At 69.2% G+C, this 56,855-nt stretch carries 53 protein-coding genes and 1 pseudogene (1 of these 54 running past the window's edge); 19 read left to right on the forward strand and 35 right to left on the reverse strand.

Features of this window, described 5'->3' with window-relative positions; translation table 11 throughout:
• A pseudogene (locus AWC02_RS21845) lies at positions 1-880 on the forward strand (hypothetical protein); the annotation flags it as partial.
• A 28-nt stretch (positions 881-908) separates the two neighbouring features.
• Here the strand turns inward: AWC02_RS21845 and AWC02_RS21160 are convergent.
• From AWC02_RS21160 to AWC02_RS05490, 9 genes are all read right to left on the reverse strand, one after another.
• A complete protein-coding gene (locus tag AWC02_RS21160; protein WP_419179203.1) occupies positions 909-1,148 on the reverse strand; it encodes an amidohydrolase family protein in 240 nt (79 codons plus the stop codon).
• Positions 1,115-1,939 (reverse strand): MBL fold metallo-hydrolase, encoded by an 825-nt coding sequence (locus AWC02_RS21165; protein WP_207568000.1) that lies wholly within the window; start codon positions 1,937-1,939, stop codon positions 1,115-1,117. Before AWC02_RS21165 ends, AWC02_RS21160 begins: the two co-directional genes overlap by 34 nt.
• 3 nt (positions 1,940-1,942) lie before the next feature.
• Positions 1,943-2,284 (reverse strand): metal-sulfur cluster assembly factor, encoded by a 342-nt coding sequence (locus AWC02_RS05460; protein WP_076050108.1) that lies wholly within the window; start codon positions 2,282-2,284, stop codon positions 1,943-1,945.
• Entirely contained in the window at positions 2,281-2,772 is a 492-nt protein-coding gene (sufU, locus tag AWC02_RS05465; protein WP_085127773.1) for a Fe-S cluster assembly sulfur transfer protein SufU, read from the reverse strand. The genes AWC02_RS05460 and sufU overlap by 4 nt, the downstream gene beginning before the upstream one ends.
• A gap of 4 nt (positions 2,773-2,776) precedes the next feature.
• Positions 2,777-4,054: a cysteine desulfurase gene (locus tag AWC02_RS05470; protein WP_085127774.1), complete on the reverse strand. Its 1,278-nt coding sequence runs from the start codon at positions 4,052-4,054 to the stop codon at positions 2,777-2,779.
• Position 4,055: 1 nt separating this feature from the next.
• Complete coding sequence (sufC, locus tag AWC02_RS05475; RefSeq protein WP_085127775.1) at positions 4,056-4,847, reverse strand: Fe-S cluster assembly ATPase SufC; 792 nt, start codon at positions 4,845-4,847, stop codon at positions 4,056-4,058.
• 34 nt (positions 4,848-4,881) lie between these two features.
• On the reverse strand, positions 4,882-6,003 hold the full coding sequence (sufD, locus tag AWC02_RS05480; RefSeq protein ID WP_085127854.1) for a Fe-S cluster assembly protein SufD: 1,122 nt from the start codon (positions 6,001-6,003) through the stop codon (positions 4,882-4,884).
• A 71-nt stretch (positions 6,004-6,074) separates the two neighbouring features.
• Positions 6,075-7,517: a Fe-S cluster assembly protein SufB gene (gene sufB, locus AWC02_RS05485; RefSeq protein ID WP_085127776.1), complete on the reverse strand. Its 1,443-nt coding sequence runs from the start codon at positions 7,515-7,517 to the stop codon at positions 6,075-6,077.
• 67 nt (positions 7,518-7,584) lie between these two features.
• The gene (locus tag AWC02_RS05490) at positions 7,585-8,400 is read right to left on the reverse strand and encodes a helix-turn-helix transcriptional regulator (RefSeq protein ID WP_085127777.1); all 816 of its coding nucleotides are present in this window, start codon (positions 8,398-8,400) and stop codon (positions 7,585-7,587) included.
• A 140-nt stretch (positions 8,401-8,540) separates the two neighbouring features.
• On the opposite strand from AWC02_RS05490, the gene mptB reads away from it, so the two are divergent.
• From mptB to AWC02_RS05510, 4 genes are read left to right on the forward strand one after another with little or no spacing between them, the layout of a single operon-like run.
• Entirely contained in the window at positions 8,541-10,238 is a 1,698-nt protein-coding gene (gene mptB, locus AWC02_RS05495; RefSeq protein WP_085127778.1) for a polyprenol phosphomannose-dependent alpha 1,6 mannosyltransferase MptB, read from the forward strand.
• Complete coding sequence (locus tag AWC02_RS05500) at positions 10,235-11,173, forward strand: ABC transporter ATP-binding protein (protein WP_085127779.1); 939 nt, start codon at positions 10,235-10,237, stop codon at positions 11,171-11,173. The genes mptB and AWC02_RS05500 overlap by 4 nt, the downstream gene beginning before the upstream one ends.
• Positions 11,170-11,967, forward strand: a complete 798-nt coding sequence (locus AWC02_RS05505; protein WP_085127780.1) for an ABC transporter permease — start codon at positions 11,170-11,172, stop codon at positions 11,965-11,967. The genes AWC02_RS05500 and AWC02_RS05505 overlap by 4 nt, the downstream gene beginning before the upstream one ends.
• A gap of 57 nt (positions 11,968-12,024) precedes the next feature.
• Positions 12,025-12,960 (forward strand): COX15/CtaA family protein, encoded by a 936-nt coding sequence (locus AWC02_RS05510; protein WP_085127855.1) that lies wholly within the window; start codon positions 12,025-12,027, stop codon positions 12,958-12,960.
• On the opposite strand, the gene AWC02_RS05515 is transcribed toward AWC02_RS05510, so the two are convergent.
• Positions 12,916-13,626: an ATP-grasp domain-containing protein gene (locus AWC02_RS05515; RefSeq protein WP_085127857.1), complete on the reverse strand. Its 711-nt coding sequence runs from the start codon at positions 13,624-13,626 to the stop codon at positions 12,916-12,918. The genes AWC02_RS05510 and AWC02_RS05515 overlap by 45 nt on opposite strands.
• A gap of 31 nt (positions 13,627-13,657) precedes the next feature.
• On the opposite strand from AWC02_RS05515, the gene AWC02_RS05520 reads away from it, so the two are divergent.
• Positions 13,658-14,641 carry a quinone oxidoreductase family protein gene (locus AWC02_RS05520; protein ID WP_085127781.1) on the forward strand — a complete coding sequence of 328 codons (984 nt, stop codon included), beginning with the start codon at positions 13,658-13,660 and terminating at the stop codon, positions 14,639-14,641.
• On the opposite strand, the gene AWC02_RS05525 is transcribed toward AWC02_RS05520, so the two are convergent.
• Both AWC02_RS05525 and AWC02_RS05530 read right to left on the reverse strand, forming a co-directional pair.
• Positions 14,638-16,242: a PPE family protein gene (locus AWC02_RS05525; protein WP_109560883.1), complete on the reverse strand. Its 1,605-nt coding sequence runs from the start codon at positions 16,240-16,242 to the stop codon at positions 14,638-14,640. The genes AWC02_RS05520 and AWC02_RS05525 overlap by 4 nt on opposite strands.
• An 83-nt stretch (positions 16,243-16,325) precedes the next feature.
• The gene (locus AWC02_RS05530) at positions 16,326-17,249 is read right to left on the reverse strand and encodes a heme o synthase (protein ID WP_085127782.1); all 924 of its coding nucleotides are present in this window, start codon (positions 17,247-17,249) and stop codon (positions 16,326-16,328) included.
• Between the two features lie 207 nt (positions 17,250-17,456).
• On the opposite strand from AWC02_RS05530, the gene tkt reads away from it, so the two are divergent.
• From tkt to AWC02_RS05570, 8 genes are all read left to right on the forward strand, one after another.
• Entirely contained in the window at positions 17,457-19,553 is a 2,097-nt protein-coding gene (tkt, locus tag AWC02_RS05535) for a transketolase (RefSeq protein WP_085127783.1), read from the forward strand.
• Between the two features lie 42 nt (positions 19,554-19,595).
• Positions 19,596-20,708, forward strand: coding sequence for a transaldolase (gene tal, locus AWC02_RS05540; protein ID WP_085127784.1), 1,113 nt, complete (start codon positions 19,596-19,598; stop codon positions 20,706-20,708).
• Positions 20,709-20,712: 4 nt separating this feature from the next.
• A complete protein-coding gene (gene zwf, locus AWC02_RS05545) occupies positions 20,713-22,269 on the forward strand; it encodes a glucose-6-phosphate dehydrogenase (RefSeq protein ID WP_085127785.1) in 1,557 nt (518 codons plus the stop codon).
• On the forward strand, positions 22,266-23,177 hold the full coding sequence (gene opcA / locus AWC02_RS05550) for a glucose-6-phosphate dehydrogenase assembly protein OpcA (RefSeq protein WP_085127858.1): 912 nt from the start codon (positions 22,266-22,268) through the stop codon (positions 23,175-23,177). The genes zwf and opcA overlap by 4 nt, the downstream gene beginning before the upstream one ends.
• Positions 23,174-23,920: a 6-phosphogluconolactonase gene (pgl, locus tag AWC02_RS05555; protein ID WP_085127786.1), complete on the forward strand. Its 747-nt coding sequence runs from the start codon at positions 23,174-23,176 to the stop codon at positions 23,918-23,920. The genes opcA and pgl overlap by 4 nt, the downstream gene beginning before the upstream one ends.
• 78 nt (positions 23,921-23,998) lie before the next feature.
• Positions 23,999-24,394 carry an ATPase gene (locus AWC02_RS05560; RefSeq protein ID WP_085127787.1) on the forward strand — a complete coding sequence of 132 codons (396 nt, stop codon included), beginning with the start codon at positions 23,999-24,001 and terminating at the stop codon, positions 24,392-24,394.
• Positions 24,395-24,484: 90 nt separating this feature from the next.
• A complete protein-coding gene (locus AWC02_RS05565; protein WP_419179204.1) occupies positions 24,485-25,111 on the forward strand; it encodes a TetR/AcrR family transcriptional regulator in 627 nt (208 codons plus the stop codon).
• A 24-nt stretch (positions 25,112-25,135) separates the two neighbouring features.
• Positions 25,136-26,257, forward strand: a complete 1,122-nt coding sequence (locus AWC02_RS05570) for an oxygenase MpaB family protein (protein WP_085127789.1) — start codon at positions 25,136-25,138, stop codon at positions 26,255-26,257.
• A gap of 33 nt (positions 26,258-26,290) precedes the next feature.
• Here the strand turns inward: AWC02_RS05570 and secG are convergent, their stop codons facing one another.
• Genes secG through gap form a run of 4 tightly spaced genes read right to left on the reverse strand, consistent with a single transcriptional unit; the run spans position 26,291 to position 29,627 of the window.
• Complete coding sequence (gene secG, locus AWC02_RS05575; RefSeq protein WP_064997117.1) at positions 26,291-26,524, reverse strand: preprotein translocase subunit SecG; 234 nt, start codon at positions 26,522-26,524, stop codon at positions 26,291-26,293.
• 43 nt (positions 26,525-26,567) lie between these two features.
• Positions 26,568-27,353, reverse strand: a complete 786-nt coding sequence (gene tpiA, locus AWC02_RS05580) for a triose-phosphate isomerase (RefSeq protein ID WP_085127790.1) — start codon at positions 27,351-27,353, stop codon at positions 26,568-26,570.
• Complete coding sequence (locus AWC02_RS05585) at positions 27,350-28,597, reverse strand: phosphoglycerate kinase (RefSeq protein ID WP_085127791.1); 1,248 nt, start codon at positions 28,595-28,597, stop codon at positions 27,350-27,352. Before AWC02_RS05585 ends, tpiA begins: the two co-directional genes overlap by 4 nt.
• Before the next feature lie 7 nt (positions 28,598-28,604).
• Positions 28,605-29,627: a type I glyceraldehyde-3-phosphate dehydrogenase gene (gap, locus tag AWC02_RS05590; RefSeq protein WP_085127792.1), complete on the reverse strand. Its 1,023-nt coding sequence runs from the start codon at positions 29,625-29,627 to the stop codon at positions 28,605-28,607.
• Between the two features lie 185 nt (positions 29,628-29,812).
• Here gap and AWC02_RS22965 point away from each other — a divergent pair, with 185 nt between their 5' ends.
• Both AWC02_RS22965 and AWC02_RS22970 read left to right on the forward strand, forming a co-directional pair.
• On the forward strand, positions 29,813-30,073 hold the full coding sequence (locus AWC02_RS22965) for a helix-turn-helix domain-containing protein (protein WP_336385668.1): 261 nt from the start codon (positions 29,813-29,815) through the stop codon (positions 30,071-30,073).
• Between the two features lie 12 nt (positions 30,074-30,085).
• Complete coding sequence (locus tag AWC02_RS22970; RefSeq protein ID WP_336385669.1) at positions 30,086-30,388, forward strand: TetR-like C-terminal domain-containing protein; 303 nt, start codon at positions 30,086-30,088, stop codon at positions 30,386-30,388.
• 13 nt (positions 30,389-30,401) lie between these two features.
• Here AWC02_RS22970 and AWC02_RS05600 read toward each other — a convergent pair whose 3' ends face one another.
• From AWC02_RS05600 to AWC02_RS05640, 9 genes are all read right to left on the reverse strand, one after another.
• Positions 30,402-32,129 (reverse strand): DUF3556 domain-containing protein, encoded by a 1,728-nt coding sequence (locus AWC02_RS05600; protein ID WP_085127793.1) that lies wholly within the window; start codon positions 32,127-32,129, stop codon positions 30,402-30,404.
• A gap of 127 nt (positions 32,130-32,256) precedes the next feature.
• The gene (gene whiA / locus AWC02_RS05605; protein ID WP_109560890.1) at positions 32,257-33,234 is read right to left on the reverse strand and encodes a DNA-binding protein WhiA; all 978 of its coding nucleotides are present in this window, start codon (positions 33,232-33,234) and stop codon (positions 32,257-32,259) included.
• Complete coding sequence (locus AWC02_RS05610) at positions 33,231-34,304, reverse strand: YvcK family protein (RefSeq protein ID WP_085127794.1); 1,074 nt, start codon at positions 34,302-34,304, stop codon at positions 33,231-33,233. The genes whiA and AWC02_RS05610 overlap by 4 nt, the downstream gene beginning before the upstream one ends.
• Positions 34,305-34,362: 58 nt before the next feature.
• Positions 34,363-35,298, reverse strand: a complete 936-nt coding sequence (gene rapZ / locus AWC02_RS05615; RefSeq protein WP_085127795.1) for an RNase adapter RapZ — start codon at positions 35,296-35,298, stop codon at positions 34,363-34,365.
• Positions 35,295-37,256: an excinuclease ABC subunit UvrC gene (uvrC, locus tag AWC02_RS05620; protein WP_085127796.1), complete on the reverse strand. Its 1,962-nt coding sequence runs from the start codon at positions 37,254-37,256 to the stop codon at positions 35,295-35,297. The genes rapZ and uvrC overlap by 4 nt, the downstream gene beginning before the upstream one ends.
• Positions 37,257-37,321: 65 nt before the next feature.
• Entirely contained in the window at positions 37,322-37,741 is a 420-nt protein-coding gene (locus tag AWC02_RS05625; RefSeq protein ID WP_085127859.1) for a PH domain-containing protein, read from the reverse strand.
• 50 nt (positions 37,742-37,791) lie between these two features.
• The gene (gene ribH / locus AWC02_RS05630; protein WP_085127797.1) at positions 37,792-38,274 is read right to left on the reverse strand and encodes a 6,7-dimethyl-8-ribityllumazine synthase; all 483 of its coding nucleotides are present in this window, start codon (positions 38,272-38,274) and stop codon (positions 37,792-37,794) included.
• Positions 38,275-39,552 (reverse strand): bifunctional 3,4-dihydroxy-2-butanone-4-phosphate synthase/GTP cyclohydrolase II, encoded by a 1,278-nt coding sequence (locus AWC02_RS05635; RefSeq protein ID WP_085127860.1) that lies wholly within the window; start codon positions 39,550-39,552, stop codon positions 38,275-38,277. It abuts the gene before it with no gap.
• Positions 39,553-39,647: 95 nt separating this feature from the next.
• Positions 39,648-40,265, reverse strand: a complete 618-nt coding sequence (locus AWC02_RS05640; RefSeq protein ID WP_085127798.1) for a riboflavin synthase — start codon at positions 40,263-40,265, stop codon at positions 39,648-39,650.
• A 96-nt stretch (positions 40,266-40,361) separates the two neighbouring features.
• Here AWC02_RS05640 and AWC02_RS05645 point away from each other — a divergent pair, with 96 nt between their 5' ends.
• Both AWC02_RS05645 and AWC02_RS05650 read left to right on the forward strand, forming a co-directional pair.
• The gene (locus tag AWC02_RS05645; RefSeq protein WP_085127799.1) at positions 40,362-41,060 is read left to right on the forward strand and encodes an LppX_LprAFG lipoprotein; all 699 of its coding nucleotides are present in this window, start codon (positions 40,362-40,364) and stop codon (positions 41,058-41,060) included.
• Positions 41,060-42,613, forward strand: a complete 1,554-nt coding sequence (locus AWC02_RS05650; RefSeq protein ID WP_085127800.1) for an MFS transporter — start codon at positions 41,060-41,062, stop codon at positions 42,611-42,613. The genes AWC02_RS05645 and AWC02_RS05650 overlap by 1 nt, the downstream gene beginning before the upstream one ends.
• 12 nt (positions 42,614-42,625) lie before the next feature.
• Here the strand turns inward: AWC02_RS05650 and ribD are convergent, their stop codons facing one another.
• From ribD to ppsA, 7 genes are all read right to left on the reverse strand, one after another.
• The gene (ribD, locus tag AWC02_RS05655; protein WP_085127801.1) at positions 42,626-43,657 is read right to left on the reverse strand and encodes a bifunctional diaminohydroxyphosphoribosylaminopyrimidine deaminase/5-amino-6-(5-phosphoribosylamino)uracil reductase RibD; all 1,032 of its coding nucleotides are present in this window, start codon (positions 43,655-43,657) and stop codon (positions 42,626-42,628) included.
• Complete coding sequence (rpe, locus tag AWC02_RS05660; RefSeq protein ID WP_082109490.1) at positions 43,654-44,331, reverse strand: ribulose-phosphate 3-epimerase; 678 nt, start codon at positions 44,329-44,331, stop codon at positions 43,654-43,656. The genes ribD and rpe overlap by 4 nt, the downstream gene beginning before the upstream one ends.
• Positions 44,332-44,336: 5 nt before the next feature.
• Positions 44,337-45,752, reverse strand: a complete 1,416-nt coding sequence (locus tag AWC02_RS05665; protein WP_085127802.1) for an RsmB/NOP family class I SAM-dependent RNA methyltransferase — start codon at positions 45,750-45,752, stop codon at positions 44,337-44,339.
• Positions 45,749-46,690, reverse strand: a complete 942-nt coding sequence (gene fmt / locus AWC02_RS05670) for a methionyl-tRNA formyltransferase (RefSeq protein WP_085127803.1) — start codon at positions 46,688-46,690, stop codon at positions 45,749-45,751. Before fmt ends, AWC02_RS05665 begins: the two co-directional genes overlap by 4 nt.
• A gap of 49 nt (positions 46,691-46,739) precedes the next feature.
• Positions 46,740-48,203, reverse strand: a complete 1,464-nt coding sequence (locus tag AWC02_RS05675; protein ID WP_207568002.1) for a bifunctional aminoglycoside phosphotransferase/ATP-binding protein — start codon at positions 48,201-48,203, stop codon at positions 46,740-46,742.
• A 53-nt stretch (positions 48,204-48,256) separates the two neighbouring features.
• Positions 48,257-49,144, reverse strand: coding sequence for a universal stress protein (locus AWC02_RS05680; protein WP_085127804.1), 888 nt, complete (start codon positions 49,142-49,144; stop codon positions 48,257-48,259).
• Between the two features lie 144 nt (positions 49,145-49,288).
• The gene (gene ppsA, locus AWC02_RS05685; protein WP_085127805.1) at positions 49,289-51,583 is read right to left on the reverse strand and encodes a phosphoenolpyruvate synthase; all 2,295 of its coding nucleotides are present in this window, start codon (positions 51,581-51,583) and stop codon (positions 49,289-49,291) included.
• 290 nt (positions 51,584-51,873) lie between these two features.
• On the opposite strand from ppsA, the gene AWC02_RS05690 reads away from it, so the two are divergent.
• Positions 51,874-52,677, forward strand: a complete 804-nt coding sequence (locus AWC02_RS05690) for a universal stress protein (RefSeq protein ID WP_165757853.1) — start codon at positions 51,874-51,876, stop codon at positions 52,675-52,677.
• Between the two features lie 6 nt (positions 52,678-52,683).
• On the opposite strand, the gene AWC02_RS05695 is transcribed toward AWC02_RS05690, so the two are convergent.
• The 3 genes from AWC02_RS05695 to AWC02_RS05705 form a co-directional block, all read right to left on the reverse strand.
• Positions 52,684-54,342 (reverse strand): GAF domain-containing sensor histidine kinase, encoded by a 1,659-nt coding sequence (locus AWC02_RS05695; RefSeq protein ID WP_237160338.1) that lies wholly within the window; start codon positions 54,340-54,342, stop codon positions 52,684-52,686.
• 226 nt (positions 54,343-54,568) lie between these two features.
• Positions 54,569-55,552: a 1-phosphofructokinase family hexose kinase gene (locus AWC02_RS05700; RefSeq protein WP_085127808.1), complete on the reverse strand. Its 984-nt coding sequence runs from the start codon at positions 55,550-55,552 to the stop codon at positions 54,569-54,571.
• A gap of 29 nt (positions 55,553-55,581) precedes the next feature.
• Positions 55,582-56,855: the 3' portion of an erythromycin esterase family protein gene (locus AWC02_RS05705; protein WP_085127809.1), read on the reverse strand. It continues 763 nt past the right edge of the window; the window shows 1,274 of its 2,037 coding nt (coding positions 764-2,037); its start codon lies beyond the right edge, outside the window; it ends in the stop codon at positions 55,582-55,584.

Consider the following 56,855-nt stretch of genomic DNA (forward strand, 5'->3'; position numbering starts at 1 on the left):
GTTGCTGATTCTTCCTGCCCGAACACCGGGCATCAGAGTCGCACAACAACTGGACCACTACGAGGGGCTCACCTCACAACGGCGGCGCGCCGCGGCCATTCTGGAACGTCGGCGGAAAATCGCAGAACGTAAGAAAGCCGAGGCACAAGAGCGCGAGACCCGTCTTAAGCAGGCTGAGGAAGCTCAACGACGAGCGATCGCGCGACAGAAGGTCGAACGTAGAAGGCAGGAGGCCGAACGTCGAAGGCGGGTAGAAGAACTCGGCGAATCCGCTGTCAAACTCATCGAACGGGCAGAATCAGCGTCGGAAAGGGTCGTGAGGACCGAGGCTGCCTCCATGGGGTGGCTCGGTGACCCGGGCGAACTAGATTTCAGCCCCGACATCACGATGATCACCGCGAATGTAGAGGCCAGCGCGCATCTGCGCAGGCTGGCAAACGAACTCAAAGCGCTGCCCGAGCAGACCGATGCGGACCGGGAGCGCCTCGACGCCGCAAAGCGCAGCGCCGAGAAATTGTGGCGGCGAGCTAACACTCGCGTAAAGCTCCTTGAGGAATGTGCGGCACAGGCACGCCGTATCGATGAATCCCTGAAGCAGGAACGCGAGCGTGCACGCATCGCCCAGCAACGTGAAGAAATAGCCAGTCGACTGGATGCGGCGCTGTACGGCGCCGCTGCCCCAGCGGATGGCCCATCGTCGGACAATGCCGACGAGGTGACCGCCCTCGTGGCGGCCTATAAGGAGCTCAAGCAGTCCCTTGAGCTCGACCGTAAGCGCCCAAGTGATGACGAGGACTCCACGGATACGCCGGCCGGGAACAGCTCGTCATGGGGTGTTCTTGCCCCTGTCAATCGAGCATGGCACTGGGCTTTCGGATGAGGCTGGAACCTCCACCCCCTTTCGCCCCCTACCCCAGCACCTTCCCGTAGGTCTGCCGACCCATCAGATAAGTGGCCTCCACAGCCACGTCACGCAGTTCGTCCGGCGGAACCCGGCGGGGGTTGTGCGACAGCACCACCAGATCGGCGTACTTGCCGGCTTCCAGGCTGCCGATCTCGGTGTTCAGCCGCAGTTGCCGGGCGGCGTTGAGGGTCTGCGCCCCTTGACGACGCGCTACGTCAGGTCGTCGTGGTCGCCGCGCGCCCAAGCCGCGTGGCGGTCCGCGGAGAATCGGACCGCGGCCACCGCATCGGAGTCGATCGTGTTGGTGTGCAGCCCGTAGATGCGGTCGAAGCGCAGCTGTTCCATCGATGCGGCCATCCGCTGGGCGACCGCCGCGGACAGCGGAATCCGGTTCGGATAGCTGCGCAGGAAGGCCACGGTGCGCCGGTCGGGGTTGGGAAAGACGGTGTCGCCCACCAGAAGCACCCCGCGCCCTGCGGCACCGGCGTCCCAGCACGCGACGGAGCTGCCCGGAAAGTGGCCGCCGATCTGAACCACGGTCAACCCGTCAGCGAGCTCAAGGCGGCCCGACCAGTATCGGATCAACGGGTCCGGGCGCATCACCCACTGCCGGTCTGCGGCGTTGACATACACGGGCACTCCGCCGAGCCGTCGGCCCCACTCCACTTGGGCGCCGAACATGTGGGGGTGGCTGGCGACGACGCCGAGCACCGGCCCGTGTTCGAGCGCCGCGGCGACCCCGGCGTCGTCGACGAACCCCGAGGGGTCCCACAGCATGTTGCCGCCGCTGGTGCACACCAGCTTGCCCAACTGACCGATGCCGAGCGGTGGATCAGCGCCGATCCCGATCAGCCCGGGTTCGAGTTCACAGGTGTAGGACCGCATCCCCTCGGCGGCCAGGGCGTCCAGGGTGGCCCAGTGCTGGCCGTCGGATGGCACCCATTGCCGGTCGTCCGCGCAGATCGCACACACCTGCGGCGTGGCATCGTGTTCGACACCGCACGTCCGGCACAGCCAGAACTCCGATGCCGGCACGGGTCAGACCGTGAAACCGACTGCGCGCATCATTTCGCGGCCCTCGTCGGTGATCTTGTCCGGCCCCCAGGCGGGCTCCCAGACCCAGTTGACGTCGGCCTTCTTGACCAAACCGGCGCCCACCGTGGCGTTCTGGATCTGTTCGACGATCATGTCCTGCAGCGGGCAGGCCGGTGAGGTGAGGGTCATGGTGACGACCGCGGCCGGACCGTCTTCGTCCTGCCGGACCGACAGGTCATACATCAGGCCCAGGTCCACGACATTGATGCCGATCTCGGGGTCGATGACGTCGTGCATGGATTCCTCGAGTTCGGCGAGCAGCTCGTCCGGCCCCAATTCGCTCATCGGTTCATCTCCTGGGTTGAGACACTGGCGGCGGCCAGTTCCTGTTCTTCTGTCTTCGAAAGCGCCTGTGCCAGCGCATCTTTGAATGCCATCCAGCCAAGCAGTGCGCATTTGACCCGCGCCGGGTACTTGGCCACCCCGGCGAACGCGATGCCGTCGCCGAGCACATCCTCGTCGCCTTCCACGGTGCCGCGTGAGGACACCATCTCGTGGAACGCATCGAACGTCGCCAACGCCTGATCCACGCTCAAGCCGATCACCTGGCTGGCCAGCACCGAGGTCGCGGCCTGCGAGATAGAGCAGCCCTGCCCGTCGTAGGAGACGTCGGCGATCTGCTCCCCGTCGAGCGCCACCCGCAGCGTCAGCTCGTCACCGCAGGTGGGGTTGACGTGGTGCACCTGGGCGCCGAAGGGCTCACGCAGACCGCGATGCTGCGGATGTTTGTAGTGATCGAGGATCACCTCTTGATAGAACTGCTCAAGACGCAACGTCTCACACTCCCCCGAAGAATTCCACGGCCCGGCGAACACCCGCCAGCAGGCGCTCCACCTCCTCAGCGGTGTTGTACACCGCGAACGAGGCGCGGGCGGTGGCGGCAACATTGAACTTGCGGTGCAACGGCATTGCGCAGTGGTGACCCACCCGGACCGCGACACCGTCATCGTCGAGCACCTGCCCGACGTCGTGCGCGTGCACCCCGTCGATCACGAACGACACCGGCGAGCCGCGGTCGACGGTGGTGGTCGGCCCGACGATACGCACGCCGGGAATGCCAGCGAGGCCTTCGAGGGCGGCGGCCACCAGCTCACGCTCGTGAGCGGCCACCACATCCATTCCGATCGCATCCAGATACCGCGCGGCCGCGGCCAGCCCGACCACCTGTGAGGTCATCGGCGTGCCCGCCTCGAAGCGTTGTGGCGCCGGCGCGTAGGTGCTCGACGCCATGGTCACCGTCTCGATCATCGATCCACCGGTGAGGAACGGGGGCAGCGCGGCCAGCAGCTCCCGGCGCGCGTAGAGCACGCCGATCCCGTTGGGCCCCAGCATCTTGTGCCCGGAGAATGCCGCGAAGTCGACCCCGAGCGCGTGGAAGTCGACGGGCTGGTGCGGAACCGACTGGCAGGCGTCCAGCACGGTGAGCGCGCCGACTGCGCGGGCCCGCGACACCAGTTCGGCGACCGGGGCAAGCGCGCCGGTCACGTTGGAGTGGTGCGTGAACGCAACGACTTTGACCCGCTCATCGAGTTGCAGCGAGTCCAGGTCGATGCGCCCCTCAGGCGTGACCTCGTACCACTGCAGGGTGGCGCCGGTGCGCCGCGCCAGCTCCTGCCAGGGAATCAGATTGGCGTGGTGTTCCAGTTCGGTGGTGACGATGACGTCACCCGGGCCGACCGCCGCCTCGAAGCGGTCGTCGCCGAGCACATAGGACACCAGATTCAGCGACTCGGTGGCGTTCTTGGTGAACACCAGCTCGTCCGGCTCGGCGCCGACGAAGCGTGCGATCGCGGACCGGCCGTCCTCGTAGGCGTCGGTGGCCTCCTCCATCAGCTGGTGCGCGCCGCGGTGCACCGCGCCGTTGGAGGTCAGCAGGAACTCCCGCTCGGCGTCGAGCACCGGCAGCGGGCGCTGCGAGGTGGCCCCGGAGTCCAGGTAGGCCAGCCGGCTTCCGCCGCGCATGACACGGTTCAGGATCGGGAAATCGGCCCTGATCGCCTCCAGGTCCGGTGCCGCAGGACCCCTGACCGACAACGTCGTGTCCGACGCCGTCATGTCAGGCTCCCGCCCCTGCCGCCGGTTCGTGGGTGAAGCGCTCGTAGCCCTTCTCTTCCAGCTCGTCGGCCAGCTCGGGTCCGCCGGACTCGACGATCCGCCCGCCGGCGAAGACGTGCACGAACTGCGGCTGGATGTAGCGCAGGATTCGGGTGTAGTGGGTGATGACCAGCACGCCGCCGTGCTCGGTCTCCTGGTAACGGTTGACCCCCTCGCTGACCACCCGCAGCGCGTCGACGTCCAGCCCGGAGTCGGTCTCGTCGAGGATCGCGATCTTGGGCTTGAGCAGGCTCAACTGGAGGATCTCGTGGCGCTTCTTCTCGCCACCGGAGAAGCCCTCGTTGACGTTGCGTTCGGCGAACGCGGAGTCGATGCCCAGCTCGGCGAACGCCGCCCGCTGCTCCTTGATCCAGGTCCGCAGCTTCGGCGCCTCTCCGCGCACGGCGGTCACCGCGGTGCGCAGGAAGTTCGACATCGACACCCCCGGCACCTCGACCGGATATTGCATGGCCAGGAACAGTCCCGCGCGTGCACGCTCGTCGACGGTCATCGCCAGCACGTCTTCACCGTCGAGGGTGATCGACCCGGACGTCACGGTGTACTTGGGGTGGCCGGCGATCGCGTAGGACAGCGTGGACTTGCCCGACCCGTTCGGCCCCATCAGGGCATGCGTCTCACCGGAGTTCACCGTCAGGTCCACACCGTGCAGGATCGGAATGTCGGCCGCGCCGTCGTCGCCGGCGCCGCCGGGCGACACACTCACATGCAGGCCCTTGATTTCCAGTGTGCTCATTGCTGATTCGTGTCCTTAGCTGATGCGTTGAGATTTACTTGTTCTCGGTGACCGCGAGTTCGCGCTCGACGGCTTCGGTGAGGCGCTCCTGCACGGCCGGCACCGGGATCTTGGCGATGATCTCGCCGAAGAAGCCGCGCACGATCAGGCGCCGGGCCTGTTCTTCGGGGATGCCGCGGGCCTGCAGGTAGAACAACTGGAGGTCGTCGAATCGTCCGGTCGCACTGGCGTGTCCGGCCTGCACGATCTCCCCGGTCTCGATCTCCAGGTTGGGTATCGAATCGGCCCGGGCGCCGTCGGCCAGCACCAGGTTGCGGTTCACCTCGAAGGTGTCGGTGCCGACCCCGCTCGCGCGGATCAGCACGTCGCCGACCCAGACGGTGTGGGCGTCGGGCAGTCCGGAGCCGGGATCGCCCTGCAGGGCTCCCTTGTAGAGCACGTTGGACCGGCAGTGCGGCTGAGCGTGGTCGACCAGCAGCCGCGATTCGAGGTGCTGACCGGCGTCGGCGAAGTACAGCCCGAGCAGTTCGGCGTCCCCGCCCGGGCCGTCGAACCGGACCCGTCCGCTCAGCCGCACCAGTTCCCCACCCAACAGCACGGCACTGTGCCGCAACACGGCGTCCTTGCCCAGCGCCGCGTGGTGGGCGCTGACATGCACCAGATCCGCGGCGCCGTCGGCGATCCACACCACGGTCAGCTGCGCCCCGTCGCCGACCACGAATTCGACGTTGTCGGCGTAGGTTCCGCTGCCCCGTACGTCGATCACCACGGTGGCTCGCGACAGTTCCTCGGCGCGCAGCTGTAGGTGGCCGTAGGCCGTCGCTGCCGTGCCGGGGCCCGTCACGGTGATCGTGATGGGCTCCTCGACGTCGGCACCCTTGGGCACGGTCACCACGGTTGCGTCGCGGAACGACGAGAATGCTTGTGCTGCAACCCGGTCCGCGGGAACACCCGCCGCACCGAGCCTGTCGTCGCCGCGCTGGACGATCTCGGTCCGCACCACGCCGGCGCCCTGGACTTCGATTCCGGCGGAGGCGTCGGCGACCGCGGAGCCGTCGTGCAGGCCGCGCAGCCGGCGCAGCGGCGTGAAGCGCCAGGCCTCGTCGCGGCCCTGCGGCACCTCGAAGGCCTGCACGTCGAAGGAGGTGAACTGCATTCCCTTGTGGACGCCTTCGGCCGCGGCGGTCAGCCCGGCCGTCGAGGCGGGCCGTACTTCAGTCGAGGCCACTAGCCCACCGAGCCTTCCATCTGCAGCTGGATCAGCTTGTTGAGTTCCAGCGCGTACTCCATCGGGAGCTCCTTGGCGATCGGCTCGATGAACCCGCGCACCACCATCGCCATCGCCTCGTCCTCGGTCAGGCCGCGACTCATCAGGTAGAACAGCTGGTTCTCGCTGACCTTGGACACGGTCGCCTCGTGGCCGACGGTGACGTCGTCCTCACGGATGTCGACGTAGGGGTAGGTGTCGCTGCGGCTGACGTTGTCGACCAGCAGCGCATCGCATTTCACGCTCGACTTGGCTCCGTGCGCGCCCTTGTGGATCTCCACCAGGCCGCGGTACGAGGACCGGCCTCCGCCGCGCGACACCGACTTGGAGACGATGTTGCTCGAGGTGTTCGGCGCCAGGTGCAGCATCTTGGCGCCGGTGTCCTGGTGCTGGTCCTCGCCGGCGAAAGCCACCGAGAGCACCTCGCCCTTGGCGTGCTCGCCGGTCATCCAGACCGCCGGGTACTTCATGGTGACCTTGGAACCGATGTTGCCGTCGACCCATTCCATGGTGGCGCCCGCCTCGGCCCGGGCCCGCTTGGTGACCAGGTTGTAGACGTTGACCGACCAGTTCTGGATGGTGGTGTAGCGGCAGCGGCCGCCCGGCTTGACCACGATCTCCACCACCGCGGAGTGCAGCGAGTCCGAGGTGTACACCGGCGCGGTGCAGCCCTCGATGTAGTGCACGTAGGCGTCTTCGTCGATGATCATCAGCGTGCGCTCGAACTGGCCCATGTTCTCGGTGTTGATCCGGAAGTAGGCCTGCAGCGGGATGTCGACGTGCACCCCCTTGGGCACGTAGATGAACGATCCCCCACTCCAGACGGCGGTGTTGAGCGCGGAGAACTTGTTGTCGCCGGCCGGGATCACCGTGCCGAAGTACTCGCGGAACAGCTCCTCGTGCTCCCGCAGTGCGGTGTCGGTGTCGAGGAAGATGACGCCCTGTTCCTCAAGGTCTTCGCGGATCTTGTGGTAGACGACCTCGGACTCGTACTGAGCCGCCACACCGCCGATGTAGCGCTGCTTCTCGGCCTCCGGGATGCCCAGCCGGTCATAGGTGTTGCGGATGTCGTCGGGCAGGTCGTCCCAGGTCTGGGCCTGCTTCTCGGTGGAACGCACGAAGTACTTGATGTTCTCGAAGTCGATGCCGGACAGATCCGAACCCCAATGGGGCATCGGCTTCTTCATGAAGGTCCGGTAGGCACGCAGCCGGGCCTGCAACATCCATTCCGGCTCGTTCTTCTTCGCCGAGATGTCGCGCACCACGTCCTCGGACAGGCCACGCTGGGCGGCGGCGCCCGCGACATCGGTGTCGGCCCAGCCGTATTCGTACCGGCCCAGTGACGCGATCGTTTCGTCCTGGGTCGGCTCCGCTGCGGCGGTGGCCTCCGGCGTGAGTGTCATGATGACGCTCCTTCGGTGCTCGTGATGGCTTCGGCGCAGGGTGTGCGGCGAAGGTCGATCGGTGCTGCTAATGCTGTTTTGTGACGGCCCCGACCGCGCTGGACTTGCCGGCCTTTCCGGCTTTGGCGTTGCGGATGGTCAGCGGTACATGCGTGGTGCAGACGTAGCCGCCGTCGGCGATGGTTGCCAGCCGCTGCACGTGCGTGCCCAGGACCTCGGCCATCGCCTGCCGCTCGGCGCTGCACAACTCCGGGAACTCCTTGGCGACGTTGGCCACCGGGCAGTGGTGCTGCAGGATCTGCACGCCGGGAACCCCGCCCTGAACCCGTGCGGTGGTGGCGGCGTACCCGGCCTCGGTCAACGCACCGGCGATCCGCTGCGCGGTGGCTTCCAGATCGCCGTCGTCTCCGGCGCCGTCAGCCGCCGCGGCCGCGACCTTGGCCAGGATCGCGTCGATGCGCTGCCGGGCGAAGGCCACCACCGCGTCCTCCCCGCCGATCTCGCGCAGTTGACGCATGGCCGCCACCGCCAGGTCGTCGTAGCGGTGCCCCAGCTTGCTGCGGCCGGCCTCGGTGAGCTGAAACCGCTTCGCCGGCCGCCCGCGGCCCACCTGCTGCCAGGATGCCGCCGCATGCGCCTCGGCGTCGCCCAGCTCGATCAGGGCGTCGAGGTGGCGGCGTACCCCCGCCGCCGACAGACCCAACCGGGCCCCGATCTCGCCCGCGGTGATCGATCCGGACTCCATGAGCAGGCGCACCACCGCATGCCGGGTGTCATGGCCGCCCGCGAGCTCGGCGGCCACCGGGGTGCCCACCGCAACCGCATCGCCGGAGCCAGCGCCGGCGGCATCGGTTGCGGCCTTCACCTCGGCCTCGAATTTCACAACACCAGTGTGACGCAATTCCAGGGCCCGGTCTACAAAGGGTTACCTCAGTTCGGCGCCGCTCGGCCGTTGCGCTGATCACACTCCGCCCGGCAGCCCGGCGGGCCCGGTCAGGGCAGAGCGGCCGTTACGCTGCTGGGATGGCAGCCCGACGGCATTCGTTGAGCTCGTCGATCGCGCATCTGCACGGCGACGAGCGCACCGTGGGCTCACCGCTCAACCCCGCCGAGCTGGTCGCACTCCGGCGAACCCGGCTTTTCGGCGCCACCGGAACGGTCCTGATGGCGATCGGGGCGCTCGGCGCCGGGGCGCGGCCGGTGGTGCAGGACCCGACCTTCGGGGTCCGGCTGCTCAACCTGCCCTCGCGGTTGCAGACCGTGGCCCTGACCATGACCACCACCGGCGCGGTGATGATGGCGCTGGCGTGGCTGATGCTCGGTCGGTTCGCCCTGGGGCGGCGACGGATGTCGCGCAGCCAGCTCGATCGCACCCTGCTGCTGTGGATGCTGCCACTGCTGGTCGCCCCGCCGATGTACAGCAAGGACGTCTACTCCTACCTGGCCCAGAGCCAGATATCCCGGCTGGGCCTGGACCCCTACCGTGTGGGCCCGGCACCGGCCCTGGGCCTCGACCACGTGTTCACGCTGTCGGTGCCCAGCCTCTGGCGGGAGACCCCGGCGCCCTACGGGCCGCTGTTCTTGTGGATCGGCCGCGGAATCTCGGCGCTGACCGGCGAGAACATCGTCACCGCGGTGTTGTGCCACCGGGTGGTGGTGCTGATCGGGGTAGGCATGATCGTGTGGGCGGTGCCCAGGCTGGCGGCGCGCTGCGGGGTGGCCGAGGTCAGCGCAATGTGGCTCGGCGCCGCCAATCCGCTGCTGCTCATGCACCTGGTCGCCGGGATCCACAACGAGGCCCTGATGCTCGGCCTGATGCTCACCGGCACGGAGTTCGCCCTGCGCGGGATCACCGCCGCCCAGCCGCTGCTGCCGCGCCCGACCCAGGCAGCCCCGCTGACCTTGCGGGACTGGGTGCCACTGGCCGAACTTGTCGCCGGCGCCGTGCTGATCGCGCTGTCATCGCAGGTCAAGCTGCCCTCACTGCTGGCGCTGGGCTTCGTCACGATGGCGCTGGGCTGGCGGCTGGGCGGCGATCTCCGCGCGTTCGTGCTGGCCAGCACCAGCATGTCCGCCCTGGCCGCGGCGGTGATGGGCTTGATCGGCTGGGCCAGCGGGCTGGGTTTTGGTTGGGTCTTCACCCTGGGTACCGCCAACGTGGTGCGCAGCTGGATGTCCCCACCGACGCTGATCGCCCTCGGCACCGGTCAAGTCGGCATCCTGCTGGGACTGGGCGATCACACCACCGCGGTGCTGTCGCTCACCCGTGCCATCGGCGTGCTGATCATCGGGGTGCTGGTGGTGTGGCTGCTGTTGGTGGTGTTCCACGGCCGGCTGCATCCGGTGGGCGGGCTCGGCGTCGCGCTGGGCATCACCGTCCTGCTGTTCCCGGTCGTGCAACCCTGGTATCTGCTCTGGGCGATCATCCCGCTGGCCGCCTGGGCGACCCGGCCGAACTTCCGGATCGCGGTGATCGCGGTCACGCTGGTGGTGGGCATCTTCGGCCCGACGGCCAACGGCGATCGCTTCGCGCTGTTCCAGATCGTGGACGCCACCCTGGCCAGCGCAGTCGTGGTGCTGGTGTTGTTGCTGGCGACCTACCGGCGCCTGCCGTGGCGCGAGTTGCCGGCCCAAGCCGAACGCCCGAACGACGACGCACCGGCCGTGGAACCCACCCCGCGCCCGGCCGCTGTCACCGACGCCTACGCTGATTCTCCGTGAACTCAGCTGTCGCGGTGCGCTTATGCGGGGTGCGCAAGCGCTACGGGACCGGTCCGTCTGCGATCGAAGCGGTCGCCGGCCTGGATTTCGAGGTCCAGACCGCCGAAGTGTTCGCCCTGCTGGGGCCCAACGGCGCCGGCAAGACGACCACGGTCGAGATGTGCGAGGGCTTCGTCCGCCCCGACGCCGGGACCATCGAGGTGCTCGGCCTGGACCCGGTGGCCGACAACGACCGGCTGCGCGCACGCATCGGGGTCATGCTGCAAGGCGGCGGCGCTTACCCGGCCGCCCGCGCCGGGGAGATGCTCAAACTGGTGGCGTCGTATTCGGCCAACCCGCTCGACCCGCAATGGCTGCTGGACACTCTCGGCCTGACCGATGCGGCGCGCACCACCTACCGGCGGCTCTCCGGAGGCCAACAGCAGCGACTCGCCTTGGCCTGCGCCCTGGTGGGCCGCCCGGAGCTGGTGTTTCTCGACGAGCCGACCGCGGGCATGGACGCCCACGCCCGCCTGCTGGTGTGGGAGCTGATCGACGCGCTGCGCCGCGACGGCGTGACGGTGGTGCTGACCACACACCATCTGCGCGAGGCCGAGGAACTGGCCGACCGGCTGCTGATCATCGACCACGGCGCGGTGGTTGCCGCAGGCACCCCTGCGGAGTTGACCCGCAGCGGCGCCCAGGGACAGCTGCGGTTCACCGCACCGCCGCGGTTGGATCTGTCGTTGCTGGTCACGGCATTGCCGGAGGGTTACCGGGCCAGCGAAGTGCTGCCCGGGGAGTACCTCGTAGAGGGCACGGTGGACCCCCAGGTGCTCGCCACGGTGACGTCGTGGTGCGCCCGGCTGGACGTGCTGGCCACCCAGCTGCGGGTGGAGCAGCGCAGCCTGGAGGACGTGTTCTTGGAACTGACCGGACGGGAGCTGCGCCCATGAGTCGCACGAACACCGAGCAGGTCTTCGCGCCGGGCACCTTCGCCCCCGACCCGCGTCCGGCGGGCGTGCCCGCGATGCTGGCCGCACAGTTCCGGTTGGAGCTGACCCTGCTGCTGCGCAACGGCGAGCAGCTGCTGTTGACCATGTTCATCCCGATCACGCTGCTGATCGGACTCACCGTGCTGCCGCTGGGCCCGTTCGGCGAGGGGCACGCCCAGCGCGCCACCACCGTGCTGCCGGTGATCATGTCGCTGGCGGTGATCGCCACCGCGTTCACCGGGCAGGCGATCGCGGTGGCATTCGACCGGCGTTACGGGGCCCTCAAACGTCTGGGCGCCACCGCGCTGCCGGTGTGGGGCATCATCGCCGGCAAGTCCCTGTCGGTGGCCACCGTGGTTCTGCTGCAGTCCGTGCTGCTCGGGGCCATCGGCGCCGTCTTGGGCTGGCGGCCGACGGTGGCCGGCCTGTGCCTGGGGGCGGTGATCATCGCCCTGGGGACCGCGTGCTTTGCCGCCCTGGGGCTGCTGCTCGGCGGCAGCCTGCGTGCCGAGATCGTGCTGGCCGGCGCCAACTTGATGTGGTTCGTGTTCGGCGGCTTCTCCGCGTTGACCGTGGAGACCGAACTGGTTCCCGGCGCGGTCCGCTGGCTGGCCCGGCTGACCCCCTCGGGGGCGCTGACCGAAGCCCTGGCGCAGGCGCTGAGCGTCTCCGTCGACTGGTTCGGCATCGCGGTGGTGGCGGTCTGGGGCGTGCTCGCCGCCGTCGGCGCGGTGCGCTGGTTCCGCTTCAGCTGACCTACTACGGGATGTAGTTACCGATCCTCTACGATCAGGCCCGTGGGACGGTTCCTGATGCGCCTGGTGGACCTGCTGCCCGAACCGGGCCTGCGCACCCAGCGGTGGCTGGCCGCCGCGGTGGTCTTCACCCAGGGATTCATCGCGGTGACCGGCGCGGTCGTCCGCGTCACCGCCTCCGGTCTGGGCTGCCCGACCTGGCCGCAGTGCTTCCCGGGCAGCTATGTCCCGGTCGCGGTTTCGGAGGTGCCGCGGATCCACCAAGCCATCGAATTCGGCAACCGCATGGTCACCTTCGCGGTCGTGATCACCGCGGCGCTGGCCGTGCTGGCCGTGATCCGGGCCCGGCGGCGCACCGAGGTGCTGGTCTACGCCTGGCTGATGCCCGGGTCGACGGTGCTGCAGGCGGTGATCGGCGGGATCACCGTGCGCACCGGCCTGGCCTGGTGGACGGTGGCGGTGCACCTGCTGGTCTCGATGCTCATGGTGTGGCTGGCGGTGCAGTTCTACGCCAAGGTCGGTCAGCCCGACGACGCGTCGGCGGTGGTGGTCTATCGGATCCCGGCGCCGCTGCGGGTCCTTACGGCGCTGTGTGCCGTCGCCCTGGCCGCGGTGCTGGTGACCGGCACCCTGGTGACCGCAGCCGGCCCCCATGCCGGCGACAAGAGCGCGGCCCGCACGGTGGCCCGCCTCAAGGTGGAGATCGCCACCCTGGCCCACCTGCACGAGTCGTTGCTGATCGGGTTCCTCGGGCTGCTGGTCGGCCTGGCCTTTGGGCTCGCCGCGGTGCACGCGGCAAAGCCGGTGACCCGCCGGCTGGCGCTGGTGGTCGCCCTGGCGTTGGGCCAGGGGCTGATCGGTGTCGTTCAGTACTTCACCGGGGTGCCGGCCGTGCTGGTCACCCTGCACGTCGCGGGCGCGGTGCTGGTTACCGGCGCGACCGCGTCGCTATGGGCGTCGCTGCGCGAGCGGACCCAGCCCCAACCGCTCTAGCGCCGCGGCGACCTCCACGGCGAACCGGCGCTGCGCCCGGTCGCGTTCCTCGGCGGCGAGCTCGTGCCAGCCCAGGTCCGGCGCAATCAGATCCAGGCTCACCAGGCGCGCATCGACTGCCGTGCCGGCGACGTCGGCGCGTGCGTAGAGCAACTCCTCGATCCGGATGCTCAAGCGTTCGGCGGCCGCCCGCAGCGCCCACCGCCCGACGTCCCACAGTTCGAAATCCGGGTCCGAGCCGGCGGCGCCGAAGGCATGCGACCGGCCGGCGCCGAAGAACACCAGGGTGCTCAGCTCGTCCGGCCGCCCGCCCGGCGCCGTCGGCACCCCGTCGCACTGCAAGTCCGCCAGGTAGCGGCGATTGGCGTTCCAGGCGACGGCTTCCGGCGGGTTCAGCAGATTTGCCACCCGGGTGGTCCACGCCAGGAATTCGGCGTGCCGCGCCGGGTCGCCGGCTGTGCGCAGGATCACCAGGTCGGCTTCCAGGGTTTCCGGATCGTCCCAGGGCAACAGCCGGGCATGCAGCCCCCGGTGCCGCAACGCCGCGACCAGGCCGGCGTCGCCTTCGGCGGCCGCCGACTGGTGTGCGCTCTCGTGATGGCCGTGCCGTGAGTCGACCGCCAGCACGATGCGCGGGTGGAAGATGTCGGGCCGGGCCAACTTCATGCAGACCTCACACTCGGAGATGATAGTCACCATGTACGCCGTGGAAGTGGCCGCGACCGGTGGCCCTGAGGTCTTGAACTACGTCGAGAAGCCACAGCCCTCCCCTGCCTCCGGCCAGGTGTTGATCCGGGTCGAGGCCGTGGGGGTCAACTTCATCGACACGTACTTCCGGTCGGGCATCTACCCCGCCGAACTGCCGTTCGTGGTGGGCAATGAGGCCGCGGGCACGGTGGCCGAGGTCGGCGCGGGAGTGACCGCGCTGCGCGTCGGCGACCGCGTGGTGACAGCGGCCGCCACCGGCGCTTACGCCCAATACTGCACGGCGCCAGCGGCTTTGACCGCGCCGATCCCAGACGGCCTGGACGCCGGGGTGGCCGCCGCCGCACTGCTGAAGGGCTTGACGGCGCACTATCTGATCACGTCGGTGTATCCGGTACAGCCCGGCGACACCGTGTTGCTGCACGCCGGAGCCGGTGGTGTGGGGTTGATCCTGACCCAATGGGCCACCGCGCTGGGCGCTCGGGTGATCACCACGGTCTCCAGTGCGGACAAAGCGCAGTTGTCCCGCCAGGCCGGCGCCGTGGAGGTTCTCGACTACCCCGGCGCGGGTCCCGAGGAGGCGGCGGCGTTCGGCGCCAAGGTCAAGACGTTGACTGATGGCGGCGTGGTGGCCGTCTATGACGGGGTGGGTGCGGCGACGTTCGACGCCAGCTTGGCCAGCCTGGCCGTGCGGGGCACCCTGGCGCTGTTCGGCGCCGCCAGCGGTCCGGTGCCGCCGGTCGACCCCCAGCGGCTCAATGCGGCGGGTTCGGTCTACCTGACGCGGCCCAACCTGGCCCACTTCACCCGGACCGCCGCCGAGTTCACCTGGCGTGCCGGCGAACTGTTCGAGGCGATCGGCAACGGCACCGTCGCGGTGACGGTGAGCCGGCGCTACCCGCTGGCCGACGCCGCCCAGGCGCATCGGGACCTGCAGGCCCGCCGCACGGTCGGTTCCCTGGTGCTCGAGGCCTAGGAGCCGTCCCAGGTCTCGGGCAGCAACGGAAGCCGCGGACCGTCGCCCAACTCGGCTGCGGCCAGGTGGGTCAGACCGGTGGGCCGGGGCTCGCCGGTGCCTGCGGCCCCGGCGCGGCCCAGTTCGCCGGCGCCCCGATCGGACACCGGGGCCGGCTCCCAGTCCGGGATCACCCCGACCGTCAGGTCCATGACTTCATTTCCGTGGCCGGGACGGGTCACGCGTCGCCGCTGGCGCCTGGTCCGCGCCTGCGCGGCTGCGGCGGCCGGGCTGGTCTCTGGGGTCGGCCGCTTCTTCTGGGCGCCCTCCGCCGCCTGGGCATGCGCTCCGATGCCCGAGCCGTAGTCGATGCGCGGTCCGCCGCCGATCAGGTAGGGGTACAGCGGGATCGCCGCCGGTGCGGTGGCCGGCGGCGTCGCCGCCGCGGGCGCCGGAGCCGCAGGGGCCGAAGTCCCGGCGGGCGGTGCCCCTCCCGGTGGCGGTGCGGCCGCCACGGCCGGGGCACCGGTGGTCACCATCGGGGGGCCGGCCACCGGGCTCACCGGACCGGCCGCAGCAGCAGCGTCCGGTAGGGGAACCGGCTGCGCCAACCCAGCCAGGCCCGACAGGCCACCGACAGGCGCCACCACCATCGCACCCGCCGCGGCGGCCATCGCCGCCGGCTGGCTTACCGCCTGCAGCAACTGAGCGATATGGGTCGGCCAGTCGAACAACACCAGGGCCACGAAATACTGCAGCGCCGGGATGATCTGAGTCGGGTCCTGGGTGATCATCAGGAAGTCCTGGTACAGCTCCAGAGTTCGCACGAGATACCAGATCGGTTGGGTGGCATCGACGTAGAGCTCGTAGTCCAGGCCGTTGAGCGCTCCGGCGGCTGGATCCCAATTGATCCCGAAGTTCTGCAGGAAATCCGCCATGGCGATCGTCAGGGCATTGGGGATGGTGTCGAGCCCTGGTCGGCCAGAATCTATTCCCAGGCTCTTCAGCAGCGGCTCGAGGAAATCGAGTAGGCCCTGCAGCGGATTCTCGGTGATCGGCTGCGACGGCCACACCGACACCGCCGGCCGCTGGATCGGGGCCGCGGGAGTGACGGTGTGGGTCGCTGCCAGCGAGGCCTCAGAGGCCACCTGATAGGCCGCCATGGTGGTGGCGGCCTGCACCCACATGCGGAAGTAGTCGGCCTCGTTGGCGGCGATGGGAATGGTGTTGATCCCGAAGAAGTTCGTGGCCACCAGCACCGCATGGGTGGCGTGGTTGGCAGCCAACTCCGCCAGCGTGGGCATCGCCGCCAGCGCGGCGGTGTAGGCCGCTGCCACCTCCTGGTGGGCGGCCGCCATCCGGGCGCCGTCGGCGCTGGCGCGGTACAGCCACTCCAGATACGGCTGGTGGGCGGCCTGGTACTGCTCAGCGGCGGCGCCGCGCCACAGCCCCGCGGCCACCGATCCCAGCAGCGTGCTCAGGTCCTCGGCGGTCGCCGTGTAGAGCGCACTCAACGACGACCACGCACCCGCGGCGGCGAGCAGCGGACCGGGCCCGGGACCCGCACTGAGCAGCGTCGAGTGCACCTCAGGAGGAGACGCCATCCACACCGGGCCCAACACAAGAATTCACTGTAGCGAATCTTAAGTTTCGGGTCACCGAACTCCTGGCGCGAAATCGCGGGGGTTCGCCGGGGCGGCGAAACCTAGAACAGGGTGGGCAGGCCGATCACCGAGTCCACCGCCAGCGCACAGAAGACCAGCGCCAGGTAATTGTTGGACTGCAGGAACAGCCGCAGAGGTTTGACCGGCTCACCACGCCGGACCCCCGCGTAGAGCTGGTGGGCCATGGCCAGGAACCAGGCACCGGCCAGAACCGCGACCGCCGCGTACAGCCACCCCGCAGCGGGTACCAACGCCAACGTCGCGAGCACCGTGGCCCAGGTGTAGACCACGATCCGGTGGGTGACGACGCGCTCGCTGGCGACCACCGGCAGCATGGGCACCCCGGCCGCCGCGTAGTCCTCCTTGTAGCGCATCGCCAGCGCCCAGGTGTGCGGCGGCGTCCAGAAGAAGATCACCAGGAACATCACCAGCGCCTGCCAGCCGATGGTGCCGGTGACCGCCGACCAACCGATCACCACGGGCATGCAGCCGGCCGCGCCGCCCCACACCACGTTTTGGGAGGTGCGCCGCTTGAGCATCATCGAGTAGACGAACACGTAGAAGGCGATGGTGGCCATCGCCAGCAGGCCCGAGATCAGGTTCGTGGTGCGCCACAACCAGACGAACGAAGCGGCGCCGAGCCCCAGGCTGAACACCAGAGCGCTGCGGGTCGGCACGGCGTCGCGCGCCAGCGGGCGAAGCGCCGTGCGCTTCATCACCTTGTCGATGTCGGCGTCGACGACGCAGTTCAGCGCATTGGCACTGGCGGCGGCCAGCATCCCGCCGATCAGCGTGTTGAAGATCAGCAGCGGATTGACCGTGCCACGGTCCGCCAGCAGCATCGCCGGAATAGTCGTGACCAGCAGCAACTCGATGATCCGCGGCTTGGTCAGGGACAGATACGCCAACAACGTGTTGCGCATGGCGCGTATTCGGCGCGGCTGAGCGCGCTCCCGAATACTCACGTGATGACTCCTACGATGGCAGCTGCGACGCCAGCTTCTACTACGGACGATGGTAGACCGCCTGGCCGGGTCGTCCGAATCGCAGGGTCGATTCCTTGGGAATCCACACCACTACCGGACCTGCAATACCGCACACGCTCGCATTAGGCTGAGACCGAAGCCCGGCTTGTTCTGAAGACCTATCGCGAAGATGAGGACCGTACGTTCGTGACCACTGCTGCAGAGATCTCCGCTCTTACCCGCCCGCACCACCCCGGCGACTGGGCCGAGATCGACACCCTCGCCGTAGACACCGCCCGGGTGCTGGCGGCCGATGCGGTGCAGAAGGTCGGAAACGGCCATCCGGGCACCGCGATGAGCCTGGCGCCGCTGGCCTACACGCTGTTTCAGCGGGTGATGCGCCACGACCCGTCCGACACCGCATGGCTGGGCCGTGACCGGTTCGTGCTGTCCTGCGGGCACTCCAGCCTGACCCTCTACATCCAGCTGTACCTCGGCGGCTTCGGGCTGGAACTGGCCGACATCGAGGCACTGCGCACCTGGGGGTCCAAGACCCCGGGCCACCCGGAATTCCGGCACACCAAGGGTGTGGAGATCACCACCGGACCGCTCGGCCAGGGACTTGCCTCAGCGGTCGGGATGGCCATGGCCGCACGCTATGAGCGCGGGCTGTTCGACCCCGATGCCGCACCCGGGACGAGCCCGTTCGACCACTTCGTCTACGTGATCGCCTCCGACGGCGACATCCAGGAAGGCGTCACCAGTGAGGCCTCGTCGCTGGCCGGCGTCCAGCAGCTGGGCAACCTCATCGTGTTCTACGACCACAACAAGATCTCCATCGAAGACGACACCGCGATCGCGTTCTGCGAGGACACCGCGGCCCGGTACCGGTCCTACGGCTGGCACGTTCAGGAGGTCGAGGGCGGCGAGAACGTGACCGGCATCGAGGAGGCGATCGCGGCGGCCAAGGCCGTCACCGACAAGCCGTCGTTCATCTCGCTGCGCACCATCATCGGCTTCCCGTCCCCGGGCAAGATGAACACGGGCACCATCCACGGTTCGGCGCTGGGCGCCGACGAGGTCGCCGCCACCAAGACCGCGCTCGGTTTCGACCCGGACAAGAGCTTCGACGTCCGCGAGGACGTCCTCACCCACACCCGCCAGCTGGTGGGGCGCGGCAAGCAGGCGCACGCCGAATGGCAGGAGCAGTTCGAAGCCTGGGCGGCTCGCGAGCCGGAGCGCAAAGCCCTGCTGGACCGGTTGCTCGCCGGGCAGCTGCCGCAGGGCTGGGATGCCGAGCTGCCGTCCTGGGAGCCGGGATCCAAGGCCGTCGCCACCCGCGCCGCATCCGGCAAGGTGCTCAATGCGCTGGGCCCCAAGCTTCCCGAATTGTGGGGCGGCTCAGCTGATCTGGCGGGCAGCAACAACACCACCATCGACGGCGTCAAATCCTTCGGGCCGGCGTCGATCTCCACCGACGAATACACCGCCGACCCGTACGGCCGCACCCTGCACTTCGGTATCCGTGAGCACGCGATGGGCGCGATCCTGTCCGGGATCGTGCTGCACGGGCCCACCCGGGCCTACGGCGGCACCTTCCTGCAGTTCTCCGACTACATGCGGCCCGCGGTGCGACTGGCCGCACTGATGGACATCGACCCGATCTACGTCTGGACCCATGACTCGATCGGGCTCGGCGAAGACGGCCCCACCCACCAGCCGATCGAGCACCTGGCGGCGTTGCGCGCCATCCCCCGGCTGTCGGTGGTGCGGCCCGCAGACGCCAACGAGACGGCCTACGCCTGGCGCACCGTGCTGGCGCGCGGCGCCGACAGCGGTCCGGTCGGATTGATCCTGACCCGGCAGAACGTGCCGATCCTGGAGGGCACCGACGCCGAGGGCGTGGCGCGCGGCGGGTACGTGCTGGGCGGCCTGGACGCCGAAACCGACGAACCCGACGTGCTGCTGATCGCCACCGGTTCGGAGGTGCAGCTGGCGGTTGAGGCGCAGAAGCTGTTGGCGGACAAGGACATCATCGCGCGCGTGGTGTCGATGACGTGTCTGGAATGGTTCGAGTCGCAGCCGGCCGATTACCGGGACACGGTGCTGCCGCCCTCGGTCTCGGCGCGCGTGGCCGTGGAGGCCGGCATCGCGCAGTGCTGGCACAAGATCGTCGGCGACACCGGCGAGATCGTGTCGATCGAGCACTACGGCGAGTCCGCCGATTACCAGACTCTTTTCCGCGAGTTCGGTCTGACCGCGGAGGCCGTTGTCGCCGCCGCTGAGCGGACCCTGGAAAACTGACGTCGATCGCCCGCACAGCGGTCGATTGAGAAGGAGCGCAACATGACTCAGAATCCAACGCTTGCCGCTCTGAGCGCCGCCGGCGTATCGGTGTGGCTCGATGATCTGTCCCGCGACCGGCTGAACTCGGGCAACCTGGCCGAGCTGGTCGCCACCCGCAGTGTGGTCGGGGTGACCACCAACCCGACCATCTTCCAGAAGGCGCTGGAGAAAGGGCACGCCTACGACGGGCAACTGTCCGAACTGGCCGCCCGGGGCGCCGACGTGGACGCGGTGATCCGCACCGTCACCACCGACGACGTCCGCAACGCCTGCGACGTGCTGGCCGCGGCCTGGAAGGCCTCCGACGGCGTGGACGGGCGCGTCTCGATCGAGGTCGATCCCCGGCTGGCCCATGACACCGACAAGACCGTCGCCCAGGCCGTCGAGCTGTGGAAGATCGTCGACCGCCCCAACCTGTTCATCAAGATTCCGGCCACCCGGGCGGGGCTGCCCGCCATCACCGCGGTGCTCGCCGAAGGGATCTCGGTCAACGTCACGCTGATCTTCTCGGTCGAGCGACACCGCGAAGTGATGGACGCCTACCTGGCCGGTCTGGAGGCCGCCGCGGCTGCCGGGCACGACCTGTCCACCGTGCACTCGGTGGCGTCGTTCTTCGTGTCGCGGGTGGACTCCGAGATCGACACCCGGTTGGAGAACATCGGTTCGGCTGCGGCGCTGGAACTGCGCGGCAAGGCGGGCCTGGCCAACGCGCGGCTGGCCTACGCCGCCTACGAGGAGGTGTTCGGCGGCGAGCGTTTCGCCGCGCTGGCGGCCCGGGGCGCACGCGTCCAGCGGCCCCTGTGGGCCTCGACCGGGGTCAAGAACCCGGACTACCCGGACACCCTCTACGTCACCGAGCTGGTTGCGCCCCACACCGTCAACACCATGCCGGAGCCGACGCTGGAGGCGGTGGCCGACCACGGCGTGATCTCCGGCGACACCATCGCCGGAACCGCGCCGGCGTCCCAGCAGGTCTTCGAGCAGCTCTCGGCGGTGGGTATAGACCTGCCCGACGTTTTCGAGGTGCTGGAGAGGGAGGGCGTCGAGAAGTTCGAGGCGTCCTGGGCCGAACTGCTGGACGCCACCGCAAGGCAGCTGAACGAGGCCAAGTGATCTGATGGCCGGGGGCGGGGCAGGGCGGAAAAACCCCGCGGGGTGGCAGAACCCCCTGCGGGACAAGCGAGACAAACGCCTGCCGCGTATCGCCGGTCCGTGCGGCGTGGTGATTTTCGGCGTCACCGGCGACCTCGCCCGCCGCAAGCTCATGCCGGCCATCTACGACCTGGCCAACCGGGGACTGCTGCCGCCGGCCTTCGCGCTGGTGGGCTTCGCCCGCCGGGACTGGGCCGACGAGGATTTCGCCGAGGTGGTCTACCAGGCCGTCAAGCAGCATGCCCGCACCCCCTTCCGTCAGGTGGTGTGGGATCGCCTGGCAGCGGGATTCCGTTTCGTGACAGGCACGTTCGACGACGACGAGGCATTCGCGCGCCTGGCTCAGACTCTGGAAGCCCTCGACGCCGAGCGCGGCACCGCAGGCAACCACGCCTTCTACCTGTCGGTCCCGCCGGCAGCCTTTCCGCTGGTGTGCGAGAAGCTGCACTCCACCGGGCTGGCCCGCCCGCGGGACGGCCGCTGGAGCCGGGTGGTGATCGAGAAGCCGTTCGGTCACGACTTGGCCAGCGCGCGCGAACTCAACGCGGTGGTCAACAGCGTGTTCCCGGAGGAGTCGGTGTTCCGGATCGACCACTACCTGGGCAAGGAGACGGTGCAGAACATCCTGGCGCTGCGCTTCGCCAACCAGCTGTTCGACCCGATCTGGAACGCCCACTACGTCGATCACGTGCAGATCACCATGGCCGAAGACATCGGCCTGGGCGGCCGCGCCGGCTACTACGACGGCATCGGCGCGGCCCGCGACGTGATCCAGAACCACCTGCTGCAACTGCTGGCGCTCACCGCGATGGAGGAGCCGGTGAGCTTCTCCCCCGCCGAATTGCAGGCCGAGAAGATCAAGGTGCTCTCGGCCGTGCGGCTGGCGCAGCCGCTGGACGAGACCACCTGTCGCGGTCAGTACGCCGCCGGCTGGCAGGGCGGCGAGCACGTGGTGGGCCTGCTCGACGAAGACGGGTTCGCCCACGATTCACGGACCGAGACCTTTGCGGCGATCACCCTGGAGGTCGACACCCGACGCTGGGCCGGCGTCCCGTTCTACCTGCGGACCGGCAAGCGCCTGGGCCGGCGGGTCACCGAGATCGCGCTGGTGTTCAAGCGCGCACCCCATCTGCCGTTCGACGACACGATGACCGACGAATTGGGGACCAACGCCTTGGTGATCAGGGTGCAGCCCGACGAGGGAATCACCATGCGGTTCGGTTCCAAGGTTCCCGGCCATCTGATGGAAGTCCGCGACGTCAACATGGACTTCTCCTACGGATCGACGTTCTCCGAAGATTCGCCGGAGGCCTACGAACGCCTGATCCTGGATGTACTGCTGGGCGAGCCGTCCCTGTTCCCCGTCAATGCCGAGGTCGAATTATCTTGGGAGATACTCGATCCGGTGCTCGAGAATTGGGCCGAACACGGCAAGCCCGAACCGTATCCGGCTGGCAGCTGGGGGCCCAAGGGGGCGTTCGAGATGCTCAGGCGTTCCGGCCGGGAATGGCGGCGCCCATGATTGTCGAGCTGCCCGACACCTCCACCAACGCCATCAACAAGAGGCTCGACGAGCTGCGCGAGCAGGTCGGCGCGGCGACCACGGGCCGGGTCCTGACTCTGATCATCGCCCTGTGCGACGACGCACTGCTCGATGAGTCCATCGCCGCGGCCTACATCGCCAGCCAGGAGCACCCCAGCCGGGTGATCGTGGTGATCACCGGCGAAGCCGACTCGGGCTCGGCTCGCCTGGACGCCGAGCTGCGGATGCTCGGTGATGCCGGCGGCGGCGAGGTGGTGGTGCTGAGGCTGTACGGCCCGCTGGCCGGACACGCCGACGCCGTCGTCACTCCGTTCCTGCTCCCCGACATCCCGGTGGTCGCGTGGTGGCCCGACGTCGCCCCGCCGGCACCGGCCGCCGACCCGCTGGGCGCCTTGGCGTTGCGGCGGATCACCGACGCCACCAACGCCTCCGATCCCCGGGCCGCGATCCGAAGCCGCCGAGACGGCTACACCGCCGGAGACACCGACCTGTCGTGGAGCCGAATCACCTACTGGCGCGCCCTGCTTGCCGCAGCCCTGGATCAGCCGCCGTATGAGCCGATCCGCTCGGCGGTGGTCTCCGGACTGGCGACCGAACCGACTCTGGACATCCTGGCCGGCTGGTTGGCCAGTCGCATCGACGGGCCGGTACGGCGTGCCGTCGGCGCTTTGCGGATCGAGTTGATGCGCGACAGCGAGATCGTGTCGCTGAGCCGTCCGCAAGAGGGCGTGATCGCGACCTTGAGCCGCACCGGCAGGCCCGAGGCCCTGGTCCCGCTGCCGCGCCGGGTGACCGCGGAATGCCTCGCCGAGGACCTGCGCCGGCTGGACCCCGACGGTGTTTACGGAGCCGCCCTGACGGGCCTTGAGGAAGTGGAGTACCTGTGATCGTTGCGACCTACCCCGACGCCGATGCCCTGGTCGCCGCCGCCGGCGACCGGCTGGCCGACGCGGTGGAGGCGGCCATCGCCGCCCGCGGCCGGGCACTGGTTGTGCTGACCGGGGGCGGCAACGGCATCGCGCTGCTGCGTCGCCTCGGCGAGCATGCCGCGCGGATCGACTGGGCTCGCGTGCATCTGTTCTTCGGTGACGATCGCTTCGTTGCAGCCCACGACGCCGATCGCAACGACAAGCAGGCGCGCGAGGCGCTGTTGGGCCGCATCGAGATACCGGCGGAGAACGTGCACGCGATGCCGGCCAGCGACGGCGCGTACGGCGACGACCTCGAGGCCGCCGCGCAGGCCTACCAGGAGGTGCTGGCGGCCCAGGCCGATGCGGGCCAACCCGCGCCGGAGTTCGACGTGCACCTGCTGGGTATGGGCGCTGAGGGGCACGTCAACTCGCTGTTCCCCGACACCGCTGCCGTCCGGGAGACCACGCGCATGGTGGTCGGGGTGAGCGATTCACCCAAGCCGCCGCCGCGCCGAATCACGCTGACCCTGCCGGCGATCCGGCGCTCGCGGGAGGTGTGGCTGGTGGTTGCCGGGGAGTCCAAGGCCGAGGCGGTGGCCGCCGCGATGGGCGGTGCGGACCCGGTCGAGGTTCCCGCCGCCGGTGCGATCGGCCGTGAGCAGACGGTGTGGCTGCTCGACGAGGCCGCCGCGTCGCTGCTGTCCGGGCAGCCCTCCTAGCCCGCGGCCGGCGTTCTGCTCGGCCGGGTTGCGACGCGTCCGGCGATCCCCACAAGCCGCGCCCGTCGGCCGTTCATAATGAGCGCTATGGCAGACAGAACCGCGGGAAGCGGCACCGAACGCAAGCGGCTCAAGACCTTGGCTCAGGCGGCGCTGAACGCCGACGTGACCGTCGGCCAGCTTGAAGACGTGCTCGGTGGCCTCGGCAGCACCATGAACGAGCTCAACAGTTCCCTGGCCAATCTCAACGCCACGATCGAACGCCTGGGCAGCGGCCTGGACCATCTTGAGTCGACCATGGGCAGCCTGGACGATCTGGCCCGCCGGCTGGTCACCCTGATAGAGCCGGTGGAAGCCATCGTCAACCGGATCGACTACCTGGTAGCCGTCGGCGAGACGGCCATGTCACCGCTGTCGATGACGGAGAACGCACTGCGCGGGATGCTCAACGCCATGCGCAACCGGATGCGCTGAGCGGTCACGGACTCACCACCGAGGCGTTGCGCGCCTGCTCATCGTGAGCGACTTTTCTACACAGGTGAAGGATTTTGCTACATTGATGTAGTGACTGTCACGGCCAACCAACGGGAGCGTGCCGCGCATCTGGGCCCGGAACGCCGTCGGCCCCTGGTACTGGATGCAGCGCTGGCCATCGCGGCCGCCTCGGGTACCACCGCGGTGACCATCGGCGCCGTCGCCGAGCGCCTGGGTGTCACCCGCCCGGTGGTGTATTCCTGCTTCCCCGACCGGGTCGCCCTGATCAAGGCGCTGGTCGAGCGCGAGCGCAACACCATGGTGGCCCGACTGCTCGACGCGTTGCACACCGCCCGGGGCGATGATCCCGAGGCTGCCTTCATCACCGGCTACCAGCACCTGTTGCACATGGTCGACGAGCATCCCGACACCTGGCGGCTGATCTTCGCGGTCAGCCCAGATCCCTCGGTGGCCGACGTGGTCGCAGAGGCACGCCAGGCCGTCGCGGCCAGCGCCACCCGCTGGATCGCGCCGGCCCTGCGCACGTGGTGGCAGACCGCCGATCTGGATCGCAAGCTGCCCGTTCTCATCGAACTGTTCATGTCGGCCGGTGAGGCCGCGTCGCGCTCCTTGCTGGACAGCCAAAGCGACTGGACCCCCGACGATCTCGGCATCTTGTACGGACGAATCATGTGCAGCGCATTCCGCGCGGCATAAAGCCGCACCGATAGGGGGAAACCAATGAAACAGCACCGCACCACGCAGATGCCGGCGCGGACCGAGGCCACCGGCGGCTCATTGCGCTCGGTGATCACCCGGGTCCGCCGGCGCGATTACCAGCCGCTGCTCGACTACGGGGTGTTCGGGCCGGACTCGGTGGCGTGGCGGGTATGGACGTACCCGACCACTCCCACCGTCGCGATCAGTCGAGCAGTGGTGATCGAAGAGCTTGACCCGTTCTTGACGGCGACCGTCAACGCCACCGGCCGGATCTACAACCAGCCCCGCGTCCGCCTGGAGCGCACCATCGCCTACTTCGCCACGATCGCCATCGGCGACTCCCTGTCAGCGGCCAAGGCGGCCGAGACGCTGACGAAGGTGCACGCGCACGCCGGCTGCGTGGAGCCGGTGTCGGGAGTGTGGTCAGACCCCAACAATCCCGACCAGCAACTGTGGATTCTGGTGACCGGCTGGCATTCGGTGCTCTACGCCTACGAGACCTACGGACCGGGCAGGCTCTCCGACGCCGATGAGCGCAGCTACTGGGCCGACTGCGCCAAAGCCGCGGAATTCCAGACCATCGACCCGGCTGCGGTGCCGCGCACCCGCGACGAGGTTCGGGACTACTTCCGGCGAATGCGGCCCCGGCTGGCCGCCAGCGAGGCGACCCAATACGCGATGCAGCACCTGATGAACGCCAAGGCGTTCCTGTCCGACCTGCCGCGACTGCTCACCCCGGTGAAGTGGCCCGCCCGCTTTGTGTTGCGCGCCGGGGTCATTCGGATGCTTCCCCGGTGGCAGCGGGACCTCGCCAACACCCGGCAGAGCGCGGTGGTCGACTGGTTGATCCGGCCGATTCTGCGGGTCGGCATGGCGGTGATGGCCCGACCGACGGTCGCCATCCTCGCACTGCGCTTCCTGAGCCCGTCGACCGTGCCGATCGCCGCACCGGCGCTGCTCGGCATCCCGCCGGTCACCGCAGCGACCGTCACCCCGGCGCAGGCGTTCGCCCGCCACGGCATCGCGACGCCCAAAGCGCTCTACGAGCAGTACAGATCAGAGCAGGACATCGTGATGCACCGGCCTTCTGCCCCGCTGCCGGTGCCACCTCCGGGCGGCGTCAGCCAGCCCCAGCCGGCCTAAGCCGGCTGGGGGCAGGATCGACTGGGGGCAGGGTCAGGCGTATTTGATCAGCAGGCCCACCGCGACGATCGAGATCAGCCAGATCGCGATGACGAAGTAGGTCAGCCTGTCCAGGTTTTTCTCGACCACGGTCGAACCCGACAGGCTGGACTGCACGCCGCCGCCGAACAGAGTCGACAGGCCGCCGCCCTTGGCGCGGTGCAGCAGCACCAGCAGAATCACCAGCAGGCTGGTGATCACCAAGAGAATCTGCAGCGTCAAGATCATGCCGTCACCCTACCGTTCGGCCGGCGCTTCCCCGGCGTCTGGGTCACGGCAGCGGCCCGCCGGCGGCCAGCGCCGCCAGCATCGCGAACTGCTCGCCGTCCAGCGAGGCACCGCCTACCAGACCGCCGTCCACATCGGGCTGGCCGATGAGTTCGCCGATGTTCTTGGCGTTGACCGAGCCGCCGTAGAGCACCCGGACGGTGTCGGCGACCTTGGGTGAGGCGAGCTTGCCCAGTTCCGCGCGCACCGCCGCGCACACCTCCTGCGCGTCGGCGGCGCCGGCCACCCGGCCCGTGCCGATCGCCCACACCGGTTCGTAGGCGATGACGCTGGCACCGATCTGCTCGGCGCTCAGCCCGGCCAGCGAACCCCGCAACTGCTCCAGGCAGTACTCGACGTGGTTGCCGGCCTCCCGGATCTCCAGGTGCTCGCCGATGCAGATGATCGGGGTGAGGCCGTGCTTGAGGGCGGCGGCCGCCTTCGCGGCGACCAGCGCGTCGTCCTCGCCGTGGTAGCTGCGTCGCTCGGAGTGCCCGACGACGACGAAGGTGCAACCCAGCTTGGCCAGGAACGCACCGCTGACCTCACCGGTGTAGGCGCCCGCATCGTGCTGGGAGAGATCCTGGGCGCCGAAGGTCAGCCGAAGCTTGTCCCCGTCGACCAGGGTCTGAACACTGCGCAGGTCGGTGAACGGTGGCAGCACCGTGACGTCGACCTTGTCGAAGTACTTGTCCGGCAGCGCGAAAGCCACCTTCTGCACCAGGGCGATGGCCTCGAAGTGATTGAGGTTCATCTTCCAGTTGCCGGCGATCAGCGGCTTACGACTCATTGCGACCCTCCGGTTGCGAATCCGGTCTCCAGGACCTGCAGACCTGGCAGTGGTTTGCCCTCAAGGTATTCCAGGGACGCGCCGCCGCCGGTGGAGATGTGGGAGAAACCGTCCTCTGGCAGACCCAGCGCCCGTACCGCCGCGGCGGAGTCACCACCGCCGACAACGCTGAAGGCGCCTTTGGCTGTGGCGTTTGCGATCGCTTCGGCCACTCCCCTGGTGCCGGCCTCGAACGCCGGGAACTCGAACACGCCCATCGGCCCGTTCCAGAAGATGGTCTTGGCGTTGCCCAGCAGGGCGGCGAACCGCTCCACCGAACCCGGACCGATGTCCAGGCCCATCTTGCCGTCCGGGATGGTGTCCGCGGCCACCACCTCGCCGGTGGCGGCGGCGTCGAACTTGTCGGCGACGACGATGTCCACGGGCAACCGCAGCACGTCGGCGTAGTCGTCGAGCAGTTGCCGGCAGGTGTCCACCATGTCGGCCTCCAGCAACGAGGTGCCGACCTGAAGCCCTTGTGCCGCCAGGAAGGTGAAGCACATGCCGCCGCCGATCACGATGGAGTCGGCTTTGGTGGCCAGCGACTTGATCACGCCCAGCTTGTCGGAGACCTTCGATCCGCCCAGCACCACCGCGTAGGGCCGCTCGGTCGACTCGGTCAGCTGCTGCAACACCTGGATCTCCGCGGCGACCAGCGTCCCCGCGTAGGCCGGCAGCAGCGTGGCGATGTCGTAGACCGAGGCCTGCTTGCGGTGCACCACGCCGAACCCGTCGGAGACGAAGGCCCCCGGCGAGCCGTCCGGCGCGGCGACCAGCTCGGCCAGTTCCCGGGCCAGAGCCAGCCGCTCGCCGTCGTCCTTGCTGGTCTCGCGCGGATCGAAGCGGATGTTCTCCAGCAGCAGCACGTCGCCGTCGGTCAGACCCTCGGCGCGGGCCAGGGCGTCGGTGCCGACCACATCACCGGCCAGCTGAACGTGCCGGCCCAACTGCTCGCTGAGCGCGGCCGCGACCGGCGCCAGCGACAACTTGGGGTCCGGCCCGCCTTTGGGCCGCCCCAGGTGCGCGGTCACCACGACCTTGGCGCCGGCGTCCACCAAGGCACGCAGCGTGGGCACCGATGCGGTGATCCGGCCCAGGTCGGTGATCTTTCCGTCGTCGAGCGGGACGTTCAGGTCGGAGCGCACCAGCACGCCCCGACCCGAAACACCCTCGGCGATCAGGTCTTGGACTGACTTGACGGCCACGATCGCGTTACAGCGACTTGCCGACGAGAGCGATCAGGTCGACCAGACGGTTGGAGTAGCCCCACTCGTTGTCGTACCAGGAGACCACCTTGGCCTGGTTGTCGATGACCTTGGTCAGCCCGGCGTCGTAGAGCGACGAGTGCGGGTCGGTGACGATGTCGCTCGACACGATCGGCGCGTCGTAGTACTTCAGGATGCCCTTCATCGGGCCCTCGGCGGCAGCCTTCATGGCGGCGTTGATGTCTTCGACCGACACCGACTTGCTCAGTTCGGCGGTCAGGTCGGTGACCGAGCCGGTGGGGATCGGCACCCGCAGCGCGTAGCCGTCCAGCTTGCCCTTGAGCTCGGGCAGCACCAGGCCGATCGCCTTGGCGGCACCGGTACCGGTGGGCACGATGTTGATCGCGGCGGCGCGGGCGCGACGCAGGTCGCTGTGCGGACCGTCCTGCAGGTTCTGGTCCTGGGTGTAGGCGTGGATGGTGGTCATCAGGCCCTTGACGATGCCGAACTCGTCGTTGAGCACCTTGGCCAGCGGGCCGAGGCAGTTCGTGGTGCACGAGGCGTTGGAGATGATGTTCTGGCTGCCGTCGTACTTGTCGTCGTTGACGCCCAGCACGATGGTGATGTCCTCGTCGGTGGCCGGCGCGGAGATGATGACCTTCTTGGCTCCGGCGTCCAGGTGACCCTTGGCCTTGGCGGCGTTGGTGAAGATGCCGGTGGACTCGACCACGACGTCGACACCCAGGTCACCCCAGGGCAGGGCGGCGGGGCCTTCCTTGACCTCGAGGGCCTTGATCTTGGTGTTGCCCACGACGATGGTGTCGTCGCCTTCGAGGCTGACCTCGTGGGGAAGCCGGCCCAGGATGGAGTCGAACTTCAGCAGGTGCGCCAGGCTGGCGTTGTCGGTGAGGTCGTTGACCGCGACGATCTCGATGTCGGTGTTGTTGCCCAGGGCTTTCTGTGCGTCCAATGCCCTGAAGAAGTTCCGCCCGATGCGGCCGAAGCCGTTCACGCCTACCCGGACCGTCACTGCGCTCTCCTTGTGTCTATAAGCCGACCGATGTGCTTTCCTGGCCAGCCTAGTGGGCGGGCCGCCGGCGGCGCGAAGGTGCCTCAGCGCTGCCCGGCGCCGGCCACCCTACGCCAGCCAGCTGGGGAAGCAGATGCTCGAGCCGGCCGACCTCTTCGATGTTGTGGCGCACCCAGGCACGGCAGATGGCCGAGCAACGTCGACACGGCACCGAGCTGGAGGCGGCGATCGAAACCGCAGTCCTCGACTTGCTCGCCGCGCACGGGCCCGGGGCCGTCACCATGGAGGCGGTTGCCGCCCGCGCCAAGACCAGTAAGCCCGTGCTGTATCGCCGCTGGCCCGATCGCCGCGCATTGATTCGCGACGTGCTGCTGCGCGCGGCGGTTGCCACGATTCCGCATGAGGACACCGGCAGCTACCGGACGGACATGCTGGCCGTCCTGTGAGGCTGGGCCCAGCTGTTCACCGGTCCGCGGGCCGCTGCCCTTGCCGCGGTGGTCGCGGCGATGACATACGACGCCGAGCTCGCCGCGGAATTTCGCGGCGGCGTCATCGAGTGGCGCAAACAAGAGATGGCCGCCCTGCTTTCCCGCGGCATTCAACGCGGTGACGTGCGGGCCGACGTATCGATCGAGATCGCACGCGAACTCGCCCAGAGCGTGCTGTGGCACCGTCTTCTGATCTCCGGGGATCCGATCACCGATGAGCTGATCACCGAGCTCGTCGATGACGTGCTCGTCCCCTATGTCAGGCCGCGCTGACGCCGGCTCGCGACTATCGGGGGACGGTCCGGACCGGGAGCTCGTCGCCGGTTTCGGGCCAGGGTTGACGGGACAGCATGTCGGCCACCGCCACATAACCCGCCTCGATCAGCCCGGATTTGGCGTCGACGATCCGGTAAGCCTGCTCGCGCCGATGGATGGGCTGGCCTTCGAGCACGATCACGCGCAGGTCGCCCTCGGCGAATCGGCAGCGGCGCTGCACCGCCGCGAGCAGCTGCTCGTTGTGCAGGTGGCCTTCACCGAAGTTCCAGCCGATCAGCGGGCCGGCGATGATCTCGCCGTCGCGGATGGTGTAGTCGGCCACGTTGTCGACCGCGCGGGGCAGCAGGCCGTTGAGGGCACGGCCTTGCAGGTGCATGGCGCGGAATGCGCCCGGGACCTTGTCGGCCACCAGGTCGGCGGTGGACTGGTCGTAGAACTTCGCCAACTGGCTGATGACCAGCGCCGAGCTCTTGACGACGTTGGCCTCCACGACGTCCTCGGTACCGGTGCGGAAGCACCAGAAGCTGGACGCCCAGTTTCCGGCGTAGTACCGCATCGCCGGCAGGAAGGAGATCTGCTGCGGAAACATGTTCCCGGCCACCGGGATCACCACCAGCCCGGTGAACAGAATCGCCATCAACAGCGGCGATCGCAGGTCAAAGACGCTGATCTCGGGGTGCTGGCCGAACAGGAAGAACAGCGAGAATCCGAAGAACACGTTCCACTCCAGCGGGACACCCATCGGCAGGTTGGACAAGATGTTGAGATGGAAGATCACCATGAAGGCGATCAGGAACCACCGCCACGGGTGATCTCCGGCGACCAGCACCAGCAGCGCCGGCACCACGAATTCGGCGGTGGTGCCGCCGACGTGCGCCATCAGCTGCGGTATCCGGGTGGGGCGCAGGTCGTTGCGGTGATCCCGGTACATCAGGTGTTTGACGCGGGTGAAGATCTTTGCCCGCAGCAGGGCATTGTTGCTCGTCATCACCGCAACCACATAGGGAAAGTGGTGATTCAGTTTGGAAGTGGCTGCGCCCCACCATAACCCGAGAAGGATGAGTTTGAACGCGGCCATCTGGTCGACGTAGGGAAAGAAGAAGACCAGCAACGTCAGGCCGTAGTGCTCGGCGCGAGCGGCCAGGAAGATCGTCTTGTCCCGCAGGCCCAGCAGGACCAGTGCGATCACCAGCGGAGCCACCAACACCGGGTCGAGCAGGCCCGGTCCGGGATCGCCCTGCCCGGCAGACAGCAACGTCCAGATTCCGGCAGCCAGCACCGCTGCGTAAAGCACCACGTCGACAGGAGTGCGGGTGTCGCCACGAGTGAAGGGGACTTTGTCCGGCCACGGCGGCAGCCGGATCGTCTTGGGCCGCAACCAGTACAGGACGCCGCCGATGGGCGGCCAGAATCGGGCGGTCAACGGACCCGACCCGCAGCCCAGGCCTAAGACCTCGAACAGCAGGCTGAAGACGACGAGCTTCTGGTAGACGATCGGCTGGGTCCACCATTCGGCGATGCGGCCCAGACCGCCCAGGCCCGGAGTCAACCCGATCACCGCCGCGGCGCCCACGGCGTAGGCCGCGATCTTGAGCAGATAGATCAGGTAGACCCCCGATGGGGTGCCGAAGCCCTGGTCGACCCAGTGCCTGCTGCAGACCCGGATCCGGGTCGGCCAATCGGTGCTGCGCCACGTGGCGGGGTCGACGTCGGGAACCGACGGTTTGATGAACCCCATACTGCCTCACTCCCTGCCGTGTGCCCGTTCTGTTATAGCGGCAAGAGCAGGCCGGTGATGGGCATTCGGACGGGTCCGGGCACCCCGGCGGCCCGGCTGTGCGGGCGGTGGGCGCAGAAGCGCGCAGCTAGGCGTCTTCGAGCAGTTCGGGGGTGACCGCGGACTCGGTGTCGGGAATGCCGTCCTGCTTGGCCTTGCGGTCAGCCATCGACAGCAGCCGCCGGATGCGCCCCGCCACCGCGTCTTTGGTCATCGGCGGGTCGGCCAGCCGGCCCAGTTCCTCCAGCGAGGCCTGCCGGTGCTCGACGCGCAGCCGGCCGGCCGAGGCCAGGTGCTCGGGCACGGTGTCGCCGAGGATCGCCAGCGCCCGTTCCACGCGTGCCGCCGCCGCCACCGCCGCCCGCGCGGACCGGCGCAGGTTGGCGTCGTCGAAGTTGGCCAGCCGGTTGGCGGTCGCACGCACCTCGCGGCGAATCCGGCGCTCCTCCCAGACCAGCCGCGTGTCCTGGGCGCCCATCCGGGTCAGCAGCGCCCCGATCGCCTCACCGTCGCGGACCACCACGCGGTCGGCGCCGCGTACCTCGCGGGCCTTGGCGGTGACGCCGAGCCGGCGCGCCGCACCGACCAGCGCCAGCGCGGCCTCCGGACCCGGGCAGCCAACCTCCAGCGCCGACGAGCGGCCCGGTTCGGTCAGTGAGCCGTGTGCCAAAAACGCGCCCCGCCAGGCAGCTTCGGCGTCGGCGACGCTGCCACCGACGACCTGGGCGGGCAGGCCCCGCACCGGGCGCCCGCGCAGATCCAGCAGTCCGGTCTGGCGGGCCAGCGCCTCACCGTCCTTGGTCACCCGCAGTACGTAGCGGGTGCTCTTGCGCATTCCGCTGGCCGACAGTACGTGCACGATCGCGTTGTAGCCGTACAGGTCGAAGATGTCCTTGCGCAGCCGACGTGCGATGACGCCCAGGTCCACCTCGGCCTCGACCACCACCCGGCCGGCCACGATGTGCAGGCCTCCGGCGAAGCGCAGCAGCGCCGCGACCTCCGCGCGGCGGGCGCTCACCGAACTGACCACGAGACGGCTCAGCTCGTCCTTGACTTCGGCCGTCATCGCCACGACTTGTCACCTCCCGGCCCGAGCCCGCTCGGTCCACTCACGCCGGTTTGCCGGCCCCCGCCCTCGGACTGCATCGCCACCGGGGTCGGAACTGTCAACGTCGATGCGCTCCGAACCCCGTCCAGCGCCGCCGCCAACTTTCCTGGGTCATGTAAAGGTGTACCAGGTCGGGCGACGTCGACGAACCGAACCTCCGCCGCGAACAGGGTGGCGGCCCGCCGCAGCTGTTCGCGCTCGCGTTCGCTGGGCACCCGGCCTGCGTCGATGATGATGTGGTCCACGGTGAATCCCGGCGCGTGCTGGGCCAGGACGTGCAGGTGGCGTTCCACGGAGAAGCCCGCGGTCTCCCCCGGTTCGGCCACCAGATTGAGCACTAGGGCGCGCCGGGCGGTGGTGGACTGCAGCGCCGAGGCCAGACCGGGCACCAGCAGGTGCGGGATCACGCTGGTGAACCACGAACCGGGCCCGAGCACCACCAGATCCGCGGACATGATGGCGTCCACCGCTTGCCGGGTGGCCGGCGGGTTACCCGGCAGCAGCCGAACCCGGCGCACCTTGCCCGGGGTGGTCGCCACCGCCACCTGACCGCGGATCAGCCGGAACAGCCGCGGGTCGGCTTCCAGCCCCGACACGTCGGCCTCGATCTGCAGGGCGATCGGGCACATGGGCAACACCCTGCCCTTGACGCCCAGCATCCGGCCCAGCTCGTCGAGGGCGGCCACCGGGTCGGCGAGCACCTCGTTGAGACCGGCCAGCAGCAGGTTGCCGATCGGATGACCCGCCAGCGCGCCGCTGCCGCCGAAGCGGTGTTGCAGCACGGTCGCCCACAGCTGGCCCATCGGGGTGTCGGAAGCCAGCGCCGCCAGTGCCATGCGCAGATCTCCGGGCGGAATCACGTCCAGCTCGCTGCGCAACCTGCCCGAGGAGCCGCCGTCGTCGGCCACGGTGACCACCGCGGTGACGTGCGGGGTCAGCCGGCGGGCGGCCGACAGCGTCGCATACAGACCGTGTCCCCCGCCGAGCGCGACGATGCTCGGGTTGCCACGCGCGGGTTCAACGCTCACTGGCGCCGCTCCTCCTCATCGCTCCGCAAACTCCGCTCTGCATCGTCGCCGGCGCAACTCATTCGCGGCCCAGATCCCGGTGCAGCACCCGCACCGACAGCGCGTCACCGGAATCCTGGGCGTCCAGCAGGCGCGCCAGGGCCTCGGCGATGGCGACACTGCGATGCTTGCCGCCGGTGCACCCGATGGCCAGGGTCATGTAACGCTTTCCCTCTCGTCGATAGCCGCCGACCACCAGGGTCAGCAGCCGGTGGTAGCTCCTGAGGAACTCGTCGGCGCCCGGCTGGCTCAGCACGTAGTCGCGCACCGCCGGATGCTGCCCGGTGTGCCGGCGCAGTTCGTCGACCCAATGGGGGTTGGGCAGAAAGCGCACGTCCATCACCATGTCGGCGTCCATCGGCAGGCCGTACTTGAACCCGAACGACTCGACGGTGATGGATGTCGGAGCGCTCACGGCATCGCCGCCGAACATCTCCTCGATGCTCTCCCGCAGTTCGCGAACGCTCAGCACCGAGGTGTCGATGACGAGGTCGGCGGCGGCGCGAACCGGCGCCAGCATGATCCGCTCGGCGGCGATGCCCTCGGTGAGGGTCTGCTGCCCCTGCAGCGGGTGACTGCGGCGGTTGTGTTCATAGCGCCGGACCAGCACGTCGTCACCGGCCTCCATGAACAGCACGCGGGGATTGATGCCGCGGGTGGCCAATTCGGTGCGTACCGAGTCCAGGTCCCCGGTGAATCCGGCCGAGCGCACGTCCATCACAACTGCCAGCTGGGTGATGCGCGAACCCGCCGCCAGGCCCAGGTCCACCATCCGGGTGATCAGGTCCGGGGGCAGGTTGTCGGCGACATACCAGCCCAGATCCTCCAATACCTTCGCCGCGGTGCCGCGACCGGCGCCGGACAGTCCGGTCACCAGCACGACGTCGATTCCGGCGCCGTCGCCCGGGCCGGCGACATCGCGCGCCCGCACGCCTTTGGGTGATTCCGTGGTCATCCCGACATCCGTTGCTGTTCAGCGGCGCCCGTCGCGCCGTCGGCTCCCAGTGCCTCGAGTACGGCGGCGGCGGTCGCCGCGCCGATCCCCGGGATCGAGGTGAGCTCCTCGACGGTAGCCCGTTTGAGCCGGGCCACCGATCCGAAACGGGAGATCAGCACCTTGCGCCGGTGCTCGCCGAGCCCGGGCACCGAGTCCAGCACCGATTCGGTCATCCGCTTGGACCGCTTGCTGCGGTGGTAGGTGATGGCGAACCGGTGCGCCTCGTCGCGGATCCGCTGCAGCAGGTAGAGCCCTTCGCTCTGCCGGGGCAGGATGATCGGATCCGGTTCGGAGGGCACCCACACCTCCTCGAGTCGTTTGGCCAGGCCGATGACCGCCACGTCGGTGATGCCGAGCTCGGCCAGCACTTCGGCGGCGGCATTGACCTGCGGCGCACCGCCGTCGACGACATAGAGATTCGGCGGGTAGGCAAATTTGCGGGACTTTCCTTCCGGAGCAAGGACTTCGGCGTCGTCCAAATGTCGCCGGAACCGTCGCCGGGTGACCTCTGCGATCGAGGCCACATCGTCGGACCGGCCCTGACCTGCGGCCTCCCGGATCGCGAAGTGCCGGTAGTCGGACTTGCGCGGCAGTCCGTCCTCGAACACCACCAGGGATCCGACCACGTCGGTGCCCTGCACATGGCTGATGTCGACGCACTCGATGCGCAGCGGAGCATCGGGCAGGCCCAGGGATTCCTGGATATTCTGCAGCGCAGCCGACCGTGCGGTGAAATCCCCGGCACGCTTCATCTTGTGTTGCTGCAGGGCGTCTTTGGCGTTGCGCTCGACCGTCTCGGCCAGCACCCGCTTGTCGCCGCGCAGCGGCACCCGAAGCGAGACGCGCGAACCCCGCAGCGCGGACAGCCAACTGGTCAGCTCCTCGGCGTTGGCCGGCAGACAGGGCACCAGGACCTCGCGCGGTACCGGGTTGGTCGGCTCGTCGGCTGCGCCGTCCAGCTCGGCCTGATCGCCGTAGAACTGCGTCACGAACTGCTCGACCATGGCTTCGAGTGAACTCTCGGGGTCGGCGGGGTCGCCGGGCTTCTCGACGATCCAGCCGCGCTGTCCGCGCACCCGCCCGCCGCGGACGTGAAACACCTGGACAGCCGCCTCGAGTTCGTCGTCGGCGAACGCCACCACGTCGGCGTCGGTGCCGTCGCCGAGCACGACGGCCTGCTTCTCCAGGGCCCGCCGCAGCGCCGCGACGTCGTCGCGCAGGCGTGCGGCCCGCTCGAAGTCGAGGGCGTCGGAGGCGGCCAGCATCTGCTGTTCGAGACTGCGCACCAGCCGGTCGGTCTTGCCGGCCAGGAAATCGCAGAAGTCGTCCACGATCCGCCGGTGCTCGGCGGCGCTGACCCGCCCGACGCACGGCGCGGAGCACTTGCCGATGTAGCCCAGCAGGCAGGGCCTGCCGATCTGCTGGTGACGCTTGAACACCCCGGCCGAGCATGTCCGGGCCGGGAAGACCCGCAGCAGCAGGTCCAGGGTTTCCCGGATCGCCCAGGCGTGCGAGTAGGGCCCGAAATAGCGCACGCCCTTGCGGCGCGGCCCGCGGTAGACCATCAGCCGGGGGTATTCCTCGTTCAAGGTGACCGCCAGCACGGGGTAGGTCTTGTCGTCGCGGTAGCGGACGTTGAAGCGGGGATCGAACTCCTTGATCCAGTTGTATTCCAGCTGGAGTGCCTCGACTTCGGTGTTGACCACCGTCCACTCGACCTTGGCGGCGGTGGTCACCATCTGGCGCGTCCGCGGGTGTAGCCCGGCGATGTCGGCGAAGTACGACGTCAGCCGCGGCCGCAGGCTTTTCGCCTTGCCCACGTAGATGACCCGGCCATGGGAGTCGACGAACCGGTAGACGCCGGGCGCGAGGGGAATGGAGCCCGGCGCCGGACGATAGGTCGCAGGGTCTGGCACGTAACCAGGCTAGCGGCGATCGCAAGCGCGACGGAGTCGGGCGCAGCGGGTCGCCGCGCAATGCCTCAGCCCAGCGGCGGCGGGGCGGGCCGGTAGCGCGCCATCAGTGCCCGCAGCGCCCGCATGGCCTCCACGGCGTGTTCCTTGTCGGCCGACTGGATGGCCACCAGGGGAATGTATTCGTCGTCGGGCAACTCCAGCCTGGCCCAGCGCTTGCCCGGCGGAAAGGTGACGCCCACCACCTGCGCCCAGGGAATCAACCGGTCGCCGAGCGCATTGCGCACCGACACCCCGGATTCGCCGACCCGGACGCGCGCCCGCGTCAACATCAATAACGCCCCGGCCACGATGAGACCCAGCACAACAACCGCCACCCGATCGTAGGTGCGAAAGATCACGCCGCTGGCGCGAATCGTCAGCAACATACTCACCACAACGTGGATCGTCACGATCAGGATCGCGACCATCCAGATGCCGTAACGCATCACGCGTGGGCGCACCTCGAGATCCCACTGCGGGGCCCCGGACGGGCGCGTCACGGCGCCGTGCGCAGCTCGCGCAGGGTCAGCGCCGTACTGAGCGCCGCGGCCGCCGCCTGAGCGCCCTTGTCCTCGGTGGAATCCGGCAGTCCGGCGCGGTCCAGCGCCTGCTCCTCGTCGTTGACGGTGAGCACGCCGTTGGCCACCGGGGTGGCGGCATCCAGCGAAACCCGGGTCAGGCCCTGCGTCACCGCGTCGCACACGTAGTCGAAATGCGGTGTGGCGCCCCGGATCACCACACCCAGGGCTACTACCGCGTCGTGGTTGCGCGCCACTTCCTGCGCCACCACGGGAATCTCGATCGCGCCGAGCACCCGCACCACGGTCGGCTCGGGGATGCCGGCGTCGGCGGCCACCTTGCGGGCCCCCGCCAGCAGCGCGTCACAGATACGGGTGTGCCAGGTACTGGCCACAATGGCCAGGCGCACGTCGGAGGCGTGGAGCGCCGGGATGTCCGGGACCCCTGCGGCTGGGCTCATCTACAGCGCTCCGCCGAATTCGCCGGGCAGCTGCTCGGCGTCGTCGAAGTCCTCGAGTCCTGTCAGGTCGTGGCCCATCCTGTCGCGTTTGGTCAGCAGGTAGCGGATGTTCTCGGAGTTGGCGCGAACCGGCAGCGGCACGCGCTCGATGATATGGAGACCGTAGCCGTCGAGCCCAACCCGTTTGGCCGGGTTGTTGGTGAGCAGCCGCATCGAGCGAACGCCCAGATCGGTGAGGATCTGCGCCCCGATCCCGTAGTCGCGCGCGTCGGCCGGCAGCCCCAGTTTGAGGTTGGCGTCGACGGTGTCGTCACCGGCGTCCTGCAGCTGGTAGGCCTGCAGTTTGTGCAGCAGGCCGATCCCGCGGCCCTCGTGCCCGCGCATGTAGAGCACCACGCCGCGGCCCTCGTGCGCCACCATCGCCAGCGCGGCGTCCAGCTGCGGTCCGCAGTCGCAGCGCCGCGACCCGAACACGTCACCGGTCAAACACTCCGAGTGGACACGAACGAGCACGTCGTCGCCGTCGTTGTCGGGTCCGGCGATCTCGCCGCGGACCAGCGCGACGTGCTCGACGTCCTCGTAGATGCTGGTATAGCCGACCGCCCGGAACTCGCCGTGACGGGTCGGGATACGGGCTTCGGCGACCCGCTCGATGTGCCTTTCGTGCTTGCGCCGCCACTCGATCATGTCGGCGATGGAGATCAGCGCCAGGCCGTGCTCGTCGGCGAAGACCCGCAGCTCCTCGGTCTGGGCCATCGCGCCCTCGTCCTTTTGGCTGACGATCTCGCAGATCGCGCCGGCCGGCTGCAGGCCGGCCATCCGGGCCAGGTCGACCGCGGCCTCGGTGTGGCCGGGCCGGCGCAGCACCCCACCGTCCTTGGCCCGCAGCGGCACGACATGGCCGGGACGGGTGAAGTCGTCGGCCGCACTGGTCGGATCGGCCAGCAGGCGCATGGTCGTCGCGCGGTCCGATGCCGAGATCCCGGTGCCGACGTTGTTCTTGGCGTCGACGGTCACGGTGTAGGCGGTTCCGTGCTTGTCCTGGTTCACCGCATACATGGGCAGCAGGCCCAGCCGGTCGCAGATCGCGCCGTCCAGCGGTACACACAGGTAACCGGAGGTGTAGCGCACCATGAACGCCACCAGCTCGGGTGTGGCCTTCTCGGCGGCGAAGATCAGGTCGCCTTCGTTTTCCCGGTCTTCGTCGTCGATGACGACGACGGCCTTTCCAGCCGCGATGTCGGCAACCGCCCGCTCGACGGTGTCCAACTTCGTCATCTGTGTCACCTTGTTTTCGCCATCGGGGAGCACCCGGACGGCGCTACCTGCCCGTCCAGTATGAACCACCCCGGAACCACCATTCGCTCCGTGACTCATTCCGTGGGCTTAATCACCAGCCGTTCGACGTATTTGGCGATCACGTCGACCTCCAGATTGACCAGCGCACCGACCGGGGCGCGGCCCAGTGTCGTCAGTTCCAGGGTGGTAGGAATCAGCGAGACTTCAAAGAAATCTCCGCTGTCCGCGGCGTCGCAGCCCAGCCCCGACACCGTCAGCGAGGTGCCGTCGACGGTGATCGAGCCCTTCTCCACCACGTAGCGCGCCAGGGCGGCCGGCAAGCCGATGCGCACCACCTCCCAGTGCTGGCCGGGGGTGCGGGCCAAGACCCGCCCGGTGCCGTCGACATGCCCCTGCACGATGTGCCCGCCCAGCCGGCTGCCCAGCGCCGCCGCCCGCTCGAGATTGACCGCACTGCCGACCTGCAAAGATCCCAGGCTGGAACGCTCCAGGGTCTCGCGCATCACATCGGCGCTGAAGCGACCGCCGGGCTGCACCTCGACAACGGTCAGGCACACCCCGTTGACGGCGATCGAGTCGCCGTGGCGGGCATCGGAGGTGACGGTGGGGCCCTGGATGACCAGGCGCGCAGCGTCGGCGAGGTCCTCGCGGCCGACCAGCTCGCCCAGTTCCTCGACAATTCCGGTGAACATCACAACAGGCTAGCGACGGGCACCGGCGCGGCGGACTCGGGCGCGTCGGCCGTGGTTGTCTACGCTGCCCCGCCTCGGCCGGGAGGCCTCTATACGATGTCCCCCATGCGCAGACTTCTCATCGCCCTGGCCACCGCGACCACCGCTGCCGCGCTGCTGGCCGGCTGTTCATCCAAGGACGCCGGCGGTCCGCTGCCGGACGCGACGACACTGGTCGCGGAATCGGCGACCACCACCGCCAACCTCCAGAGCGCACACCTGGCCCTGACCGTGACCGGCCAGATCAAAAACCTCCCGGTCAAGACCCTTGAGGGCGATCTGACCACCCAGCCGGCCACCGCCGCCAAGGGCAACGCCACGATCATGATGCTGGGCTCGGACGTCGACGCGAAGTTCGTCGTGATCGACGGTGACCTCTACGCCGCGATCACCGGCGACGACTACGACAACTACGGCGCCGCCGACAAGATCTACGACGTGGCCGCGATCCTGAGCCCGGACAAGGGCCTGGCCAACATGCTGGCCAAGCTGACCGACACCCAGGCCGTCGGCCGCGACACCATCAACGGCCAGAAGGCCGTGCGGGTCACCGGCAACGCCCCCGCCGACGCCGTGAACTCCCTGGCCCCGCAGCTGAAGGCCACCGCACCCACCCCGGCCACGGTGTGGATCTCCGAGGACGGCGATCACCAGCTGGTGCAGGCCCAGCTCGACCCCAGCGCGGGCAACGCCATTCAGATGACCCTGTCGAATTGGAATGCCCCCGTCACGATCGAGAAGCCGGCGGGAGCGTAATGCGAGTCAACCGCCGGCTCGCGATCAGCGCAGGTAGCCTGGCCGTCCTGCTCGGTGCCCTCGACACCTACGTCGTGGTCACGATCATGCGCGACATCATGGCTCCGCAGCCGGCCGGTGTCGGCATCCCCATCAATAAGATTCAGCAGCTCACCCCGATCATCACCTGCTATCTGCTCGGCTACATCGCGGCCATGCCGCTGCTGGGACGGGCCTCCGACCGGTTCGGCCGCAAACTGCTGCTGCAGGTCAGCCTGGCCACGTTCGCGGTCGGTTCGGTGGTGACGGCACTTGCCGGGGATCTGACGACCTTGGTCGCCGGGCGCACCATTCAGGGCATCGCCAGCGGCGCCCTGCTGCCGGTGACCCTGGCGCTGGGCGCCGACCTGTGGTCGCAGCGCAATCGGGCCGGCGTGCTCGGCGGGATCGGTGCCGCCCAGGAGCTCGGCAGCGTGCTGGGCCCGCTGTACGGCATCTTCATCGTCTGGGCGCTGCGGGACTGGCGCGACGTGTTCTGGATCAACGTGCCGCTGACCGCGATCGCCATGGTGATGATCCACTTCAGCCTGCCCTCGCGCGCCGATACCGAGCAGGACGGCACTCCCCCCGAACGCGTCGACGTGGTCGGGGGTCTGCTGCTGGCGGTGATGCTGGGTCTGGCGGTGATGGGTCTCTACAACCCCGAGCCCACCGCCAAGCAGGCCCTGCCGGACTGGGGTCCGCCCCTGCTGGTCGGCGCGGCGGTGGCCCTGCTGGCGTTCGCGGTCTGGGAGCGGTTCGCCCGCACCAAGCTGATCGACCCGGCCGGCACCCGGTTCGGCCCGTTCCTGGCGGCGCTGGGCTCCTCGATGTGCGCCGGCGCGGCGTTGATGGTGACGCTGGTCAATGTCGAACTGTTCGGGCAGGGCGTGCTGGGCATGACCCAGAACGAAGCGGCCGGCCTGCTGCTGCGGTTCCTGATCGCGCTCCCGGTCGGCGCCCTGGTGGGCGGCTGGATCGCCACCCGCGTCGGGGACCGGCTGGTGGCGTTCGCCGGTCTGCTCATCGCCGCCGGCGGCTACGCACTGATCTCGAAGTGGCCGGTCGACCTGCTCAACTACCACCACAACCTCTTCGGTGTGGTGAGCCTGCCCGCGTTGGCCACCGACCAGATGCTGGCCGGTTTCGGGCTCGGCCTGGTTATCGGCCCGCTGACCTCGGCGGTGATGCGCGCTGTTCCGCCCCGCGAGCACGGCATTGCCGCCTCGAGCGTGGTGGTGGCCCGGATGACGGGCATGCTGGTCGGGATGGCGGCGCTGTCGGCGTGGGGGCTCTACCGCTTCAACCAGATCCTGGCGAGCCGGCCCAAGGCTGTCGGCGACACCCTGGCGGAGAAGATGCTGCACAAGGCCGCCAACTCCAAGGTGGCCTTCGCGATGATGTACGGGGAGATCTTCTGGATCACCGCGATCGTCTGCGTGGTGGGCGCGGTGCTCGGGTTGCTCATCGGCAGCAACAAGGTAGTCGCCGAGGACCCGGAGCTGCCGGAGCCGGAAGCCGCCCTGGCGCGCTGAGCCGCGGTGCGGCTAGTGCGGCACCAGGCTCAGCAGCAGGTCGGGACCGATCTGCTCCATGGTGTCAAAGCGCCAGCGCAGCGCGCGGGCGATGTTGGGCACGCCCACGTCGTCGACCGCGGTGACCGGTCCGCCCAACAGGATCGGTGCCACGTAGGCCAGGATCCGGTCGATGGCCCCGGCCCGCAGGAAGGCGCCGGCCAAGGTCGGCCCGCCCTCGAGGAGCACATCGGTGCGGTCGGAGAGCGCCCGCAGCACTTCGGCGGGGTCATGGGTGCGGATCACCATGGTGCGCGAGTCGTCGTTGAGCACGTGGGCGTCCGCGGAGATCTCGCGTCGGCCCACCACCACCCGCAGTGGCTGACGATCGGCGAGGGTGCCGTCGGGAAGCCGGGCGGTCAGCGTGGGGTCGTCGACGAGCACGGTCCCGGTGCCCACCACGATGGCATCGGCCGCGGCGCGGCGGCGGTGCAGGTCGGCTCGGGCCGCTTCGCTGGTGATCCACTGGCTGGAACCGTCGGCGGCCGCGCTGCGCCCGTCGATGCTGGTGGCGTACTTCCAGGTGACGTGCGGTCGGCCGGTGCGCTGCTTGTGCAGCCATTCCCGTAACGGACCGGTGCTGACCGCCTTGGCCTGCACCCCGGCGATCACCCGCACGCCCGCCTCGGCGAGTCTGGCGGCACCGCCCGCGGCGGCCGGGTTGGGGTCCTCGACGGCGTAGACCACCTGCGCCACCCCGGCGGCCAGCAGGGCGTCCACGCACGGCGGGGTCTTGCCGTGGTGATTGCACGGCTCCAAGGTGACGACGGCCGTTCCGCCGGCGCTGAGTTCGCCGGCCCGGCGCAACGCCACCACCTCGGCGTGAGCCTCACCGGCCGGGCGGGTCCCGCCGACGCCCACCACCGCGCCGTCGCGGTCCAAGATGACCGCGCCGACCGGCGGATTGGGGTAGGTGGCGCCTTTGACGCGTTGGGACTGCTCGATCGCCAGCAGCATCGCGGCATCGTGGTCGACGGCGTGCTCGGCGGTCGGCTTAGCGCTCATGCGCGCAGATGCGGTGACGCCGCCAGGGCCTGACGACGCAGCGATTCCACGGCGGCACCCGGATCGGCCGCGCTGTAGACGGCCGAGCCGGCGACGAAGCAGTCGACACCGGCCGCGGCGGCCTGTTCGACGGTGTCGGCGTTGATCCCGCCGTCGATCTCCACCAGGATGTTCAATTCCCCGGAATCGACGAGCTTGCGCACCGCCCGTACCTTGCTCAGCACCTCGGGGATGAACGACTGCCCGCCGAAGCCCGGCTCGACCGACATCACCAGCAGGGTGTCGAAATCTCGCAGGATCTCCAGGTAGGGCTCCAGCGGCGTGCCGGGTTTGATGCTCAGTCCGGCCTTGGCGCCGGCAGCCCGGATGTCGCGGGCCACCGCGACGGGGTTGTCGGTGGCCTCGGCGTGGAAGGTGACGTTGTAGGCACCGGCCTCGGCATACGGCGGCGCCCACCGGCCGGGGTCCTCGATCATCAGATGACAGTCCATCGGGATGTCGGTGGCCGCCAGCAGGCTCTGCACCACGGGCAGGCCCAAGGTCAGGTTCGGGACGAAGTGGGCGTCCATCACATCGACGTGCAGCCAGTCCGCGCCCTTGACGGCGGCGGCCTCATCGGCGAGGCGGGCGAAATCGGCCGACAGGATCGACGGCGCGATCATGGGTCGTGACATGGGCTTTAGAGTACTTGTAGGGCCGCAGCGAACATGGCGTCGGTGCCGTGTCGGTGCGGCCACAGCTGCACATGCGGGCCGTTTCCGAGGGCATCGGCGGGCGCGAACAGCTCGCGGGTGTCCAGGGCACGCACCGGATGCCGGCGCACGGCGTCCGCCACCACGCCCACGGTCTCGGCCAGGTGCGGGGAGCAGGTCGCATACAGCACCACTCCCCCCGGCCGGGTCAGTCCGATCGCCGCGGCCAGCAGCTCGCGCTGCAGTTTGGCCAGGGCCGGGATGTCGGCGGGCTGGCGGCGCCAGCGCGCTTCGGGCCGCCGGCGCAGGGCGCCCAGACCGGTGCACGGCACGTCCACCAGGACCCGGTCGAAGCCGGGCTGCAGTCCCGAGTCGCGGCCATCGGCGGTCAACACCTCCACGTTGAGGCCACGGGTGTTCTCGCTGACCATCGCGGCGCGGTGCGGCGCCTGTTCCACCGCGGTCACCCGCGCCCCGGATTGGGCAGCCAGCGCCGCCAGCAGCGCGGTCTTGCCGCCGGGTCCGGCGCACAGATCGAGCCACCGGCCGGTGTCACCCTCGACCGGAGCCAGCGCGCACGCCCGCGCCACCAGCTGGCTGCCCTCGTCCTGCACCAGTGCCTGACCGGCCCGCACCGGCTCGAGCTGCCCGGGGTCGCCGCCGGGCAGGTACACCGCATACGGTGAATACCGGCCCACTTCGCCGCCCACGGCGGCGGCCAGTTCCGCTGCGGTCAGGACACCGGGCCGGGCGGCCAGATGCACCCGGGGACGCTCGTCGTCGCTGGCCAGCACCGCGTCGAGTTCGCCGGCGTCGGCGCCCAGCGCGTCGGCGAACGCCTGGGCGATCCAGCGCGGATGGGCGTGGACGAAGGCGGCGTGCCCGATCGGGTCGGCTTCGGCGCTCGGCGCCAGTTCCGCGGTCCAGGACTGTTCGTCGCGCGTGCTGATGGTGCGCAGCACGCCGTTGACGAAACCCGCTCGGGCGGAGTCGAACTCGATGGCCGCCTGCTCGACGGTGGTAGACACCGCGGCGTGCGGTTCGACCCGGGTGCGCAAGAGTTGGTAGCTGCCCAGCCGCAGCAGGTCCAGCAAGACCGGGTTGATGGTGTCGGGTGAGCGTTGCGCAGCGGCCCCGATGATGGCGTCGAGCAGGCCGCGGACCCGGCAGGTTCCGTAGGTCAGTTCGGTGGCGAAAGCGGCGTCCCGGCCGGTGATTCCGCGCTCGGCCAGCAGCGCCGGCAAGGCCAGGTTGGCGTAGGCGTCGCGCTGCGAGACCGCCTGCAGCACGTCGAACGCGGCGCGCCGGGCCGGGTCCAGCGGCCGGCGGCGGGGTTTGCGCGGGCCGGTTTGGGGGCGCTGCGGCCGGTCACGGTGCGGCCGGCCACGCTGCGGTCCGGTCATGACGCCCGCACCTCGGAGCCGAGGCGCGCACCGCGCGCCCAGTCGGCGGCGTCCATGAGCTTCTTCCCCGGTGGCTGAATCTGTCCCAACCGCACGGGTTGGGAGCCCGTGCCGACCCAGAGGTCGCGGCGGCCGGCGTGGATGTGGCCCGGCGCCAGCTCGCTGCGCCCGTCATCGGTGGATTCGGCGATGGTGACCGGACCGACTTTGACGCGCAGGTCGCCGATCATGGTCCACGCCCCGGGGTTGGGGGTGACGGCGCGGATTCGCCGTTCGATCACCGCGGCCGGCAGCTCCCACTGCACCCGCGCGTCCTCGACACTGATCTTGGGCGCATAGCTGACGCCGTCGCGCGGCTGCGGCACCGCCTGCACCGCCCCATCTTCGATACCGTCCAGGGTCGCGGCCAGCAGTTCGGCTCCGGAGACCGCCAGCCGGGCCAGCAGCTGCTCCGCGGTGTCGTCGGGCCGGATCGTTTCGGTCGCGACGCCGTAGACCGGCCCGGAATCCAGCTCCGGCTCGATGCGAAACGTCGTCGCGCCGGTGACCGCGTCACCCGCGGCGATCGCGGCCTGCACCGGGGCCGCGCCCCGCCACGCCGGCAGCAGCGAGAAGTGCAGGTTGACCCAGCCGCGTGGCGGTACCGCCAGCAGGGCGTCGCGCAGCAGCGCCCCGTAGGCGACCACCGGACAGCACTCCGGCGCCAGTTCGGCCAGCTCGGCGACCGACTCCGGTGCATTGGGCCGGGCCGGCCGCAGCACCGGAATGCCGTGGTCGAGGGCCCGGCGGGCCACCGGCGAGGGCTGCGGGCGGCCCCGTCGGCCGGCTGCCGCGTCGGGCCGGGTCAGTACCGCGACCACATCGTGGCGTGGCGAGTCGATCAGCCGCTGCAACGACGGCAACGCGGTGTCCGGGGTGCCGGCGAAGACGATGCGCACCGGGCCAGTTTAGGGAAGCCTCCCGTGGCGGCGACGGCTGCCGCAGCACTCACTCCGGCGGCTCGATCGCGGCGCGCCAGAGCTCGTGGGCCTCGCGCACGCAGTCGTCGAGTGGTCGCGCCGTGTCCACCCGATGCGCGCCGGGCCATCCGAACTCGTGGGTGCCGAGCGCCACCGCGATCTGCGGCGTCGCGTCGGAATTGCCCGGCGCCCTGGTTCTGACGCGCTGGGCCGCGATGTCTGCGGGCAGCACGCACTGGATCTCGGCGATCGCCGTGCGTGTGTCGTCGGCCAGGCGGCGGGCCTGGGCACGCACTCCCTCATCCCGCCAGGTGCCGTCGAGGATCACCGACTGTCCGTTGCGAAGACAGCGGCCCGCGCGCCGCAGGATCTCCGCGTAGACCGCGGCGACGTTGGCGGGTGCGTACAGCCCGGCGTCGAGGTCGCCCGGCCGGCCGCGCAGCTGTCCGGATCCGTGCAGTTCCTTGCGCACGTCGTCGGTCGAGAGCACCGTGGCCCCGGCCCGCGCGGCGAGCTCGCGGGCCAGGGTCGACTTCCCGGTTCCCGGACCGCCGCCGACGAGCACCAGGCGGGTGGCCCCGTCCTCGAGGTGGCGCCGGGCGATGGCCAGGTGCTGCGCCGCAGCCGCGCCGGCTCCCGGCTTGCCCTGACTCAGCCGCACGCAGTCGACCTTGGCGCGCACCACGGCGCGGTAGGCGATGTAGAAGTCGCGCAGCGACGGCGGCGCGGTGTCGCCGCAGCGGCCGGCGTAGCGCGCCAGGAAGTAGTCGCCGAGGTCTCTGCGCCCGAGGAACTCCAGGTCCATGGCCAGAAAGGCAGCGTCGTCGATGCGGTCGAGGTAGCGCAATTCGTCGCTGAACTCCAGGCAGTCCAGCAGCACCGGGCGGTCGTCCGTCCAGAAGATGTCGTCGGCGAGCAGGTCGGCATGGCCGTCGACGATGCGGCCCTCATCGATCCGCCGGGCGAACAACTCCGACCGCCCCGCAAGGTATGCGGCAGCCAGATCCTGGACGCGGCGCACCGATTCGGCGGACACCGCGATACCGGCGTGGCCGTTCAACGTGGGGAAGTTGTCGAACCACCGGCGGTGGATCGCCTCGGGCGTGCCCTGCGCGTCGATGTCCGGGCCGTGCGGCGAGCGGTCGTGGAAGTCGGCCAGCACTCCGGCAATGACGTCGAGCACGTGCTCGACGTCATTGCCGCGCTTGACCAGCGAAGCCAACCGATCCTCGTCGTGGTAGCGGCGCATCACCACGAGCGGTTCGGCGGCCCCGCCGGCGGGGTCGCTGAGGTGCGCGACACCGAAGTAGGCCTCGGGCGCCAGCCGGCTGTTGAGCCGGACTTCGCGCGCGCAGGCCTCCTCGCGCTGTTCGACGGTGCGAAAGTCGAGGAAGTCGGTCTGCAGCGGCTTCTTGGCCTTGTAGGCACGATCGCCGGCCAGGATGACCACGCCGGAGTGTGTCTCGTGGGCCGCGACAGCAGGCGCGGTGATCGCCGCATCCGCGCCGCCGAGGGCGGTCGACGAGGCGTGCGCGTCGCCGGAGGTCACGTTGAGGCGGGCCGGACCACGATCACCGGGACACTGGCGGCCTGCACCACCGCCGAGCTGACCGAACCCAGAAGCTGGCTGGTGAAGCCGCCGCGGCCGCGACTGCCGACCACCACCAGTTGGGCCTGCTCGGCGGCCTCGACCAGCCAGCGGGCGGGATGGTCGCAGACCACGCGCCGCTCGACGGCGACGTCGGGGTAGCGCTCCTGGTAGCCGGCCAGGCGTTCGGAGAGGATTTCGTGTCCCTGGACTTCGTAGTCACGCCGGTCCATGTTGAGCAGCGGCATGACCTTGATGTCACTCCAGGCGTGCAAGGCCACCAGCGGCACCCCGCGGAACGAGGCCTCCTCGAAGGCCAGCGCGGTTGCCTGCTCGGATGCGGGCGAACCGTCGATTCCGACCACCACGGGTGCGTCGTCGCTGTGCGCTCGACCGGCACGGATGACCGCGACCGCGCCTTGGGCATGGTGAATGAGGCTGGTGCTCACCGAGCCCAGCAGCAGGCGGCCGATGGCACCCAGGCCGACCGAGCCGACGACGGTCATCCAGCTGCTCTTGGCGGCGTCGATCAATGTCGAGACCACCGGGGCGTAGGCCGCCTCGGCCCGCACCTCCGGTGCGGCGGCGTCGCCCCGGGTGGCGTCGACGACATCGCGGGCCTTCGCCAGCACCTTTTTCGCCTCATCGGCCTGCCAGTTGGGAATGCCGTCGGTGACCGGGCCGGGGGGCCAGCCGGCCTCCAGCGGGGTCACCACATGCAGCAGGGTGATCGGCTGGTCGCGCATGACCGCTTCCCGCGTCGCCCAGGCCACCGCCGCGTCGGATTCCGGTGATCCATCGACCCCCACCACGATTCCGGTTTTCGTCGTCCCGAATTGCGCCATCACAGCCCTCCCCACAGATTGAGCACTGGGCCGACCGGCCAGTTCTGCCGTTGAAGTTACTGCGGCCGGGCTGATTCGGCAGGGGTCATTGGACCCCAATCCACGGTTCGTTGGCCCATTGGCGCGCCTCCCACGGCCGGATTCTCACGAGCGGGCCAGCGCGGACTCCAGCAAGAGCCGCCGTTCTGCGGCGGCCACCGCACGCCGGGTCGCCTCGACCGCGTCCGGGTTGACCGACACCGAGGTGATTCCCATCCGGACCAGATGCTCGGCGAAGGACGGGTCCGTCGACGGCGCCTGACCGCATAGCGACGAGGTGATGCCGTGCATGCGCGCCGATTCGACGATCCGCTCGATCGCATCCAGGACGGCGGGATCGGACTCGTCGAACAGTTCGGCGCAGATATCCGAGTCGCGATCGACCCCGAGGATCAGCTGGGTCAAGTCATTGCTGCCGATGGACACGCCGTCGATGCCCAGTCCCACATACTCCGGAAGCCAATACGCCACCGACGGCACCTCGGCCATCACCCACCGGTGCAGCCCGCGCTGCGAACCCAGTGGACTCGCATCGATGAGCGTCAGGCAGGCGTCGAGCTCCCACCGGGTGCGGACGAACGGAAGCATCAGATGCACGTTGGGATGGCGTTCGCGCACGCGAGCCAGTGCTTGGAGCTCGAGTGCGAACACCTCCGGCTCGTGCACATACCGGAAGCAGCCCCGGTAGCCGATCATCGGATTGTGCTCCACCGGCTCATAGGCTTCCCCGCCCGCCAAGCCCCGGAACTCGTTGCTGCGGAAGTCGGTGGTTCGGTAGATCACCGGTCGCGTCCCGAACGCCGAGGCGATGCGACTCAGTGCGGCCACCATCGCGTCGATCATGGTGCCCTGTTCGCCGTGCGCTATCAGGTCACGCGGATGACGACCGGACAGTGCCTCGGTCAGCATGAATTCGGCACGCAACAGGCCCACACCGTCGACGTCCTGGCCGGCGACGGTCTCGGCGGCTTCGGCCATCGCCAGGTTGACGTAGATCTTGGTGCCGGTCGGCTGCGTCATCGCGGTGGTCGCCGCGACGGCGGGAGGCGCAGCCGAGACCCGCGCGGCTACCGCCCCCGAGGTGACGACGCCGCGAGTCCCGTCCACGGTGATCCGGAGTCCGTCGTGCAGGACGCTGGTTGCCCGACCCGTCCCCACCACACAGGGGACGCCGAGCTCGCGCGCCACGATGGCGGCGTGGCACGTCATTCCGCCGGTCTCGGTCACCAGTCCGGCGGCGCGGCGCAAGGTCGGCAACCAGTCGGGGTTGGTCATCTCAGCGACCAGGATCTCGCCGTCGCGCATGCGGTCCCCCTCGTGCGGACTGCGCAGGATGCGCACCGCGCCGGTTGCCGCACCCGGCGCGGCGGGCAGACCGCGCAGCAACACGTCGGATTTCCCCGGCGTGCCGGTGCCGATGCCCTCTCCGCCGAGCGTGGTGATCGGTCGGGCCTGTACCAACCAGACCGTGCCGGACGCGATCGCCCACTCGACATCCTGTGGGCATCGGTTGTGCGCCTCGACATCCATGGCCAGTTCGGTGACGCGCCGCAAGGCGGCATCGTCGAGCACCGGCGCGTCGGCCTGGGCCGGATCCAGGGGCACCACCGCATCGTGGCCGTCGGGTCCGCGCTCGATCTTGAACGCCTGGTGCCCGATCCGGGTGTCGAGAACCTCCCGGGTCTGTTTGTCCACGACATAGGTGTCGGGTTGCACTTTGCCTGCCACGACGACTTCTCCTTGGCCGACGGCGGCTTCAATGACGACTTGGCCGCGCTCGCCGGTGCCGGGGTTGGTGGTGAATGCCACCCCGGACTGTTCGGCGGCGATCATCTCCTGAACCACCACCGCCATGGCGGGCTCCGCGTCGAATCCTCGGCTCGCTCGGTAGCTGACCACCCGCGGCGTGAAAAGCGATGCCCAGCAACGCTCCACGGCATGAACCAGAGCGTCGTCGCCGGTCACATTGGTGAGCGTCTGGTTCATGCCGGCGAATGAGGCGTCCCGCCCGTCTTCGCCGGTCGCCGAAGAACGCACCGCGACAACCCGATTCGCTCCGAGCCGATGGTAGGCGTCCAGGAGTTGCCGGCGAACCGGATCTGCGACACCGGCTTTGGTGACCAAATGCTGCATCCGCTGGCACAGCTCGGCCAGCGCGGCGCTGTCATCGATGCGCTCGAGAGCCTCGCGGTGCAGGGCAGCCACTTCGGTGTCGACTCCCCCGGCTTGCAGCGACACCAGGTAGCCGCTGCGCAGCAACACAAATCCCGGGGGAACCGGAAGACCCGCGTTGACCAGTTCACCCAGATTGGCGCCCTTGCCGCCGGCCTCCTCCGCATCGGCGAGCCCCAACGCCGAGAAATCTCGAACACACGTGTCGGCATCGACCGCTACTGCCATCTCTGGTTCTCCCTTCTGGTCGGTAGCGTTTCGGGTGCTGCGCGATCGCGCCGCCGCCTGCCCCGTGACGGTGCCGCCCGGTGTCGCGAGCGGCCCAGCGTCGAGTCTCGGTCAGCGGGTCCGGCAGCGGAGCGGCCGAAAGGCCGCAGTTTCGGCGGAATTGGGCCCCAACTCCGCGCAACCCCGCGTGAAAGGGACCATCGCCGACCTTTCGGGGGCCAACGGCCCTCTGGGAAATGTCCGCACCTGCGTAGCGTCGCGTGACGAGCCCGGTGAGCGGAAGGATGCCGATGAGCGAATCGATGTCATCACAGTCGGTCGTGGTCGGCATCGATGGTTCGGAGGCGGCCGCCCATGCGGCGACGTGGGCGGCTCTTGAGGCCGGCGCGCGCGGCCTGCCCCTGCGCCTGGTTCACGTCATCGCCGAGGAGGCCGCCGAAACCGCGCCCACACAGCCGGATCTGGGCGTGGAGTACGCCGAAACGGTGCTGCGCGATGTCGACCTGCTGCTCCGGGAGAAAGCGTCCGAGCTCAAGGTCGAGACCGCGATGCCGCATGGGCCGCCCGGATCCGCCCTGATCGACGAATCACGCGAAGCGGCAATGGTGTGCGTGGGTTCCGTCGGGATCGGGTGCTTGAGCCGCGCGATCTTCGGGTCGACCGCTGCCGAACTGGCCCAGGGCGCGCACTGCCCGGTGGCAGTCATCCGCGCCCACGGTGGCACAGGCGCAGCGCGGGGGTGGATCGCGGTCGCTGTCGATCACACCCCGGGCGACGACCTGCTGCTGGAGCACGCCTTCCGGGAAGCGCAGCTACGCGATGCACCGATCCTGGCGATAGAGAGCAAGCCGTGGCGGCGCGTCGGCCGGCACACCCTTCGGATCGAGCATTGGGCATCGCGTTATCCCGGGGTGCGCATTCGGCTCACCCCCCTGCGGCGCGGACTACCGGACGCGCTGGGCCAGATCGGCGAACCTGTCCAGCTCGCAGTCATCGGCAAGCACGACGCCGACGATGTGCCCCGGATCGTGGGCCTGCCCGACGTCGGTGTCATCGAACCGGCCGGTAGCTCGGTGCTGGTGGTGCGCGACTGAGACCAGCTAACGGCCGGCCAGCGGAGCGCTCCAGTGCACGCGGGTTCCCCCTTCGGGCTGCGAGCTGATCTCGCAGGCACCGCCCAGAAGTTGGGCGCGGGTCACCATGTTGGCCAGGCCGCTGTGGCGGTGATTGTCCGCCGGGATACCGTGCCCGTTGTCGGTGACGACGATGTTCAGACTGTCGGTCACGCTGATCGCGACGCTGACCCGAGTGGCCCCGGAGTGCCGGCAGACGTTGCTGACGGCTTCCATGATCACGGCCTCGGCGTGCTCGGCCAGTTCGTCGGCGACGAGCGTCACCGATCCGTCGACGCGCACCGTCGCGACGATGTCGCGATTCTCCGTCAGGCGCGCGACCTCATCCTGAACGCGCTTCTGGAAACCCCCGTCAAGGGCCGCCCGGGATTTGAGCCGGAAGATCGTCGTTCGGATCTCGGCGATGATGGTCTGCAGGTCGTCGATCGTGGCGTCGAGCCGGGCGACGACCTCCGGTGAATGCGCCAGGGCCAGCGTGCCCTGCAGGTCCAGCCCAGCGGCGAACAACTGCTGGATGACGTGATCGTGCAAGTCATGGGCGATGCGTTCGCGGTCGGCCAGAATGTCGCGTTCACGCGCCCAGGCACGCCCGCGGGCCACCACGACGGCGACGGCGGCGCGACGCGCGAAGTCATACACCAGGTCCAGGTCCGACTCGTCGAAAGCGCGGTGATTCGCGTTGCGGGCGATCGCGAGCACTCCGAGCGTCTCCCCGTCGGAGCGCAGCGCCACCACCACCACCGGGCGCTGTCCGACGTCGGTGAACCCGGGGATCGGGATGTCGAGGGCTTCGGTGATCAAGGGCCTGCCGGACCGGAAGACGCTGCCGGTGGTGGAGCCGTCCACCGCGATCTTCTGGCGGATCACCTCGTCGGCGTTGAGTCCGGCTGCTGCGGCCACGGTCAGGGTTCCCACGTCGGCGATGGGCAGACTCGCGTCGGCCGGAACCATCACGATCGCCTGCTCGGCCGAGGCGAGCTCGCAGACACGCTCGGCGATGATCTGCAGTGGCTCTGATCGCATCGCCGGTCCGGTGGAGTCCGACAACAGCGCGGTGGTGATGTCGCGGCTGGCCTCGATCCAATGCGCCGACGCGCGCAGGTGTTCCACCATACGAGCGTTGTCGACGGCGACCGCTGCCGCGGTCGCCAAAGCGACGGCCACCTTCTCGTCGGACTCGGCGAATGTGCGGCCCGACTGCTCGTGGGTCAGGTAAAGGTTGCCGATCAGGACACCGGAGGTGATGAGGGGCACGCTGAGCAGCGCCCGCATCGGCGGATGGTGTTCGGGGAACCCGACCGCGGCCGGGTGAGCGGTCAGGTCGGCCAGCCGCAGCGGCTCGGACTCGACGAGTGAGGCGTCCAGGACGCCCTTGCCGATGGGCAGATGGCCGATCCGGCGGATCGTCTGCTCGTCGAGGCCGGCGTGGATGAACTCGATGAGATTGCCCTGCGGACCGCGGATCGCCAGAGCGCCGTAGCGCGCCGAGGTCAGCTTCATCGCGGCCACGACGACCCGGTGAAGCGTGGTGTTGAGGTGCAGGTCGGAGCCGATCTCAAGGATCACCGCGAGCAGATGCTCCATCTGGTCCCGCGTGACGGCGAGCTCATCGAGCTGGTGATGCATGCGGTCGATGAGGGACCGATCTCCGAGCCCCCGGAACGCCGATTCGCTGTCTCCGCCGTCCATCCGACCCATTCTTTCCGCGGAGCGAAGAGCTAGTGCCTGCAAACCGTGCGCACGCCGCAACACGGGCACACGACCGTCCAGCAATATGCTGACACAACCACGGCCGGCAGGCGATACCTTGCTGCTCAGGCTGCTCACGGCAGGCGCGCCGGGCCCCTCGGGCTTACGCCGAGAGGCCTAGCACCTCGCTGGGCTCGGCAACCAGAGCGAACAGGTTTTCCACCGCCGAACGGCTGCACACCGCGGTACCCGGTGTCATCAGCATCGCCGCACCCGCCGCAATGCCCCACTGGACTGACTTGACCAGCGGCCAGCCCCGACTCAGGCCGACGGCGATCGCGGCGACCATCGCATCGCCGGCACCGACCCCGCTGCCTCCCCGCATCCGGACGGCGGAGAATCGGTAGCTTCCCGCAGGGGCGGCAAGTAGTGCTCCCTCGGCCCCCAGCGACACGACCACGGCGGCTGCCCGTCGCTGCTCGATGAGCTGGTGGGCGGCCGTCAGCCGGTCGGTCTCGGTGACCAGGTCGCGGCCGACACATTCCGAGAGTTCCCGCACGCTGGCCTTGAGCAGGAACACCCCCGACCGGATCTGCCGCAGCCCACCTCCGGAGGTGTCGAGAATCAACGGGACTCCGGCATGCCGGCACACGTCGGCAACACGCTGGTAGTAGTTGGCGGGCACGCCGGGCGGAAGGCTGCCGCTGGCCACCACGAACCCCGCCGATGCGGTCGCCGCGCGGAGCTGGTCCAAGCAGTACACCTGTTCGGCAAACGTCATTCGGGCACCGGGCAGCACGAAGCGATACTGCCCTCCGGTGCTTTGCTCGTCGATGGTGAAGCTCTCCCTGGTCGGTTCGGCGATCGGGACGCGGGCTACGGGCACGCGGGCCTGTTCCAGTAATTCCGTGACCAACCCGCCGCTCGGTCCGCCGGCGGCCAGGATCGCCAACACGGGTGCACCGAGAACGTGCGCGATGCGGGCGACGTTGACACCGCCCCCGCCCGGGTCGTAGCGGGCGGGCCGGCAGCGCAGCTTTTCGGTCGGGCGCACCCGGTCGATGCTGGTGGTGATGTCGAGTGCGGGATTCAACGTCAGTGTGACGATCCGCGTTGCTCGAACCGCGGACCGGGCCGGAGTCTTCATGATCAACCGCTTCCGTTCGTCCGCGACGGCTACAGACCGCTCGGATAGGTCTCGGGGGTCTGGCCGGCGATCCAGAGGCTCGTCACCTCCAGCGGCTCCAGCGCGCGCGTCTGATCGATGTGGATGATCGCGTCGAACTGGTCGGTCGGCCGCACATGGAAGTAGTGACTTTGCCGCTCGGTCGCGGGTTGATAGATCACTCCGATGGCGCGACCCAACCGCACCGCTTCCAGCGGATCGGCGGCAGGCACCGCCGGCATGGGCACCAGGAACGCCGGTTTTCCGGTGGCATGGAAGAGATCTTCGATGCTGCCGGGCAACGCCGGGCGGACCACTTTGCGTTCGGCCGGTCCGCCCCACTCGCTGGCGGCGGTCACCGTTCCCGAATAGGTGCTGAACCCGATGAGGCGCACCTGGTCGTTGTGTCGCTCACGGACCAGCTGACCGAGGGTGAGCTGGCCGTCACCGGCCATCTCGGTGGCTCGGGCGTCCCCCACGTGGGAGTTGTGCGCCCAGACCACGATGCGGGCCGGTGCGTCGGCGTCGCGGCCGCGGTCGGCATGGGCCAGCAGCGCCTCCAGGGTCTGGGCCATGTGCCGGTCGCGGATATTCCACGACGAGACGCGGCCGCTGAACATGGTCCGGTAGTACTCCTCGGCGTTCCGGACGGTTTGGGCGTTCTGCAGCGCATAGAACAGTTCGTCTTCGGCGACCGGTCCGTCCCGCTGCACATAGTTCGCCGCGTCGCGCTGCATTTCGATCAGTTGCTCTACGGCTTCTCCCTCGCATGACGGACCGGCGCCGAACGCCGCACCGAATCCGTACGCCTGGCCGTCGTCGGCGCAGGCATGGTCGAAGCAGGCGTAGCGCGCGCGGGCCCGCTCCGCCGCGACCGGGTCGACGGTGTCCAGGTAGGTGATCACTTCGTCGATCGAGCGATGCAGGCTGTACAGGTCAAGCCCGTAGAAGCCGGTTTGGCGCCGATCGTCCGATCTGCGGTCCCGGTTGTGGGCGCGTAGCCAATCGACGAATCCGGCGACCACCGTGTTGCGCCACATCCAGGCCGGGAATCGCTGAAAGCCGCTCAGCGCGGCATCGGCGGTCTGGTCCTCGCCGAGGCCCCGGACGTAGCGGTTCACCCGGTAGGCATCCGGCCAGTCCGCCTCGGCGGCCACCGCGCAGAAGCCCTTCGCTGTGATCAGCCACTTCGTGATCTCGGCGCGGGCGGCGTAGAACTCGTGCGTGCCGTGCGAGCTTTCGCCGATCAACACGATCCGCGCATCGCCGATCAGCTCTTCCAGCG

The sequence above is a fragment of the Mycolicibacter engbaekii genome (assembly GCF_002101585.1).
Lineage (GTDB): Bacteria > Actinomycetota > Actinomycetes > Mycobacteriales > Mycobacteriaceae > Mycobacterium > Mycobacterium engbaekii.

Bases quoted from the DNA above. Each gene is read 5' to 3' on its own strand.
- AWC02_RS05460 (WP_076050108.1), bottom strand. From the start codon at position 2,284: ATGAGCGAATTGGGGCCGGACGAGCTGCTCGCCGAACTCGAGGAATCC.
- AWC02_RS05470 (WP_085127774.1), bottom strand. From the start codon at position 4,054: ATGACGGCGTCGGACACGACGTTGTCGGTCAGGGGTCCTGCGGCACCG.
- sufC (WP_085127775.1), bottom strand. From the start codon at position 4,847: ATGAGCACACTGGAAATCAAGGGCCTGCATGTGAGTGTGTCGCCCGGC.
- sufD (WP_085127854.1), bottom strand. From the start codon at position 6,003: ATGCAGTTCACCTCCTTCGACGTGCAGGCCTTCGAGGTGCCGCAGGGC.
- sufB (WP_085127776.1), bottom strand. From the start codon at position 7,517: ATGACACTCACGCCGGAGGCCACCGCCGCAGCGGAGCCGACCCAGGAC.
- mptB (WP_085127778.1), top strand. From the start codon at position 8,541: ATGGCAGCCCGACGGCATTCGTTGAGCTCGTCGATCGCGCATCTGCAC.
- AWC02_RS05505 (WP_085127780.1), top strand. From the start codon at position 11,170: ATGAGTCGCACGAACACCGAGCAGGTCTTCGCGCCGGGCACCTTCGCC.
- AWC02_RS05510 (WP_085127855.1), top strand. From the start codon at position 12,025: ATGCGCCTGGTGGACCTGCTGCCCGAACCGGGCCTGCGCACCCAGCGG.
- AWC02_RS05515 (WP_085127857.1), bottom strand. From the start codon at position 13,626: ATGAAGTTGGCCCGGCCCGACATCTTCCACCCGCGCATCGTGCTGGCG.
- AWC02_RS05520 (WP_085127781.1), top strand. From the start codon at position 13,658: ATGTACGCCGTGGAAGTGGCCGCGACCGGTGGCCCTGAGGTCTTGAAC.
- tal (WP_085127784.1), top strand. From the start codon at position 19,596: ATGACTCAGAATCCAACGCTTGCCGCTCTGAGCGCCGCCGGCGTATCG.
- zwf (WP_085127785.1), top strand. From the start codon at position 20,713: ATGGCCGGGGGCGGGGCAGGGCGGAAAAACCCCGCGGGGTGGCAGAAC.
- opcA (WP_085127858.1), top strand. From the start codon at position 22,266: ATGATTGTCGAGCTGCCCGACACCTCCACCAACGCCATCAACAAGAGG.
- AWC02_RS05560 (WP_085127787.1), top strand. From the start codon at position 23,999: ATGAGCGCTATGGCAGACAGAACCGCGGGAAGCGGCACCGAACGCAAG.
- AWC02_RS05570 (WP_085127789.1), top strand. From the start codon at position 25,136: ATGAAACAGCACCGCACCACGCAGATGCCGGCGCGGACCGAGGCCACC.
- secG (WP_064997117.1), bottom strand. From the start codon at position 26,524: ATGATCTTGACGCTGCAGATTCTCTTGGTGATCACCAGCCTGCTGGTG.
- tpiA (WP_085127790.1), bottom strand. From the start codon at position 27,353: ATGAGTCGTAAGCCGCTGATCGCCGGCAACTGGAAGATGAACCTCAAT.
- AWC02_RS22965 (WP_336385668.1), top strand. From the start codon at position 29,813: ATGGCCGAGCAACGTCGACACGGCACCGAGCTGGAGGCGGCGATCGAA.
- AWC02_RS05600 (WP_085127793.1), bottom strand. From the start codon at position 32,129: ATGGGGTTCATCAAACCGTCGGTTCCCGACGTCGACCCCGCCACGTGG.
- whiA (WP_109560890.1), bottom strand. From the start codon at position 33,234: ATGACGGCCGAAGTCAAGGACGAGCTGAGCCGTCTCGTGGTCAGTTCG.
- rapZ (WP_085127795.1), bottom strand. From the start codon at position 35,298: ATGACCACGGAATCACCCAAAGGCGTGCGGGCGCGCGATGTCGCCGGC.
- AWC02_RS05625 (WP_085127859.1), bottom strand. From the start codon at position 37,741: ATGCGTTACGGCATCTGGATGGTCGCGATCCTGATCGTGACGATCCAC.
- ribH (WP_085127797.1), bottom strand. From the start codon at position 38,274: ATGAGCCCAGCCGCAGGGGTCCCGGACATCCCGGCGCTCCACGCCTCC.
- AWC02_RS05635 (WP_085127860.1), bottom strand. From the start codon at position 39,552: ATGACGAAGTTGGACACCGTCGAGCGGGCGGTTGCCGACATCGCGGCT.
- AWC02_RS05640 (WP_085127798.1), bottom strand. From the start codon at position 40,265: ATGTTCACCGGAATTGTCGAGGAACTGGGCGAGCTGGTCGGCCGCGAG.
- AWC02_RS05645 (WP_085127799.1), top strand. From the start codon at position 40,362: ATGTCCCCCATGCGCAGACTTCTCATCGCCCTGGCCACCGCGACCACC.
- AWC02_RS05650 (WP_085127800.1), top strand. From the start codon at position 41,060: ATGCGAGTCAACCGCCGGCTCGCGATCAGCGCAGGTAGCCTGGCCGTC.
- ribD (WP_085127801.1), bottom strand. From the start codon at position 43,657: ATGAGCGCTAAGCCGACCGCCGAGCACGCCGTCGACCACGATGCCGCG.
- rpe (WP_082109490.1), bottom strand. From the start codon at position 44,331: ATGTCACGACCCATGATCGCGCCGTCGATCCTGTCGGCCGATTTCGCC.
- AWC02_RS05665 (WP_085127802.1), bottom strand. From the start codon at position 45,752: ATGACCGGACCGCAGCGTGGCCGGCCGCACCGTGACCGGCCGCAGCGC.
- AWC02_RS05680 (WP_085127804.1), bottom strand. From the start codon at position 49,144: ATGGCGCAATTCGGGACGACGAAAACCGGAATCGTGGTGGGGGTCGAT.
- ppsA (WP_085127805.1), bottom strand. From the start codon at position 51,583: ATGGCAGTAGCGGTCGATGCCGACACGTGTGTTCGAGATTTCTCGGCG.
- AWC02_RS05690 (WP_165757853.1), top strand. From the start codon at position 51,874: ATGAGCGAATCGATGTCATCACAGTCGGTCGTGGTCGGCATCGATGGT.
- AWC02_RS05695 (WP_237160338.1), bottom strand. From the start codon at position 54,342: ATGCATCACCAGCTCGATGAGCTCGCCGTCACGCGGGACCAGATGGAG.
- AWC02_RS05700 (WP_085127808.1), bottom strand. From the start codon at position 55,552: ATGAAGACTCCGGCCCGGTCCGCGGTTCGAGCAACGCGGATCGTCACA.